This window comes from Salmonella sp. GDC200615 (genome assembly GCF_050574145.1).
In the GTDB taxonomy this organism is placed as follows: Bacteria; Pseudomonadota; Gammaproteobacteria; order Enterobacterales; family Enterobacteriaceae; genus Salmonella; species Salmonella enterica.
This window is the reverse complement of record NZ_CP192248.1, coordinates 57,672-110,914: the sequence shown is the minus strand read 5'-3', so window position 1 is coordinate 110,914 and position 53,243 is coordinate 57,672. Positions and strand designations below refer to the sequence as shown.

At 51.8% G+C, this 53,243-nt stretch carries 62 protein-coding genes and 8 pseudogenes (2 of these 70 cut by a window edge); 55 read left to right on the top strand and 15 right to left on the bottom strand.

The genetic code is table 11. The features are described 5' to 3' along the window. Positions 1–1,058: the 3' portion of a ParB/RepB/Spo0J family partition protein gene (locus tag ACQ29O_RS23320; protein ID WP_001207227.1), read on the top strand. It extends 124 nt beyond the left edge of the window; 1,058 of the gene's 1,182 nt are visible here — the last part of the coding sequence; its start codon lies beyond the left edge, outside the window; the stop codon is at positions 1,056–1,058. 48 nt (positions 1,059–1,106) lie between these two features. Beyond that, a complete protein-coding gene (locus ACQ29O_RS23315) occupies positions 1,107–1,379 on the top strand; it encodes a helix-turn-helix domain-containing protein (RefSeq protein WP_000703827.1) in 273 nt (90 codons plus the stop codon). 52 nt (positions 1,380–1,431) lie between these two features. On the opposite strand, the gene ACQ29O_RS23310 is transcribed toward ACQ29O_RS23315, so the two are convergent. Beyond that, a complete protein-coding gene (locus tag ACQ29O_RS23310; protein WP_000074431.1) occupies positions 1,432–2,067 on the bottom strand; it encodes an N-6 DNA methylase in 636 nt (211 codons plus the stop codon). A gap of 91 nt (positions 2,068–2,158) precedes the next feature. Next, positions 2,159–2,302: a hypothetical protein gene (locus tag ACQ29O_RS23305; RefSeq protein WP_000939033.1), complete on the bottom strand. Its 144-nt coding sequence runs from the start codon at positions 2,300–2,302 to the stop codon at positions 2,159–2,161. Between the two features lie 326 nt (positions 2,303–2,628). Here ACQ29O_RS23305 and ACQ29O_RS23300 point away from each other — a divergent pair, with 326 nt between their 5' ends. The 10 genes from ACQ29O_RS23300 to ACQ29O_RS23255 all read left to right on the top strand — a co-directional run bounded on the left by ACQ29O_RS23300 (position 2,629) and on the right by ACQ29O_RS23255 (position 8,525). Further along, positions 2,629–3,006, top strand: coding sequence for a hypothetical protein (locus tag ACQ29O_RS23300; RefSeq protein WP_001125904.1), 378 nt, complete (start codon positions 2,629–2,631; stop codon positions 3,004–3,006). Next, on the top strand, positions 2,999–3,280 hold the full coding sequence (locus ACQ29O_RS23295) for a hypothetical protein (protein ID WP_000044823.1): 282 nt from the start codon (positions 2,999–3,001) through the stop codon (positions 3,278–3,280). The genes ACQ29O_RS23300 and ACQ29O_RS23295 overlap by 8 nt, the downstream gene beginning before the upstream one ends. Next, positions 3,255–3,929, top strand: a complete 675-nt coding sequence (locus tag ACQ29O_RS23290; protein WP_000344149.1) for a hypothetical protein — start codon at positions 3,255–3,257, stop codon at positions 3,927–3,929. The genes ACQ29O_RS23295 and ACQ29O_RS23290 overlap by 26 nt, the downstream gene beginning before the upstream one ends. Continuing rightward, complete coding sequence (locus tag ACQ29O_RS23285) at positions 3,922–4,428, top strand: hypothetical protein (protein ID WP_000566443.1); 507 nt, start codon at positions 3,922–3,924, stop codon at positions 4,426–4,428. Before ACQ29O_RS23290 ends, ACQ29O_RS23285 begins: the two co-directional genes overlap by 8 nt. A gap of 5 nt (positions 4,429–4,433) precedes the next feature. Next, positions 4,434–4,745: a hypothetical protein gene (locus ACQ29O_RS23280; protein ID WP_001447539.1), complete on the top strand. Its 312-nt coding sequence runs from the start codon at positions 4,434–4,436 to the stop codon at positions 4,743–4,745. 8 nt (positions 4,746–4,753) lie between these two features. Then, on the top strand, positions 4,754–5,254 hold the full coding sequence (locus ACQ29O_RS23275; RefSeq protein ID WP_000647188.1) for a hypothetical protein: 501 nt from the start codon (positions 4,754–4,756) through the stop codon (positions 5,252–5,254). Between the two features lie 3 nt (positions 5,255–5,257). Then, complete coding sequence (locus ACQ29O_RS23270; RefSeq protein WP_000936897.1) at positions 5,258–6,685, top strand: DNA cytosine methyltransferase; 1,428 nt, start codon at positions 5,258–5,260, stop codon at positions 6,683–6,685. Then, positions 6,685–7,341: a hypothetical protein gene (locus ACQ29O_RS23265; RefSeq protein WP_000268552.1), complete on the top strand. Its 657-nt coding sequence runs from the start codon at positions 6,685–6,687 to the stop codon at positions 7,339–7,341. Before ACQ29O_RS23270 ends, ACQ29O_RS23265 begins: the two co-directional genes overlap by 1 nt. Positions 7,342–7,396: 55 nt before the next feature. Then, positions 7,397–8,014, top strand: coding sequence for a hypothetical protein (locus ACQ29O_RS23260; protein WP_000464630.1), 618 nt, complete (start codon positions 7,397–7,399; stop codon positions 8,012–8,014). Positions 8,015–8,246: 232 nt separating this feature from the next. Continuing rightward, positions 8,247–8,525 (top strand): hypothetical protein, encoded by a 279-nt coding sequence (locus ACQ29O_RS23255; protein WP_000746034.1) that lies wholly within the window; start codon positions 8,247–8,249, stop codon positions 8,523–8,525. 90 nt (positions 8,526–8,615) lie between these two features. Here ACQ29O_RS23255 and ACQ29O_RS23250 read toward each other — a convergent pair whose 3' ends face one another. The 4 genes from ACQ29O_RS23250 to ACQ29O_RS23235 are packed head-to-tail and all read right to left on the bottom strand — an operon-like array spanning position 8,616 to position 12,143. After that, positions 8,616–9,104, bottom strand: a complete 489-nt coding sequence (locus ACQ29O_RS23250) for a hypothetical protein (RefSeq protein WP_000467110.1) — start codon at positions 9,102–9,104, stop codon at positions 8,616–8,618. A 14-nt stretch (positions 9,105–9,118) separates the two neighbouring features. After that, positions 9,119–11,311, bottom strand: a complete 2,193-nt coding sequence (locus ACQ29O_RS23245; protein ID WP_000366823.1) for a DNA topoisomerase III — start codon at positions 11,309–11,311, stop codon at positions 9,119–9,121. Continuing rightward, complete coding sequence (locus ACQ29O_RS23240; RefSeq protein ID WP_001191890.1) at positions 11,311–11,544, bottom strand: hypothetical protein; 234 nt, start codon at positions 11,542–11,544, stop codon at positions 11,311–11,313. Before ACQ29O_RS23240 ends, ACQ29O_RS23245 begins: the two co-directional genes overlap by 1 nt. After that, positions 11,526–12,143, bottom strand: coding sequence for a hypothetical protein (locus tag ACQ29O_RS23235; RefSeq protein ID WP_001249395.1), 618 nt, complete (start codon positions 12,141–12,143; stop codon positions 11,526–11,528). Before ACQ29O_RS23235 ends, ACQ29O_RS23240 begins: the two co-directional genes overlap by 19 nt. 167 nt (positions 12,144–12,310) lie before the next feature. Between ACQ29O_RS23235 and mobH the strand changes: the two genes are divergently transcribed. From mobH to ACQ29O_RS23150, 17 genes are all read left to right on the top strand, one after another. Then, positions 12,311–15,283: a MobH family relaxase gene (gene mobH, locus ACQ29O_RS23230; protein ID WP_001326173.1), complete on the top strand. Its 2,973-nt coding sequence runs from the start codon at positions 12,311–12,313 to the stop codon at positions 15,281–15,283. Then, the gene (gene traD / locus ACQ29O_RS23225; RefSeq protein ID WP_000178857.1) at positions 15,280–17,145 is read left to right on the top strand and encodes a conjugative transfer system coupling protein TraD; all 1,866 of its coding nucleotides are present in this window, start codon (positions 15,280–15,282) and stop codon (positions 17,143–17,145) included. The genes mobH and traD overlap by 4 nt, the downstream gene beginning before the upstream one ends. Before the next feature lie 49 nt (positions 17,146–17,194). Further along, positions 17,195–17,740 carry a hypothetical protein gene (locus tag ACQ29O_RS23220; RefSeq protein ID WP_000228720.1) on the top strand — a complete coding sequence of 182 codons (546 nt, stop codon included), beginning with the start codon at positions 17,195–17,197 and terminating at the stop codon, positions 17,738–17,740. Then, positions 17,697–18,326, top strand: a complete 630-nt coding sequence (locus ACQ29O_RS23215; protein WP_000743449.1) for a DUF4400 domain-containing protein — start codon at positions 17,697–17,699, stop codon at positions 18,324–18,326. Before ACQ29O_RS23220 ends, ACQ29O_RS23215 begins: the two co-directional genes overlap by 44 nt. A gap of 9 nt (positions 18,327–18,335) precedes the next feature. Next, on the top strand, positions 18,336–18,782 hold the full coding sequence (locus ACQ29O_RS23210) for a hypothetical protein (protein ID WP_000122507.1): 447 nt from the start codon (positions 18,336–18,338) through the stop codon (positions 18,780–18,782). 9 nt (positions 18,783–18,791) lie between these two features. Beyond that, complete coding sequence (locus tag ACQ29O_RS23205; protein WP_000869297.1) at positions 18,792–19,169, top strand: hypothetical protein; 378 nt, start codon at positions 18,792–18,794, stop codon at positions 19,167–19,169. After that, positions 19,169–19,831: a hypothetical protein gene (locus ACQ29O_RS23200; protein WP_001231464.1), complete on the top strand. Its 663-nt coding sequence runs from the start codon at positions 19,169–19,171 to the stop codon at positions 19,829–19,831. Before ACQ29O_RS23205 ends, ACQ29O_RS23200 begins: the two co-directional genes overlap by 1 nt. Before the next feature lie 335 nt (positions 19,832–20,166). Further along, on the top strand, positions 20,167–20,532 hold the full coding sequence (locus ACQ29O_RS23195) for a hypothetical protein (RefSeq protein ID WP_001052530.1): 366 nt from the start codon (positions 20,167–20,169) through the stop codon (positions 20,530–20,532). Between the two features lie 144 nt (positions 20,533–20,676). After that, positions 20,677–20,958, top strand: coding sequence for a type IV conjugative transfer system protein TraL (gene traL / locus ACQ29O_RS23190; protein ID WP_000805625.1), 282 nt, complete (start codon positions 20,677–20,679; stop codon positions 20,956–20,958). Next, positions 20,955–21,581 (top strand): TraE/TraK family type IV conjugative transfer system protein, encoded by a 627-nt coding sequence (locus ACQ29O_RS23185; protein ID WP_001049717.1) that lies wholly within the window; start codon positions 20,955–20,957, stop codon positions 21,579–21,581. Before traL ends, ACQ29O_RS23185 begins: the two co-directional genes overlap by 4 nt. After that, complete coding sequence (locus ACQ29O_RS23180) at positions 21,565–22,482, top strand: TraK domain-containing protein (protein WP_000794249.1); 918 nt, start codon at positions 21,565–21,567, stop codon at positions 22,480–22,482. The genes ACQ29O_RS23185 and ACQ29O_RS23180 overlap by 17 nt, the downstream gene beginning before the upstream one ends. Then, positions 22,482–23,795, top strand: a complete 1,314-nt coding sequence (locus ACQ29O_RS23175) for a TraB/VirB10 family protein (protein ID WP_024131605.1) — start codon at positions 22,482–22,484, stop codon at positions 23,793–23,795. Before ACQ29O_RS23180 ends, ACQ29O_RS23175 begins: the two co-directional genes overlap by 1 nt. Then, positions 23,792–24,370, top strand: coding sequence for a type IV conjugative transfer system lipoprotein TraV (traV, locus tag ACQ29O_RS23170; RefSeq protein ID WP_000793435.1), 579 nt, complete (start codon positions 23,792–23,794; stop codon positions 24,368–24,370). Before ACQ29O_RS23175 ends, traV begins: the two co-directional genes overlap by 4 nt. A gap of 78 nt (positions 24,371–24,448) precedes the next feature. Further along, positions 24,449–24,766 (top strand): TraA family conjugative transfer protein, encoded by a 318-nt coding sequence (gene traA, locus ACQ29O_RS23165; RefSeq protein WP_064754699.1) that lies wholly within the window; start codon positions 24,449–24,451, stop codon positions 24,764–24,766. Positions 24,767–25,050: 284 nt separating this feature from the next. Beyond that, entirely contained in the window at positions 25,051–26,313 is a 1,263-nt protein-coding gene (locus ACQ29O_RS23160) for an IS1380-like element ISEcp1 family transposase (protein ID WP_000608644.1), read from the top strand. Between the two features lie 323 nt (positions 26,314–26,636). Continuing rightward, positions 26,637–27,782 (top strand): extended-spectrum class C beta-lactamase CMY-2, encoded by a 1,146-nt coding sequence (locus ACQ29O_RS23155; protein WP_000976514.1) that lies wholly within the window; start codon positions 26,637–26,639, stop codon positions 27,780–27,782. Positions 27,783–27,875: 93 nt separating this feature from the next. Further along, entirely contained in the window at positions 27,876–28,466 is a 591-nt protein-coding gene (locus ACQ29O_RS23150; RefSeq protein ID WP_430761453.1) for a lipocalin family protein, read from the top strand. Here ACQ29O_RS23150 and ACQ29O_RS23145 read toward each other — a convergent pair. Together ACQ29O_RS23145 and ACQ29O_RS23140 are read right to left on the bottom strand one after the other, a co-directional pair. Continuing rightward, positions 28,412–29,116, bottom strand: a complete 705-nt coding sequence (locus ACQ29O_RS23145) for an IS6-like element IS26 family transposase (RefSeq protein WP_001067855.1) — start codon at positions 29,114–29,116, stop codon at positions 28,412–28,414. The genes ACQ29O_RS23150 and ACQ29O_RS23145 overlap by 55 nt on opposite strands. 11 nt (positions 29,117–29,127) lie before the next feature. Further along, a complete protein-coding gene (locus ACQ29O_RS23140) occupies positions 29,128–29,385 on the bottom strand; it encodes a hypothetical protein (RefSeq protein WP_430761454.1) in 258 nt (85 codons plus the stop codon). A gap of 24 nt (positions 29,386–29,409) precedes the next feature. Here ACQ29O_RS23140 and ACQ29O_RS23135 point away from each other — a divergent pair, with 24 nt between their 5' ends. Further along, complete coding sequence (locus ACQ29O_RS23135) at positions 29,410–30,114, top strand: IS6-like element IS26 family transposase (protein ID WP_001067855.1); 705 nt, start codon at positions 29,410–29,412, stop codon at positions 30,112–30,114. Between the two features lie 254 nt (positions 30,115–30,368). Here the strand turns inward: ACQ29O_RS23135 and ACQ29O_RS23130 are convergent, their stop codons facing one another. Both ACQ29O_RS23130 and ACQ29O_RS23125 read right to left on the bottom strand, forming a co-directional pair. After that, positions 30,369–31,109: a carbonic anhydrase gene (locus ACQ29O_RS23130; protein WP_001541566.1), complete on the bottom strand. Its 741-nt coding sequence runs from the start codon at positions 31,107–31,109 to the stop codon at positions 30,369–30,371. A gap of 654 nt (positions 31,110–31,763) precedes the next feature. Further along, positions 31,764–32,252 carry a hypothetical protein gene (locus tag ACQ29O_RS23125; protein WP_001746759.1) on the bottom strand — a complete coding sequence of 163 codons (489 nt, stop codon included), beginning with the start codon at positions 32,250–32,252 and terminating at the stop codon, positions 31,764–31,766. A gap of 258 nt (positions 32,253–32,510) precedes the next feature. Here ACQ29O_RS23125 and ACQ29O_RS23120 point away from each other — a divergent pair, with 258 nt between their 5' ends. The 4 genes and pseudogenes from ACQ29O_RS23120 (at position 32,511) to ACQ29O_RS23105 (ending at position 35,305) form a co-directional block, all read left to right on the top strand. Further along, entirely contained in the window at positions 32,511–33,626 is a 1,116-nt protein-coding gene (locus ACQ29O_RS23120) for a DNA-binding protein (protein WP_061710414.1), read from the top strand. Next, positions 33,619–34,259 (top strand): annotated as a pseudogene (locus tag ACQ29O_RS23115) (3'-5' exonuclease). Before ACQ29O_RS23120 ends, ACQ29O_RS23115 begins: the two are co-directional and overlap by 8 nt. Then, complete coding sequence (locus ACQ29O_RS23110; RefSeq protein ID WP_000988946.1) at positions 34,231–34,647, top strand: hypothetical protein; 417 nt, start codon at positions 34,231–34,233, stop codon at positions 34,645–34,647. Before ACQ29O_RS23115 ends, ACQ29O_RS23110 begins: the two are co-directional and overlap by 29 nt. Before the next feature lie 56 nt (positions 34,648–34,703). Further along, positions 34,704–35,305, top strand: a pseudogene (locus ACQ29O_RS23105) (DUF2913 family protein). Here the strand turns inward: ACQ29O_RS23105 and ACQ29O_RS23100 are convergent. Further along, positions 35,302–36,243 (bottom strand): Rpn family recombination-promoting nuclease/putative transposase, encoded by a 942-nt coding sequence (locus ACQ29O_RS23100; protein ID WP_000728917.1) that lies wholly within the window; start codon positions 36,241–36,243, stop codon positions 35,302–35,304. The pseudogene ACQ29O_RS23105 and the gene ACQ29O_RS23100 sit on opposite strands and share 4 nt — an antisense overlap. A 414-nt stretch (positions 36,244–36,657) precedes the next feature. On the opposite strand from ACQ29O_RS23100, the gene ACQ29O_RS23095 reads away from it, so the two are divergent. Then, positions 36,658–37,863, top strand: coding sequence for an AAA family ATPase (locus ACQ29O_RS23095; protein ID WP_000427676.1), 1,206 nt, complete (start codon positions 36,658–36,660; stop codon positions 37,861–37,863). After that, positions 37,863–38,837, top strand: a complete 975-nt coding sequence (locus tag ACQ29O_RS23090; RefSeq protein WP_000064276.1) for a ParB family protein — start codon at positions 37,863–37,865, stop codon at positions 38,835–38,837. The genes ACQ29O_RS23095 and ACQ29O_RS23090 overlap by 1 nt, the downstream gene beginning before the upstream one ends. Before the next feature lie 81 nt (positions 38,838–38,918). Here the strand turns inward: ACQ29O_RS23090 and ACQ29O_RS23085 are convergent, their stop codons facing one another. Together ACQ29O_RS23085 and umuD are read right to left on the bottom strand one after the other, a co-directional pair. Then, positions 38,919–40,193 carry a Y-family DNA polymerase gene (locus ACQ29O_RS23085; protein WP_015059462.1) on the bottom strand — a complete coding sequence of 425 codons (1,275 nt, stop codon included), beginning with the start codon at positions 40,191–40,193 and terminating at the stop codon, positions 38,919–38,921. Beyond that, positions 40,193–40,615 carry a translesion error-prone DNA polymerase V autoproteolytic subunit gene (umuD, locus tag ACQ29O_RS23080; RefSeq protein ID WP_000925627.1) on the bottom strand — a complete coding sequence of 141 codons (423 nt, stop codon included), beginning with the start codon at positions 40,613–40,615 and terminating at the stop codon, positions 40,193–40,195. The genes ACQ29O_RS23085 and umuD overlap by 1 nt, the downstream gene beginning before the upstream one ends. Before the next feature lie 510 nt (positions 40,616–41,125). Here umuD and ACQ29O_RS23075 point away from each other — a divergent pair. Beyond that, on the top strand, positions 41,126–41,596 hold the full coding sequence (locus tag ACQ29O_RS23075; protein WP_000490265.1) for a hypothetical protein: 471 nt from the start codon (positions 41,126–41,128) through the stop codon (positions 41,594–41,596). Then, positions 41,589–41,945, top strand: a complete 357-nt coding sequence (locus ACQ29O_RS23070) for a hypothetical protein (RefSeq protein WP_000369839.1) — start codon at positions 41,589–41,591, stop codon at positions 41,943–41,945. Before ACQ29O_RS23075 ends, ACQ29O_RS23070 begins: the two co-directional genes overlap by 8 nt. Here ACQ29O_RS23070 and ACQ29O_RS23065 read toward each other — a convergent pair. Next, a complete protein-coding gene (locus ACQ29O_RS23065; protein WP_146671468.1) occupies positions 41,883–42,164 on the bottom strand; it encodes a hypothetical protein in 282 nt (93 codons plus the stop codon). The genes ACQ29O_RS23070 and ACQ29O_RS23065 overlap by 63 nt on opposite strands. Positions 42,165–42,326: 162 nt before the next feature. On the opposite strand from ACQ29O_RS23065, the gene ACQ29O_RS23060 reads away from it, so the two are divergent. The 16 genes and pseudogenes from ACQ29O_RS23060 to ACQ29O_RS22985 all read left to right on the top strand — a co-directional run bounded on the left by ACQ29O_RS23060 (position 42,327) and on the right by ACQ29O_RS22985 (position 51,894). Beyond that, a complete protein-coding gene (locus ACQ29O_RS23060; protein ID WP_001747300.1) occupies positions 42,327–43,007 on the top strand; it encodes a DNA methylase in 681 nt (226 codons plus the stop codon). Beyond that, positions 43,007–43,228 carry a hypothetical protein gene (locus tag ACQ29O_RS23055; protein ID WP_001109588.1) on the top strand — a complete coding sequence of 74 codons (222 nt, stop codon included), beginning with the start codon at positions 43,007–43,009 and terminating at the stop codon, positions 43,226–43,228. The genes ACQ29O_RS23060 and ACQ29O_RS23055 overlap by 1 nt, the downstream gene beginning before the upstream one ends. Before the next feature lie 55 nt (positions 43,229–43,283). After that, positions 43,284–43,697 carry a DUF1380 family protein gene (locus tag ACQ29O_RS23050; protein WP_000990114.1) on the top strand — a complete coding sequence of 138 codons (414 nt, stop codon included), beginning with the start codon at positions 43,284–43,286 and terminating at the stop codon, positions 43,695–43,697. 71 nt (positions 43,698–43,768) lie between these two features. After that, positions 43,769–44,533, top strand: a complete 765-nt coding sequence (locus tag ACQ29O_RS23045) for a hypothetical protein (RefSeq protein ID WP_061710416.1) — start codon at positions 43,769–43,771, stop codon at positions 44,531–44,533. A 495-nt stretch (positions 44,534–45,028) separates the two neighbouring features. Then, positions 45,029–45,463, top strand: coding sequence for an antirestriction protein (locus ACQ29O_RS23040; RefSeq protein ID WP_001200150.1), 435 nt, complete (start codon positions 45,029–45,031; stop codon positions 45,461–45,463). Between the two features lie 66 nt (positions 45,464–45,529). Continuing rightward, a complete protein-coding gene (locus ACQ29O_RS23035; protein ID WP_000274534.1) occupies positions 45,530–45,964 on the top strand; it encodes a DUF1380 family protein in 435 nt (144 codons plus the stop codon). Between the two features lie 235 nt (positions 45,965–46,199). Further along, positions 46,200–46,523, top strand: coding sequence for a DNA polymerase III subunit theta (locus tag ACQ29O_RS23030; RefSeq protein WP_000015983.1), 324 nt, complete (start codon positions 46,200–46,202; stop codon positions 46,521–46,523). Further along, positions 46,487–46,654, top strand: coding sequence for a hypothetical protein (locus ACQ29O_RS23025; protein WP_254486131.1), 168 nt, complete (start codon positions 46,487–46,489; stop codon positions 46,652–46,654). Before ACQ29O_RS23030 ends, ACQ29O_RS23025 begins: the two co-directional genes overlap by 37 nt. Positions 46,655–47,247: 593 nt before the next feature. Beyond that, positions 47,248–47,595 (top strand): annotated as a pseudogene (locus tag ACQ29O_RS23020) (single-stranded DNA-binding protein SSB2); the annotation flags it as partial. After that, positions 47,564–47,704, top strand: a pseudogene (locus ACQ29O_RS23015) (DUF905 family protein); the annotation flags it as partial. The pseudogenes ACQ29O_RS23020 and ACQ29O_RS23015, both read left to right, overlap by 32 nt. A 68-nt stretch (positions 47,705–47,772) precedes the next feature. After that, positions 47,773–49,756 (top strand): annotated as a pseudogene (locus ACQ29O_RS23010) (ParB/RepB/Spo0J family partition protein). Between the two features lie 39 nt (positions 49,757–49,795). Beyond that, positions 49,796–49,930: pseudogene (locus tag ACQ29O_RS23005) on the top strand (conjugation system SOS inhibitor PsiB family protein); the annotation flags it as partial. Continuing rightward, a pseudogene (locus tag ACQ29O_RS23000) lies at positions 49,924–50,566 on the top strand (plasmid SOS inhibition protein A); the annotation flags it as partial. The pseudogenes ACQ29O_RS23005 and ACQ29O_RS23000, both read left to right, overlap by 7 nt. 34 nt (positions 50,567–50,600) lie before the next feature. Further along, entirely contained in the window at positions 50,601–50,729 is a 129-nt protein-coding gene (locus ACQ29O_RS22995) for a hypothetical protein (RefSeq protein WP_001746558.1), read from the top strand. A gap of 85 nt (positions 50,730–50,814) precedes the next feature. Then, on the top strand, positions 50,815–50,973 hold the full coding sequence (locus ACQ29O_RS22990) for a hypothetical protein (protein WP_001704449.1): 159 nt from the start codon (positions 50,815–50,817) through the stop codon (positions 50,971–50,973). A 102-nt stretch (positions 50,974–51,075) separates the two neighbouring features. Continuing rightward, a pseudogene (locus ACQ29O_RS22985) lies at positions 51,076–51,894 on the top strand (DUF932 domain-containing protein). A 310-nt stretch (positions 51,895–52,204) separates the two neighbouring features. On the opposite strand, the gene mltE reads toward ACQ29O_RS22985, so the two are convergent. Further along, a complete protein-coding gene (mltE, locus tag ACQ29O_RS22980) occupies positions 52,205–52,675 on the bottom strand; it encodes a transglycosylase SLT domain-containing protein MltE (RefSeq protein WP_024134052.1) in 471 nt (156 codons plus the stop codon). A gap of 422 nt (positions 52,676–53,097) precedes the next feature. Between mltE and traM the strand changes: the two genes are divergently transcribed. Further along, positions 53,098–53,243, top strand: partial view of a conjugal transfer relaxosome DNA-binding protein TraM gene (traM, locus tag ACQ29O_RS22975; RefSeq protein WP_001151568.1) — the 5' portion only. It continues 235 nt past the right edge of the window; 146 of the gene's 381 nt are visible here — the first part of the coding sequence; the start codon lies at positions 53,098–53,100; its stop codon lies off the right edge, out of view.

The window sequence follows — 53,243 nt, the reverse complement described above, 5'->3', positions numbered from 1 at the left end:
TCCGTAACATTGAAGAGCTGGCGGCAACCTTGCTGACCGAAGGGCAGCAGTCTCCGATCATCGTGTTCCCGAAGAACGAAGAAGGCAAGTTCGTCATCCAAAAAGGGGAGCGGCGTTGGAGAGCGTGTAAACACGCTGGTATCGAGACCATTGACTTGGTGGTGAATGATAAGGTCCAGAACAACTTGGACGAGACTGCTGGTGAGCTGATCGAAAACATCCAGCGGGATGACTTGACTCCGGTAGAGATTGCCGAGGCGTTAAACCTGTTTATTGAAGAAGGTTGGAAGCAAAAGGATATTGCTGATCGGCTCGGTAAGAATATCACTTTCGTATCTACGCATCTGTCGTTGCTCAAGCTACCTGACTGTGTGCGTGAGTTATACGATAATGAAGTATGTTCTGATACAGAGACCTTGAATAACCTTCGTCTCTTGTTCGATCTGAATGAAGAAAGATGTCGCGCCGTCTGCGCGGTGGCTATGTCTGACGGGATTACTCGTAAACAAAGCCGTGAGCTGCTGAATGATGCCAAACGTATCAAAGACGAAATGGAAAAAGGCCCACTGACTGGCTCCCACCAGAATGATGAGCTTGGCGCTGGCAACACCGACGAGCAATCCCTCAACTCGGGTGGGGATGGTACGTCGGAACAAACCGGGAATGACGACCTGAACCTTGCCCAGGAGGAACTGGAAGGGGGTAAAAATTCCAATGGTCAGGACGATGATGACGAAGACCCTTTGCGTGATGAAGAGGGTGAGCACAAAGATCCTGTCAAGCAGCCAGATAACAGCGGCAAGGACAAAGATGAAGAAGGCGGTGATGCTCTTCCTCCTCTGCCGAAGGACAAGGAATGGAAGAACGTCCGGGCTGACAGTTTGATTTTTGCTGTCAACGTTAACCTGGATGGCGAGACCAAACGTGGAGTCATCATGACCGACCGTGTTGCTCTGGTTCCGTCTACTGTCTGGGTTAAAACGCTCGATGGCGAAGGCAAGGAAAAGCATGTTCATGTGCCTGTGTCAGACATTGAACTCCTGAGTGTCGAAGGCTAATAAAGGAGGCCCAGCCAGAGAGGTTGGGCCTGTCAAGAACAGGTGAATATGAAGATCTCACAGGACATGAAAAGAAAATTTGCTTTGGTGAATGCCCTGTCTAAAACGGAGAAGCCAAGTCTCCAAGACCTTCACAAGGCAACAAATATTCCTGAATCAACGATCAAGAGACAGTTGTCTGCCCTGCGTGATGAGTTCGGAATGAATATCTTGTTCGTCAGGGAGTCTACCGGCGAACGAGGTGCCACCGGCTACTACATGCTGACAGACTGGGGGATCTTAGACAGGTCTTCGTTCTTGAACCGGTACGGAAAACTGTAAGGTGCCATAGAGCAGCGCATTGAATGCAAAACCCGCCAATCGGCGGGTTTTTTTATGCTGCCACGGTAGCGGCGGTTGCTGGAGGTTTTTCGGCGTAGTAGGCGATGTTCTTGGTTCGTCTGCTAAGGGTGTCTATGCCGACGATACTCAGCGTTTTGGGAGTGGTATTGCGGGACTCGAAATAATGGAATAGCTGGATCATGCAGCACTTCACCATCAACGGATCGATGTCTTCCAGGTAGATTGAGGCTTCTCTCAATGCTTCGGGACCGTGGTTCTCGATCAGGTTTTCCATCCAGTGAATGGCGTTGATGCCAGAACCACAGCAGGGCTCATAAAAGTCTGCCGAAGACTGTGAGCCAACAATGAGTGACATCAAGCGGCCAATCTCTGGAGGAGTGGGGAAGTAATTGGTGCCCTTCTTGTGGAAGCCAGACATGCTTAGGACGTAACCCAAAACATCGCTGGTGGGGTCGCGCTTAATGGCGGCAGACAGGACGTGAGAGAGCTCGAAGGCGACCGGCTGAAGTTCTTCCGGGATCTCCTCCTTGGCTGGGTATAGGCCAGTCTGCAAGTATGCCCACTGGTCAATAAAGGCCTCAACAAACCGAGATGTGCCCATTCTGTATCGGGACTGCTCGATGAGAGATAAAGCCTTGGATGTAAGTTGCTGTGTTTCTGGTGACATAAGCGCTCCAGTTTGTTCTGACGAAACATTCAAGAGGTAGAAACGAAGAACCCCGCCGAAGCGAGGTTCTTTGCTTTCCTGCCTGATCGCCTTAATGCCGAAGCAAAGACGTCTTGATAAAGTCGGGGCAACCGGACATTTCCCGGTCGATGAAGTCCTGACGTTTCGCCAGCGGCCATTTCATGAACGCCGCGAGCGGGATGCGCTTATTCGTGTTAGTATTGCCTTGCAGCATAACAAAGCTCCTTAATTGCTTGATTGTGTTGTAAGGGCTGCAACGAAGGTCGAAGAGCGATGCGGCCCTTATTTATGATTATTACAGCATCATAAAATAATATCAAGAGACAATAAAACGATACCAAGAAACAAAACTTTCACATGTGAAAGTCTCCCCGCTGTCCACCTCGCACACTCCAAACGCCCAAACGCCCAAATAACTTGTCTATCTGCCCAAAATGGGCGCGTAAGCGTCCGATAGAAAGTAATTGTTAGTGAGATATTGACTACACGGAATATGGCTATATCATAGAATCATAAAATGATGCTGTAAAAGTGATATGTATGCCAAAGCAAGCAAATCATCTCCGTTTGAAGAAACCTTGCGCCAACTGTCCATTCCGGAAGGAGGGCGCTATCGAGCTGGCCCCTGGGCGATTAGAAGGCATCATCAACGACATCGTTGAAAACGACATGACGACGTTTCATTGCCACAAGACCGTGCACTCAAAGTCAGGTGGTGAATGGGATGAAGAGGGTAACTATGCACCTTCGGGACAAGAGTCGATGTGTGCCGGTGCTGCGGCTTACTTGATGAAAATAGGCAGGCCGACAGTGGCTATGCGAATTGCCTTTGCGTTTGGTGATGCAAAGGTGTCCGACTGGGACGAAGCTCAAGAGCTGGTTGTCGAGCCTTTGGTACAAGGGGACCGAAATGAGTAAGCGATATGCGGTAGTGCCGCATCCGAAACTGAAACGAGAGTACAAAGGTCGGCTGGTCAGAACTACTCGGGTACTAAAAAACGGCTGGGGGTTGATCCCTCTAGGGGCTGTGGCAACGGTCACGCATCAGTCTCCCAAGGGATCAGAACTGACCTTTGAACCATGCGACTGCTGCGGCCTGAAAGCCATTATCAGTCATGTAAGCATGGACTCCATTGAATTTATCGAACCGATTACTGAGGAAGAAGATGGACGAGAACAAGCTCAACATTGAAACGGTCGATGGGCACAACGAGCTGGTAGTCAGCTTTTTGTCCAGAATGGTAAGCCTGAGTGACGAGGAAAAGCAGACAGTATTGTCCTGCCTTCCGGACACCGGCAAACAAACAATCACCCAGCTCTATGAGGCGCTGCGTTCTCAAGGGCACCAGGATCTTGCAGAGAAAGTCGAACCATACCTCCAGCAGGGGGTGTTTGGGCCGATCTTCGATAACGCCAAGTCCAAGGTGTTCGTTCGGGACGAAGCGCCTTTTTTCCTCATGGATGAAAATCCTTTGAACTGGGATGACGCTAAAGCATTCAATCGCCTACGTATGAGTACGACCTGTGTTCTTGGCCGTGGCGGCTGGACTATCGGTGAGCGCTTTGATGACCGCTTTGATACCGAGGTGGGCGGAACACAGCTTATCGTCACTCAGTCACTCAACGAAAAAGGTGAGATTGAAGGAGGACTTCCTACCTCGATGTCGCTGAATGACTTTGCTGAGTTCCCTAAACAGCCAAGGCCTCCTCAAATAGTCGATTACCAGGAAGACAAGCGATACACGCTTGAGGAAGCGGAAGCTATCCCTGAGCTCGCACCAGTGGTTCAGCGTCTGAAAGAGCGCATCGAAGAGTATGAGGAGAGAAGAGCCCATGATTGACCTGACATGCCGCCTTTGTGCTGGTTCCGGTGTTTATGACTTTTCCCCTTCCAAAGAAACCTGCGGTATGTGCCAAGGGCATGGGAAATTTGTTGACGCCAAAGCAATGCTGGTGGCTGCCATCGAGCTGGCAAAGAAGCAACGCGAGCCTGTCATTGAAGTGGTAATGGGGTTGGTGCTCCAGGGTGTGGATGTTAGAGGGAAGGAGCCTGGAGAGCGGTTCAAGGCTGCTCAGGCCTTTAACGCCCCAGGGCACAACCTATTACGATACGGGTGGGATGCTTGGGAGCTCTATGCCCTCCATGAGGGTGTAAGTCCAGAACTTGCATCGCTTGGCCGAAGTGTGATGCGCGAGTGGCATAGCCATTCATGGGGCCGGTTCAGTGGAGAGGTAGGCTTTAACGCCGCCGAGATCATGATCAAACAGGCCAAAGACAACCCAGAAAAAGCAGAAGAGCGCTGGGCGTTCCTGCTTAGTGAAGAATGGATGGTGGAGTAATTGTCGTGACAGAACAAACCAATAAGAAATTGATGCTGGATGAGTCTCCAGATATGCCCCTGCAATTCAAGTGGAGAAAGTTTGGTGGTGCGATTTTTACTGCCACGCAAACAATGGAGCACGTCAAGGAAGGACGTAAGCTCGGGCCGACTCCAGCAGGGATGCTACCTCAAGAAGTGTGGCTGAACCGCCTGATCGCTATGGAAGAAACCCTGCCACGAGGGAAGTTTTTTGACAGATTCCGCCGCCGCGACAAAAACGAGCAGTATGACTTGGCCGCCGATCATCTCCGTCTTGTCGGAAAGAAAAAGCGATAGGGGGATAGATGAAAGCCCAGGCATACCCACCATCAGTCATTCGTAAAGGCGCTGTGTTGTACGCAGCCCTTTATTACATCTCTGATGATGATAAAGCAAAGGTCGAGGTTACAGAGTGGATAGTTCGCTCTATTCAGAAACGACGCAACTCAACCAGCGATCAACGCTATGTCAATCTTGCCCAAAAGTTAGATGGGATTACGTGGGGGAAAAGGTCACGGAAGAATGGGGACTTTGGTTGGTTGCCATCTATACCGAGCTGGTGCTTGAAGCAGTTCCGGGAAGGTGGCGAATTGCCTTTTGGCGTTTATACGACGCGACTGGCCGCTCTCAAGTTTGCGAAAGTCAGCTTGCAGGAAGAGGTCCAATATTGCGAGGCCGAGCTGAAAAAGGCTCAGACAGAAGAGGATACTCAGGAACTCCAAGAGGAGCTGGCGGAGAACCAGAGACTTCTGAAAGCTGCTGGAGCAATGGTGAAGCGCGAGCAAAACAAGAAGAAAAGAGGTTGACCAATGTTACCGATCGTCTCCCCCTCCGTAGTAACCAAACAACTTGCGTTCAATCGAGTAGGCGATAAACGCAAGGTTAGGGTTTCGTCCAACTTTTTGGATGTTATGGGGTTCAAGCCAGGTATGGGCATCGCCGTTGAGCCAGGGGAGGGGATGGGCGGTTTTTCGGTGATCCCAGCGACCGATGAACTACAGACACACCAGGTTTATCAGCGCCGGTATCAACCAAAGAGTCGCTCCAACAACCCGCTGGAAACCGTTATTGAGTTTTCTGGACAAGGGCTCATAGATAAGTGCTTCCCTCGCTATACAGAGCGTTTCCACGTCGAAATGCGAAAAGGTCGAGTAGTCTTCACTCCCGTCGCAAACAGAGCCTTTGCCATTGCTGATCGGTTCAGAAAAACCAGCCCTTTCCGTGCCTTTGTGGCATTGACTGGCGGGGTAGACATTCATGTTATGGAATCGCTTGGCTGGAAGGCTGAGATTGTTTTGGAACATCGTCCAGTTGAAGCCAGAGACAGAGCATCCGGGCGGAACCTGAGTGAAGTACATGCGCTCAATACGCTGGTGAACAGCTCCCCGCGTATCCTGCTGAATGAAGACATTCATCACCTGGAGCTGGATCGCCTTGGAGCCTTGCTGGCGGAGTGCCCACCAATTGGTTTGGCCCATTACTCGTTGGGGTGTGATGACCACTCAAACGCCAAAAGTCCAAGGGACAAAGAGCGTTCTCTTGAAGATCTCTCCACCATGCTCGACATGGTTTACCCGGCACTAAAACAGATCGAGGTCGTGAACCCTGCCGTCGTGCTGGTGGAAAACGTCCCGAACTTCAAAGCATCCGGAGCCGGGGCGATGATGGGAACGACACTGCGGCGGATGGGGTACTTCCTCACTGAGATGGTCTTGAACGGTCTGGATTTCGGCGCGTACCAGGGGCGAGAACGCTATTACATGGTGGCGTCGGTCTTCCCTGGGTTCGTTCCACCGAAACCTGAGCAGAGAGCTGGTGGACGATTGTGGCCGGTGATCGAGAAGCACCTCGGGGATTGTGCAGACGTCACAGCGTTGAAGTCAATTCAGGCCAGAGAGTCAACTTCTCGCAGGATGCCTGCGTTCTTGACGAGAGAAAGCACCAGTTGCCCGACCATCCTCAAGTCTCAGGATCGTGGGGTAAAGGATGCAGTGTACATCCAAGACGGTGGCCGCATTTACAAGCCATCGGTCGATCTGGTTCAGGAGTTGATGTCGATACCTGATAGCTTTGATATTTCGTGGATGGCAAAAGAACAAGCGACAGAAACACTTGGGCAGAGTGTGGATTACAGATTGCATTCAGCGGTCATGGCCGCAGTTCGGGATCACCTGAATGTGAATTGCGGTCGCCATACCGTGGTGCAGCACGGTATCAGAAGTAAGGAAGGTAAATAATGGCAGTCATTTACTACGGCGAGGGAACCCATGACGCCGGTTTCGTCGGGTTCCGTGTCGCACGAACAGTTGGGGTGGCGGATGATTACCGGCAGGAATACTTCTCCTTGAGAGAGTATTCCTACGCAACAGCTCACCGGCTGGCCTACAGCTTGGACCGAAAGTGGGAAGCTGAGGCAGAAGAGGTGAAGCGTCAGAATAAGACTTGTAAGCGGCGACGCAACTCCGGGCCAAATATCATTGCTGAGGGGCTGAGGGCTTATATCAGTATCGAGAACCGGAGCCGGATGGGGGTGAAGAGAACCTACTTCGCACCTTGTTTTCTCGTCACAAAGCCAGGCTACGGCAATGGGGATATTGTTTTCAGGATTTCCACTCATGGCTACGCAGAAGCCTACGAAAAGGCGGTGGAAAAATATTGTGAGATCCATGATTTGACGGATGAGCAGTATGTTGAGTTGCTTGACCGTATGCCGAGTACAGAGGTGTTCACTGGATACCTGCTGAATGCTCTTTTAATACGCGGTCATCGCGCCACAAAAGCTGAAATACTGAGTAAGCTGGGGGCTGCGAAGAATGAAGATGACATCACCAATAGCAAAGGGAAAAGCGGCCACAACAGAGTGCGTTGCCCAGAGTATCGGTGGGCGCAATAACAGCGCCAGATGTTCAAACCATGTTTTATAGCAACACCTCTTTGGGGGCGGAATTATGTTTTTTGATAACAAAGTAGAATCTCACTCGCTCGTAATGGGAGCCAGCGGGAAGGGCAAATCGGTCTTGTCCGAACAAGTGCGGAAAAACGCGAGGCTGCGCGGTGATCTGCTGGTGGATACTGAGATGTACCGTGAAGGTCGAGGGTTGAAACCATACGAGCATGAGTACGCTCGTCGCTTAGTTCTGGGGCTAAGTGGACCGTTGCCGCGTGAACTGCGTGGGAAGCCGGTGACGGTTATCTCTGATGTGTCCAGACCAAAAAAGGTAAAGCGTCAGCCAAAGCAATTTGTTAAGACCGTAAATGGCGTCACCCTTGAACGCCAATTGGTGGCAGATGCAAGAGACCAGTTGGAAATGCAAACAGGCGTCTGGCTCAAACAACCTCAGCTCATCGAGCTGATGGAAGAGTCGGGCATAGACGAAACTCTAGCCGATTTTGGTGAGGCTGAAACACAGATCCGAGAAATGCTGGCGGATGCGTTGGCGATGAAACTGGTAGGGCGCTCATGGCCCAAGTGTGGAGCCCTCTATAACGCGGCAGAAAAGTCCGACGTTAACTTTTCCTCCGAGCTTGATGCTGCGGCAAAAGAAGCTGGATACATGGTTCGCTGAATGGGATTTGGTGTGGACAAGATAGATCGGCAAAGTTGGCTCGTTAAATTCAGGCGAGCGAAGTGTCAGGACACTTTAGACACGATGCGGGATGCGGCCATTCGCAACTATGAAGGGAATATTCGTGTTATCGCGGATATTGTATTGGCCCATGAGGCGAGAGAGACAGAAATTGAAAAAGGGATGTTTTGTCTAATAGTTAGATAGTCTGATGAGCTATCAGGTGGTGATTATGAAAAAGAGAATACTTCATCTGCCCGTAAAAAAGATTTACTTCGATCAGATCAAATCTGGAGAAAAACCAGATGAATATCGCCTCGTCACAGACTACTGGATAAAAAGACTAGAGGGGCGCGAGTATGATGAAGTCCATGTTAAGTGTGGCTACCCAAAGGCTGGAGATATGTCCAGGATAGAGATTCGTCCTTGGCGTGGCTTCTCAAGGAACGTCATAACGCACCCGCACTTTGGAGATTATCCGGTTGAAGTATTCGCCATCCATGTGAATTGATTTTGGTATTCTGATTTAAAACTATTGTAGCTCAGGTATCAAAAGAACTTGGGTAATTAAAGATAAGGGGCCGACGGCCCCTTAATTGTTTTAGTTTGTGAATATTGAACAATCGAGGTGGGATAGCGCTTGTTCGTAGCTACCTTTGTTGTTCGTCTTACGCAGTGCCACCAGCTCAACAATCAATTGGCTTAAAGCCAGTGATTGAGGCTCCCAGACGCGCTTGCATTTGTCAGCCATGTTGGCATTTACGTCTGTAATGACGTAGAGGAAATCAGGGACGTCTTTCAAGGTCCCCAGGCCTTTTGCCATATCAACAGCCTCAGGGTTTTGATAGCTTCGAGTGGCGCTCAGGTCATCGTGGGAAATATAGCTGGCAGATGTCTCAGCGAAACCTAACACCATGCCTTTTCCTGCGCTTTTTGCAATGGCCGAGCCGATAGCTAGAGTTGGCATGATGGCCTGACCTATTTGGCGGGTAGATGCAGTTGCCAAGCCTGAGGCGATGTTCTTCCCGGCATCTTCGGCAGTGGCAGAGCTGGTTGTGAGCATCGCAGTTAAAATGATTTTTCCAAACATACTTAATTCCTCTATCAATCCATAAAGTCCGACTTTTTGAAGGGCATAGTGCCTTTGCAATCGGGATACGCTGTGCAGCCCCAGAACTTAGAGGCTCGTTTCTTGCCAGGGGCTTTTCCTTTCCTGAGACGCATCGGGCTACCGCAATCTGGGCAGTCTGGACAATCCTCCGCCGCGATACGTTTCTCGGGTTTCCCTCGGTTGTCTGGGAACGTCTTCTTGCAAGCCTCGTTCTGGCAGCCCCAGAAAAAACCGTTCTTCCCTTTGATCCGGTGCATCTCTCCACCGCAGTTGAAGCATTCGTGTGAAGGAGGCTTCGCGCCCTCGAAGGCTTTAGCCATCGCGCCACCTTCTTTGGTCAGAACCGGTGCGGCCACTTTGAGCTGCTCAACCATTTGGCAGATCCAGGTGGAAATCTGCTTCATGAAGACAGACATGTTCCCGGAGCCGGAGGCAACTTTCTCAAGCTCCTGCTCCCAAGCCGCAGTCATGCCGGGTGATTTGATGGCTGGTGGAAGCACTGCTATAAGCGCATGAGCCTTATCAGTTGCAAGCAGTACCTTTTTCTGACGCTTGAAGTAGCCTTTATCAACAGCGCCCTGGATGATGCTTGCGCGTGTTGCTGGAGTGCCTAAACCGGCTGTGTCTTTGAGGATTTGTTTGAACTTCTCCTCAGTCACGAACCGGGCAATGTTCTCCATCGCGGCAAGCAATGTGGCTTCGGTGAAGTGCGGTGCTGGCCGCGTCATTTTGTTTGCCAGCTCGGCCCCATTCAGCAAGGCAGGTTCGCCCTGGCTAACCCTGGGGAGCTTCTCTTGTTCAACCGGCGCGTCGGTGTCTTCCCCCTCGTCCTTGGGACTGCTTTCACTATCAGAAGCAAACAAAACCTTCCAGCCTTGTTTGGTAGGTGTCTTACCAGCGGACGCAAAGAGGTGACGCCCACACTGCACCTCGATGGAGGTTTTGGTGAACTCGAACTCGCTGTAGAACTGCGCGATGTAGAAACGACGGATGGCGTCGTAAAGATTGAACTCGATCTCAGACATGGCACTGATGTCTGTTCTGGCCGGTGTTGGAATGATCGCGTGGTGCGCGGTCACTTTGGCGTCATTGAATACCCTGGCCTTGCGATGAGGATCTGCGCCAGCCACCAGCCCAGAGACGTTCTGATCGGACAAAATGAGCGCCTGGAGAATGTCCGGAATGTCTTCCTTTTGGCTCTCGGGTAGATAACGACTGTCAGTACGAGGGTAGGTGGTCGCTTTGTGCGTCTCGTACAGAGCTTGAGCTGCATCCAGTACCTGCTGAGCTGTGTATCCCCATCGTTTGCTCGCGTATTGTTGCAGCGACGTTAGATCGAAGGGGAGGGGGGCTGACTCTTTACCTGGTTTGGTTTCTGCTTTGCTGATAACAGCATTGGCACCATTGACCTGGGAGGCTACCTGCTCGGCATAGGCCTTATTGACGCACCGGCCTTGCTCGTCACTGCACTCTTCTGGTGGTATCCATTGGGCGGCAAACTGTCCATTCTGTACGGACACGTTCACACCCAGAGTCCAGTATGGTGAGGGGGTGAAACCGGCGATCTCTCGGTCCCGTTGACAAACAAGAGCGACGGTTGGGGTGATAACCCTGCCAACGTGAAGAGTGTGGTTGAAGCCGACATCTCGGGCCAGCACTGTGTAGAGGCGGCTCACGTTCATGCCTACCAACCAGTCAGCGCGTTGCCGTGCCAATGCGGCGTAGTAGAGTGAGACCGTATCCTTGCCATCCTTTACGTTGTTCAGCGCTTTCTTGATGCTTGACTCATCGAGAGCCGTCAAACAAACTCGGCGAATAGGGCCAGAGTAGCGGAATCGATCCAGAAGCGAACGGGCGATAGCCTCACCTTCTCGGTCGTAGTCCGTTGAGATGTAGATGGTGCTCGCCTTTTTGACCAGTCCCTCAACAATTTTGTACTGTTTGAACGCACTCTTGCGAACGTTGTACCGCCATGACTCTGGTGCAATAGGGAGGGTCTCCAGTGACCATGACTTGTAGCGTTCGTCATAATCGTCTGGCATATACAATTCCAGCAGGTGGCCGAACGCCCACGTAATAACGCGGTTTCCTCCATCATGGAGAAATCCATCACCTCGTTGGGAGGCCTTCATTACGCCAGCCAAATCTTTTGCCTGAGAAGGCTTCTCGCAGATATAAAGGTCCATTAAGCAGCTCCTCTCATCTTTGATTCCAGATTCGCCAGCTCAGTCCAGCTTTGAGCCAGACCTTTGACTTCGGGGTAGTCTCTGGAGAGGTTTTCGAGGACTCCAGAAATGACATAGGCCGCTTCGCTGGAATTACCCCTCGAACCGGCCTCCTGGAGCATGATTAATAAAGCGTCGAAGAGCTCAGCCTTACGGCCTAGCTCTGTCTGGTTTCTTATTTCAGAGCTTTGCATGGGTTCACCACTGAATAGGGACGCACGGACTCGCGCACAATGCGGCGATCTGCGTCAGTTACAGCCTGACTGGTGCAAAAGTGCGTCCAGGCATTCAGATAATCTTTATAGGTGTGGGTAGGTGGTATGCAGCCGGTTACAACGTCCTTGGGGATGTTTGTGGTTCCCTCGGCTTCCACAAAGCGCCAATCGTGCTCGTCCATACCTTTGCCACCATCGCAATAGCGTTCCCAGCGTGACAACTCGTACAGCGAGTAGCCTTTGCCTTTATTCATGGACTTGAAGGTATTGATGGCTTCGTTGACATCCCCGTGCTGTTTGATCCCTGCTGGAGTTTTATCTGAACCAGCGGAGTCATCTTTGACCTTGTTCATCGTTGCGCTGACATTACCGTCGCCCAGCACATGGATATAACCAGGTTGACGTAATGCAGCACCACCGCGCCCCATGTTGTCCCATGCCATCGACAGTTCCCGGCTAACTCGGGCAGGTTTGTCATTTTCGGCAGGGGCAGTCTGGGGCTGAGGCTTTTGCTCGGGGGCGTTAGAGGCACACCCGGCCAGAATTGCCACTCCCAGAATTGCTATCAGTTGTCTCATCGTGTCGTTCCTCATAAAAAATTGTCGATGAGCCCATTCTAAAAGGGGGGGGATGGAAAGCTGGTTTCTCAAACTGCCCAAATTGGACAGATAGGCGTGTGTGCGATCTAAAGGTGTTTTGAGAGCATGTAGCGACGAGAAATACGATAGGAATATGGTCAACCTACATGCTGAAAGCCCTTAACAAGTTATTTGGTGGGCGAAGTGGAGTGATCGAGACCGCGCCGAGCGTCAGAGTGTTGCCGCTTAAAGACGTGGAAGATGAAGAAATCCCTCGATACCCACCTTTTGCCAAGGGCCTGCCAGTGGCCCCACTAGACAAGATACTGGCAACCCAAGCTGAACTGATTGAGAAAGTGCGGAACTCTCTCGGTTTCACTGTGGACGACTTCAACCGGCTTGTTTTGCCGGTGATCCAGCGGTATGCCGCGTTTGTTCACCTGTTGCCAGCTTCCGAATCACACCACCACCGTGGCGCTGGTGGTCTGTTCCGACATGGGCTTGAAGTGGCCTTCTGGGCAGCTCAGGCATCTGAGTCAGTTATCTTTTCCATCGAGGGGACGCCTCGTGAACGCCGTGACAATGAGCCGCGTTGGAGACTGGCGAGCTGTTTCTCCGGGCTGCTGCATGATGTGGGTAAACCGCTCTCGGATGTGTCCATTACGGACAAAGACGGGTCAATCACATGGAACCCGTATTCGGAGTCACTTCATGACTGGGCACACCGTCACGAAATCGACCGTTACTTTATCCGGTGGCGCGACAAGCGACACAAAAGACATGAGCAATTCTCGCTGCTGGCGGTGGATCGAATTATTCCGGCTGAGACTCGGGAGTTTCTGTCCAAGTCTGGCCCGTCCATCATGGAAGCGATGCTGGAAGCTATCTCAGGAACCAGCGTCAATCAGCCTGTGACCAAGCTGATGCTTCGCGCTGACCAAGAGAGCGTCTCACGGGACCTTCGCCAGAGTCGTCTCGATGTGGACGAGTTCTCCTATGGTGTGCCTGTCGAGCGGTACGTGTTCGATGCCATCCGCCGCCTGGTTAAAACCGGAAAATGGAAGGTCAATGAGCCAGGCGCGAAAGTCTGGCACCTCAACCAAGGTGTATTCATTGCCTGGAAACAGCTTGGGGACCTTTATGACTTGATCAGCCACGACAAGATCCCCGGTATTCCACGAGACCCTGACACACTGGCCGACATTCTCATCGAACGTGGTTTTGCTGTACCAAACACGGTGCAGGAGAAGGGTGAACGTGCGTACTACCGCTACTGGGAAGTTTTGCCTGAGATGCTCCAGGAGGCGGCGGGATCGGTGAAGATCTTGATGCTCCGACTCGAATCAAACGACCTGGTGTTTACGACTGAGCCTCCTGCGGCTGTTGCTGCGGAAGTTGTTGGTGATGTTGAGGACGCTGAGATTGAGTTCGTTGATCCTGAGGAAGTCGATGACGACCAAGAGGAAGATGTGTCAGCTCTGAACGATGACATGTTGGCCGCAGAGCAGGAAGCAGAGAAAGCTCTAGCTGGTCTTGGCTTTGGTGATGCGATGGAGATGCTGAAAAGCACCTCAGATGCTGTCGAGGAGAAACCAGAGCAAAAAGATGCTGGATCAACGGAATCATCTAAGCCTGACGCTGGCAAGAAGGGTAAGCCGCAGAGCAAACCGGGCAAAGCAAAACCGAAGAGTGATACAGAGAAACAACCCCACAAACCAGAGGCAAAAGAGGATTTGTCCCCTCAGGACATTGCCAAAAACGCACCACCTTTGGCAAACGACAATCCGTTACAAGCACTCAAGGATGTTGGGGGTGGACTGGGGGACATCGACTTTCCGTTTGACGCATTCAGCGCATCGGCAGAGACAGCCAGCACTGACGCAACAAACTCAGAAATCCCAGATGTGGCAATGCCCGGAAAGCAAGAGAAGCAGCCAAAACAGGACTTCGTTCCACAAGAACAAAACTCCCTGCAGGGCGATGACTTTCCAATGTTCGGTAGTTCTGATGAACCGCCATCATGGGCGATTGAGCCGCTCCCTATGCTGACTGACGCACCAGAACAAACAACACCAGCGCCAGCAATGCCACCTACGGACAAACCTAATCTGCATGAGAAAGACGCAAAGACCTTACTCGTTGAGATGTTAGCCGGGTACGGAGAAGCATCGGCGTTGCTTGAACAAGCGATCATGCCTGTTTTGGAAGGTAAAACGACGCTGGGCGAAGTCCTATGCCTGATGAAGGGTCAAGCCGTCATTTTGTACCCGGATGGCGCTCGGTCGCTGGGTGCGCCGTCAGAGGTTCTCTCGAAGCTGTCCCACGCCAACGCGATTGTTCCAGACCCGATTATGCCAGGTCGCAAAGTTCGTGATTTCAGCGGAGTGAAGGCAATTGTACTGGCGGAGCAGCTTTCAGATGCAGTCGTAGCGGCCATTAAGGATGCCGAGGCGTCAATGGGGGGATACCAGGATGCCTTTGAGCTCGTCTCTCCCCCTGGCTTGGATGCAAGCAAGAATAAGTCTGCACCGAAACAACAAAGCCGAAAAAAGGCGCAGCAGCAGAAGCCTGAGGTTAACGCCGGTAAACCCTCGCCTGAACAAAAGGCGAAAGGTAAGGACTCCCAGCCACAGCAGAAGGAGAAGAAGGTCGATGTTACTTCTCCGGTTGAAGAGCCGCAGCGCCAGCCGGTCCAAGAAAAACAGAACGTGGCTCGCCTTCCTAAGCGGGAGGTTCAACCAGTGGCTCCTGAGCCCAAAGTTGAGCGTGAGAAGGAATTGGGACACGTCGAGGTGCGAGAAAGGGAAGAGCCAGAGGTTAGGGAGTTTGAGCCGCCTAAGGCGAAAACAAACCCGAAAGACATCAACGCGGAAGATTTCTTGCCGTCTGGTGTTACGCCTCAGAAAGCACTCCAGATGCTCAAGGACATGATCCAAAAACGCTCGGGCAGATGGCTCGTGACACCTGTCCTGGAAGAGGATGGCTGCTTAGTAACCAGTGACAAAGCCTTCGACATGATTGCCGGTGAAAACATCGGCATCAGCAAACACATCCTCTGCGGGATGCTGAGCCGGGCACAGAGACGGCCTTTGCTCAAGAAACGTCAGGGAAAACTGTATTTAGAGGTAAATGAAACATGACAATGAGTTATGACCCGCTCGCCTACGAGATGCCGTGGCGGCCCAACTATGAAAAAAATGCTGTAGCAGGCTGGCTTGCCGCCTCCGGCGCGGCTTTGGCCGTAGAGCAAGTCAGCACGATGCCTCCGGAGCCCTTCTATTGGATGACGGGGATCTGTGGCGTGATGGCGATGGCTCGTTTGCCAAAGGCTATCAAACTTCACCTGCTCCAAAAGCATTTGAAGGGGCGTGATCTGGAGTTTATTTCTATTGCGGAGCTCCAAAAGTACATCAAGGACACGCCGGACGATATGTGGCTTGGTAGTGGGTTCCTGTGGGAAAACCGCCATGCCCAGCGCGTGTTTGAGATCCTGAAACGCGACTGGACTTCCATCGTAGGGAGAGAGTCCACGGTCAAAAAGGTTGTCCGGAAGATACAGGGTAAGAAAAAGGAGCTGCCAATCGGCCAGCCCTGGATTCACGGGGTAGAACCCAAAGAAGAGAAGCTGATGCAGCCACTCAAGCACACTGAGGGGCATTCGCTGATCGTTGGGACCACCGGCTCGGGCAAGACCCGTATGTTCGACATCCTGATTTCACAGGCCATTCTGCGTGGGGAAGCCGTGATCATCATAGACCCGAAAGGGGATAAGGAGATGCGGGACAATGCACGACGTGCCTGTGAAGCTATGGGGCAGCCGGAAAGATTCGTCTCATTTCATCCAGCATTCCCGGAAGAGTCGGTGCGTATCGACCCTCTGCGTAACTTCACCCGCGTGACTGAAATTGCAAGTCGTTTGGCAGCGTTGATCCCGTCCGAAGCAGGGGCCGACCCGTTCAAATCATTTGGATGGCAGGCACTGAACAACATCGCTCAGGGCTTGGTCATCACTCATGATCGTCCCAACCTGACAAAGCTCCGCCGATTCCTTGAAGGTGGCGCTGCTGGCTTGGTCATCAAGGCCGTTCAGGCTTACTCAGAGCGAGTTATGCCCGACTGGGAGGCAGAAGCAGCGGCTTATTTGGAGAAAGTCAAAAACGGTTCGCGTGAGAAGATCGCTTTCGCGTTGATGAAGTTCTACTACGACATCATCCAACCTGAGCACCCAAACTCTGATCTGGAAGGCTTGCTGTCGATGTTCCAGCACGACCAAACCCACTTCTCCAAGATGGTGGCGAACCTCCTGCCGATCATGAATATGCTGACGTCCGGGGAGCTAGGCCCTCTGCTGTCTCCAGACTCATCTGATCTGAGCGACGAACGCCAGATCACTGATTCCGCAAAAATCATCAACAACGCTCAAGTTGCTTATCTGGGGCTCGACTCCCTGACCGACAACATGGTTGGTAGTGCTATGGGGTCCATCTTCCTGTCAGACCTGACAGCGGTTGCCGGTGACAGATACAACTACGGCGTCAACAACAGACCCGTAAATATCTTTGTTGATGAGGCTGCTGAGGTGATCAACGACCCGTTCATCCAGCTCCTGAACAAAGGTCGCGGTGCGAAACTTCGTCTTTTCGTTGCAACTCAGACTTTTGCTGACTTCGCAGCTCGACTGGGTAGCAAAGACAAAGCGCTCCAAGTGTTGGGGAACATCAACAACACGTTTGCTCTGCGTATCGTCGATGGTGAAACACAGGAGTATATCGCAGATAACTTGCCGAAGACCCGGCTCAAGTACGTCATGCGGACTCAAGGCCAGAACTCGGATGGCAAGGAGCCCATTATGCACGGAGGCAACCAAGGCGAGCGTTTGATGGAGGAGGAAGCTGATCTGTTCCCAGCCCAGTTATTGGGAATGCTTCCGAACCTGGAATACATAGCCAAAATTTCAGGCGGAACAATCGTAAAAGGCCGTCTGCCCATATTGACCCAGTAAGAGCAGAGCTATGTGTGACAAGAAGTATAGAAATTACGAGGTAGCCATCATGGTCGATGTGAACCCTTTCGACAGGGTTATGAATGAATTGAAAAGTCGTGGCCGCAAGAACGCTCACATCCTGAGCATCCTCCAATTCGACTGGCCTGCATCGGAGGCCATCATCGAGAAGCTGAGCTGCTACATCACAGACGGGATTAAGGCTAATCAGGAGCCTGTGATTTACCCGATCATTGAAGAAGCTCTGCATCGCTACAGCCAGCTCGTGTTTCATGAGCAGAGAGAGAAATATGAAGACCCGGCCAGAATTGGGGCATTTCTGGAAACCCTGATCACCGAAACCTGCCGGGCGTTGGAAGTGCAAATTGTCGATAGTGGCGGTGATTCATGGTCTGTCGATTCAGGAGAGTCGTTCTCACTGTGGCTTTCTTCCCATCCAGGAGAACTATCCATTAACCCGCAGCCCCATGAGGATGAGACCTCTTTGCGTGGCTTGCTGTATGAGCTCATCACCTGTGAGAGCGTGAAAACTGTTTTAAGGAGAACCGACTATGAAGAAGCCGTGGTTGCTGGTCGCATGGCTGCTGGTTATTGAGTTGCTGGCAATATTGCTGCTGATCCCTGGCGACTGGACAGACAGAGCCATCAAAAGGGAATCCGAGCTGGTGGAACAGAGTCTTGGTGTCGAAGCAAGAGACTGGATACAGAACAAAGCATCTACCTGGTTCAGGTCGAGCGTTATTGATTCAGGATTCTATGAGGGGATGTACCAAACGCTGATCCCATCAGAAGAGGAGCGCCAGAAGTCCAAGGGGATGCAGGACATGGGCAAGGGCTGGTTTGTGTGGGTCAAAGGCCGCATGGAAGCCTTTGTCAACGTCATTTACCAGTTCTACACAAGGTTGGCACTGTTAGCCGCGTGGGCTCCCTATATGCTGATCCTGTTCGTACCTGCGGTATATGACGGGATGATGACATGGCGAATTAAGCGGACCAACTTCGATTATGCGAGTCCGGTTCTCCATCGTTACAGCGTTCGCGGAACGATGTACCTGATGGCCGGATTGTTCATCGCGTTCTTCATCCCCATAGCGCTCGATCCGGTTGTCATCCCGATGACAATGATGACGTGCTGTGTCCTGGTTGGCCTGACGTTCGGCAACCTCCAGAAACGGGTATAGGGAGGGAGGATGAGCTACTCCGTTATAAATCAAGATGGGGTGCATCTGTGCGACATCCCATTGAACGTCTACCAGGTGATACGTCGCCAATCCTTGTCTGCGTTGTGGCTTTACTGGGCGCAGAGCTTGAATTTGGTGAAGGTGCTCATTGCTTGCGTCGGAAAGATGATCTTTGTGATGCCGGTAATGTGGTTCTGGGTGCTGGTGGTGTGCCGCTTGGTTGAACCAGAACGTATCTCAGACGTGTCAGGACTTATCTCTCCGGACGTGATCGGGTGGGCCGCTGGTGCGGCCATCACCCTCATTATCTTTTCCGTATTTACACGCCCAGCGTTGTACGGATACCACAACTTTTTCAAGCAGCATATTTGCTCAAGAGTAAAGCAAGTAACGCCGGAACTCAGAACAGTCACTGGGCCACTGTTCTTTTACCGAAACGAAATTGGAACGATATAGAGAGGAACCATGAAAGTAACTAATAGACTCCAACTGCTGGCACTGGGGCTGTGTATAGCCGGTACTGCCATCGCGGCTCCTGATGTGCTCAATGACGACGCAAAGCTCAAGAACCTTGAGAAGGTGTGTCCCGACTGTCAGATGGTGGCAAAAGATGTACTCAATCTGCGGGTTGAAAACTGCCAGCTCAAAGACACTTCCAGTGCAATGATGATTGGCACCATGCAAAATGACCCTATGTTTTCGTTTATGCTGGCTGTACACACAGCGGCAGGCTCGGAGGCATACAAAACGGTAGTTGGTGCCGCTGGCAACCATGTTGACTGTGAAAACCCGTTGAACTGGATCAAGCTGACCCAGCAAGCGATTAAAGGTGGCAAAGTCTAATGCGTAAGAGAGATTTCTTTTTTGGAGAGGTGTATGAGGGGAGTGGAGGAGCCACTCTACGACTGAGTGATATGGAACCATTGGCAAGAAAAGTGTCGGCAGAGTTCTTCACTGCACAACTGAACCGTATACTGAAAGAGCATGACGGTCAGTTGACGCTCAGCGATGGAACGTCGTACCCCAGCTTTTGGAGCTTCATCGACAAGGTTGATCCAGAGCAGGTTGGTTTCGTGGAGATCTACGCTCGGCAGGATGTTAACGATAATGTTGAAGCGACACTGGCGTGTGACATCGTTTTGGTAAATGGTGTGATCACCGTTAAACCTCACTGGTGTGCTTACAAAGACATCAGGGCTGACGAAGTGATTTCCACCTTACTGGTGCCTTTGCATTTGAAGGCTCTCCAGGGTAAGGCTTACATTCGCTGGGATGATGGTGAAACCGAACCTCTGTTACAAAACGACGACTATCAGGCTGAACTTGAAAATGTGTTTAGTGTTTCCAAGTACCCATCAGCCATGAGCTGGGGCGATACAGCAGACCAGAAGGTTAAGCAGTACAAGATGGACCTTGAGTGCGCCACAGATGTTGGTCGTCGAGGTGTCTCATCAGAGCAAGCATGGGATGCTTATCGAGAACTCCGTTACAATAGAACAGTGTGAAACAAGCGGCCATCGGCCGCTTTGAACTTTCACATGTGAAAGTTTTTCGCCTCCCGCTCTTATCATCTCCTCGAATAAACCTCCATAAAGTGCCCAAAATGGGCCGTAACAGCACTGTTCCTAGATTGATCAATTAAGAGACGATTACTCCGTGATGACGACAAGTTATTTGGAGGGTCTATGTCCGCACAAGCTCACGTCAGAGAAAGCGAAAGCTCATCTGGTTCATTCATCTCCTGGCAGTTCCTTGTCTGGCAGGTGATGTTCGTTATAGGTGTTGTTGCAGGGATGAACCTGGAACACGCATTCAATTTTCTAGGTTAATGGGAGGAAGTGTGAACCTTAATAAACAATTTTTCTGGTTTTTGATGAACGCGGTGCTGATGTGCATCTTCATCGTTCCAGTGGCCGTCGCGTTTTGGCTGTCTGCTTTTGCGGCAGGTTTTGACTGGAGTCAGTGGGTTAAGTTGGCTGCTGATACGGCCAACAGAGCTGCAAGTGACCCGGCCAAGGCTCTGGGCACGGTTCAGACCTACTGGGGCATTCTCAGCTTCTTCCTGCTGGCGGCGTACAGTCTGATGTTCAAGTTTAAAGCCAATGCTAACAAGGAAGTGAAAACTCTGGAGGTGGCCCGACCAGCCAATGAAGTTAGCGTTGCGGCTTCGGAAAAACATTCGGAAGCGGTTCCTCAAAATCAATAACCGATCCAGTAAACGCAAAAAAGGCGGCTTAGGCCGCCTTTTTTTATTTGTCGCTGGAAGTGCCCGAAAAGGGCGCGAAGCCGTGGCAGAAAATCAGTGACCCTGAATGAGAATACAGGCCACTAGGAAAAGAAGAGGGTTGCTATGAAGCCTGTAAAGATACCGCGCCGGGTCGATGAGCCCCCGCATCTGCTGTTGTGGAGCGCAGATGAGTTGGCCCCGATGCTTTTGGGGCTAACGATAGGGGTCATCATCGGTAAGGCTCTGATCTGCTTTCTGGGGGGGTTACTTGTAACCAACCTTTATCGCCGATTCAGGGATAACCATCCGGATGGATACCTGCTCCACATGATCTACTGGGCCGGGTTCATCATGACCAAGGCCAAATCTCTCAAGAACCCGTTTGTCCGGAGGTATTTGCCTTGAACCTGAAAAAGTATCTCAAGACCTGGGAAGGGACCCAAACAGAAAATAAGTGGGGGCGAATCTTCCAGGGTGGTCTTATTGCTATCGTTTTCCTGCTGGTGGTCCAAGTATTCAGCAAGGAAACCATCGTCACTATCCAGCCTTTCACGCTCACGGAAGAAGCCTGGGTGACGAAAAGTAACGCCTCTCAGTCCTATAAAGAGGCTTGGGGTTTCGCTTTTGCTCAGCTCCTTGGCAATGTGACGCCAGGAACCGTTGACTTTGTGAAAGAACGGATCACCCCGCTTCTCTCCCCGAGCATCTATCAGGACGTGATTGATGCCATCGAAATTCAAGCTCAACAGATCAAGAACGACCGCGTAACCATGCGGTTTGAGCCGCGTTTTGTTGAGTACGAGCCCAAGAGCGACAAGGTGTTTGTCTACGGATATTCCTACGTCAAAGGGGCTTCTTCTAACGAAGAGCGTAGCGAACGCTCCTACGAGTTCGCCATCAAGATTTCAAACTACGCGCCCGTGCTGGACTACATCGACACCTATGTAGGAAAGCCACGCACCAAAACTGTTTTGGAGCAACTCCAGCGCAAAGAAGAAAACCGGAGAAAGCATGAAGAACAACGCTAAACTTTCGCTCCTGGCGCTGTCCTTGGCGCTTGGAACTTCAATGGCCTATGCCTCGGATGACATTCCTGTTGTCCCGGCCAGTGTTATGAAAAAGGATGTTCCTGCCCCTGTGACGTCAGGACAAAGCTCCCATGAGGTTGTGGGCAGCATGAATGAAAACCCCTTACTGACGATGAAGCCGGGGGTTAACCAGATCATCCCGATAGCCGTTGGTCATCCGAACCGAATCGTCACGCCTTTCAGCAATCCTGAGATCGTTTCAACATCTCTGACCGGGGCGACGGATAACGGCCAGTGTGGTGAGGTCTGCATCAAAGAGAATGTGGTCTATGTCGCCACGGATAAGCAGTATCCGGTGACTATGTTCATTACTGAAAAAGGCTCGGAAGCCCAAGCTCTCAGCCTGACGATGGTTCCCCGTCGTATTCCGCCCAGAGAAGTCTTTCTCAAGCTCGATGGTGGTGTAGGTATCACTGGTGCTTTTGCCAATACCAAGGCTGAGACCTGGGAACAGAGCCAGCCTTATGTCGAAACCATCCGGTCGGTATTCCGCAAGATTGCTCTTGGTGAAGTCCCTCAAGGTTACACGTTGAACCGCATCCCTGCTGGTGCTGCGGTGCCGAGCTGCGCTCATCCTGGGGTAAAGGTGGATTTCAGCAAGGGGCAATACATGATGGGCCACCACCTTAACGTGTTCATCGGTGTCGCCCTGAACGTCTCTGATCAGCCTATTGAGTTCAAAGAGGCGTTGTGTGGGAGCTGGGATGTGGCTGCGGTGACTACGTGGCCGCTTAACGTGCTTGAGCCCGGCCAGAAGACGGAGATCTATGTGGCGAAGAAGCAGAAGCGTGGTCTCGCACCAACGTCTAAGCGTCCATCGCTGCTGGGAGGTGCCCAATGATTAAGCGATTTTGGACACAGTTAGACCCCAACAAGAAGCGTTGGGTGTCTATCGCTGGCGGCGTCTTCGTTCTTTTTGCGGTCGTGACAATGTTCTCTGGTGAACCCAAGAAAGAAGAGAAGCGCGGTCGCCAAGAAACCATCAAGCACGTTCTCACAGACAAAAACACCCGTGAGATCGGGATAGATTCGTTGTCTGCCGATGTGAAGATGGTGTCTCGTGAAAACTCCGACCTGAAAAAGGAGCTGGAACGAGTCAAGAAAGAGCTGGAGGAAACCAAAACCACTGCCGGGAAATCCAGTGATGTTGGCCGTGAGATGACCCGCCTTCGTCAAGATTTGGACCGCCTGACCCAGAAGAACATGGAATTGGCTAAGAAAGTCGAAACCGGCGCTGCTGGTGGAAAAACATCCTCTTCATCAGAGGATGCCAGAGCCGATGTTAATGGTGCATCTGGTGGTGATGGTCAGTTCATGGAGAAAAAGCTCGACTACAAAGATCCTGCATCCTTTTTTCGGGACGCACCGCTTCCTGACTCGAAGGGTGGGGCTCCTGCAACTGGCAAGGGAGACGGTCGTGATGCAACTAAACCAGGCATCCAAATAGTGAGCTACTCGCAGAAAGCGCCAGAAGTTGAAGAGAAGGACAACAAGGATGATGAGTCTATCTACCTACCTTCTGGCTCCATCCTGACAGGGGTGCTCATCAACGGTATGGACGCACCAACATCTCAAGGTGCTCGTCGAGATCCGTTCCCTTCGACCCTCAGGATTCAGAAAGAGGCTATTTTGCCTAACCGCTTCCGTGCGGATGTTCGTGAGTGCTTCCTGATTGTTTCAGGCTATGGAGATCTCAGTTCAGAGCGAGCGTACCTGCGTGGCGAGACCTTCTCGTGCGTTCGGGATGATGGGGGTGTCATAGAAGCGAAGCTGGATTCCTATGCAGTGGGTGAAGACGGTAAGGCCGGTGTCCGTGGTCGCGTCGTATCGAAGCAGGGGCAAATCATCGCCAAGAGCTTGATGGCAGGCTTCCTTGGTGGCGTTTCCGAAGCCTTTGACGTCAATCCTGTGCCGGTCGTTAGCACTAACCCTGGCTCAAATACCCAGTACCAGTCTGTGTTCTCCGACCAGATGTTGCAGGGAGCAGCAGTGAAGGGGGCCAGTAAGGCGCTAGATCGCATCGCTCAGTTCTATATCGACATGGCCGAAGGCATCTTCCCTGTTATCGAGGTCGATGCTGGCCGTCAGGTAGACATCATCGTGACCAAAGGAACCAAGCTACAAATTCGTTCCACCGGGGGAACCAAGAAATGAAAAATTTGAACATTTTGACCAGAAAGGGCAGTTCCAGAGGCGAGGCTCAAAAGGAACAGGCAGTAAGATCCGCAAAGATGTTGGGGGTGGGTGCAGCGCTACTTATTTTGTCGGGCTGTTCGACGTTCAACATCGGCAAGGATGAGTATAGCTGTCCGGGAATGCCGAATGGTGTTCAGTGTATGTCAGCGCGAGACGTTTACGCCGCAACCAATGACGGAAATGTCCCGCGTCCAATGAAACCAGAGGAAGTCGAGGCCAAAGCGGAAGCGGATGGCGAAGGTTCCTCAAACGTTTCAGCGAACTCATCTAGCTCCGGAGACCCGGTGATTGACAACTATGTCGCACCGCGTCTTCCGGATCGCCCGATTCCAATTCGTACACCAGCACAGGTTATGCGGATTTGGGTAGCTCCCTGGGAGGACACCAATGGTGATCTCATCGTGACAGGGTATGTCTATACCGAAATCGAACCGCGCAGGTGGGTGATTGGGGATGGCACACCGCAAAGTGAGCCAGTTTTGAGACCGCTGCAAACGGTACAACACGAACCGAAGTCTGAAACAACCAAATAGGAGATGTTCTTGATGAACGCAAATCAGTTGGCGAATGCCTCAAGTAAAAACAACGCACTCTTCCTCTTCCTGGGGTTGATGGTGGTAGCCTTCCTGCTCGTGCCGGATCAGGCCCACGCTGGTACTGGTGGTACAGCGTTTGACGACGTATGGGTAACTCTCAAGGATTGGACCCAAGGTACTTTGGGTCGAATCGTTGCGGGTGCGATGATCCTGGTCGGTGTTGTTGGTGGTATCGCTCGCCAGAGCCTCATGGCTTTCGCTATGGGTATCGGTGGCGGTATGGGCCTGTACAACTCCCCGACCGTAGTGGAATCCATCATGTCTGCTACTCTGGAACATGCAGAGAAGGTCATCCCGGCTGTTGTGCAACTCAGCAATGGCCTGGGGGTGTAAAAGACACCTTGCCGTTAATCAACGGGTGATAGGGGCAGCCTAAAAGCTGCCCTTATTTTTTGGCAAAAAGTCCAGTCATAACAAATTCCAACTATTTCCCTAGATTCTACGTCAGTACTTCAAAAAGCATAATCAAAGCCTTGATAAATATGCATTCCTTCGAAATTCAGCTTTCACCCATTGGGTGAAAGAAAAGTGCTCAAAAATATGTTAAATTATCAGCTTTTATGACTCGATATATGGTAAAATAATAGTAAGAAAAGTAGTAAAAAGGGGTTCTAATTATGATTAATAAAATTGATTTCAAAGCTAAGAATCTAACATCAAATGCAGGTCTTTTTCTGCTCCTTGAGAATGCAAAAAGCAATGGGATTTTTGATTTTATTGAAAATGACCTCGTATTTGATAATGACTCAACAAATAAAATCAAGATGAATCATATAAAGACCATGCTCTGCGGTCACTTCATTGGCATTGATAAGTTAGAACGTCTAAAGCTACTTCAAAATGATCCCCTCGTCAACGAGTTTGATATTTCCGTAAAAGAACCTGAAACAGTGTCACGGTTTCTAGGAAACTTCAACTTCAAGACAACCCAAATGTTTAGAGACATTAATTTTAAAGTCTTTAAAAAACTGCTCACTAAAAGTAAATTGACATCCATTACGATTGATATTGATAGTAGTGTAATTAACGTAGAAGGTCATCAAGAAGGTGCGTCAAAAGGATATAATCCTAAGAAACTGGGAAACCGATGCTACAATATCCAATTTGCATTTTGCGACGAATTAAAAGCATATGTTACCGGATTTGTAAGAAGTGGCAATACTTACACTGCAAACGGTGCTGCGGAAATGATCAAAGAAATTGTTGCTAACATCAAATCAGACGATTTAGAAATTTTATTTCGAATGGATAGTGGCTACTTTGATGAAAAAATTATCGAAACGATAGAATCTCTTGGATGCAAATATTTAATTAAAGCCAAAAGTTATTCTACACTCACCTCACAAGCAACGAATTCATCAATTGTATTCGTTAAAGGAGAAGAAGGTAGAGAAACTACAGAACTGTATACAAAATTAGTTAAATGGGAAAAAGACAGAAGATTTGTCGTATCTCGCGTACTGAAACCAGAAAAAGAAAGAGCACAATTATCACTTTTAGAAGGTTCCGAATACGACTACTTTTTCTTTGTAACAAATACTACCTTGCTTTCTGAAAAAGTAGTTATATACTATGAAAAGCGTGGTAATGCTGAAAACTATATCAAAGAAGCCAAATACGACATGGCGGTGGGTCATCTCTTGCTAAAGTCATTTTGGGCGAATGAAGCCGTGTTTCAAATGATGATGCTTTCATATAACCTATTTTTGTTGTTCAAGTTTGATTCCTTGGACTCTTCAGAATACAGACAGCAAATAAAGACCTTTCGTTTGAAGTATGTATTTCTTGCAGCAAAAATAATCAAAACCGCAAGATATGTAATCATGAAGTTGTCGGAAAACTATCCGTACAAGGGAGTGTATGAAAAATGTCTGGTATAATAAGAATATCATCAATAAAATTGAGTGTTGCTCTGTGGATAACTTGCAGAGTTTATTAAGTATCATTGCAGCAAAGATGAAATCAATGATTTATCAAAAATGATTGAAAGGTGGTTGTAAATAATGTTACAATGTGTGAGAAGCAGTCTAAATTCTTCGTGAAATAGTGATTTTTGAAGCTAATAAAAAACACACGTGGAATTTAGGAAAAACTTATATCTGCTGCTAAATTTAACCGTTTGTCAACACGGTGCAAATCAAACACACTGATTGCGTCTGACGGGCCCGGACACCTTTTTGCTTTTAATTACGGAACTGATTTCATGATGAAAAAATCGTTATGCTGCGCTCTGCTGCTGACAGCCTCTTTCTCCACATTTGCTGCCGCAAAAACAGAACAACAGATTGCCGATATCGTTAATCGCACCATCACCCCGTTGATGCAGGAGCAGGCTATTCCGGGTATGGCCGTTGCCGTTATCTACCAGGGAAAACCCTATTATTTCACCTGGGGTAAAGCCGATATCGCCAATAACCACCCAGTCACGCAGCAAACGCTGTTTGAGCTAGGATCGGTTAGTAAGACGTTTAACGGCGTGTTGGGCGGCGATGCTATCGCCCGCGGCGAAATTAAGCTCAGCGATCCGGTCACGAAATACTGGCCAGAACTGACAGGCAAACAGTGGCAGGGTATCCGCCTGCTGCACTTAGCCACCTATACGGCAGGCGGCCTACCGCTGCAGATCCCCGATGACGTTAGGGATAAAGCCGCATTACTGCATTTTTATCAAAACTGGCAGCCGCAATGGACTCCGGGCGCTAAGCGACTTTACGCTAACTCCAGCATTGGTCTGTTTGGCGCGCTGGCGGTGAAACCCTCAGGAATGAGTTACGAAGAGGCAATGACCAGACGCGTCCTGCAACCATTAAAACTGGCGCATACCTGGATTACGGTTCCGCAGAACGAACAAAAAGATTATGCCTGGGGCTATCGCGAAGGGAAGCCCGTACACGTTTCTCCGGGACAACTTGACGCCGAAGCCTATGGCGTGAAATCCAGCGTTATTGATATGGCCCGCTGGGTTCAGGCCAACATGGATGCCAGCCACGTTCAGGAGAAAACGCTCCAGCAGGGCATTGCGCTTGCGCAGTCTCGCTACTGGCGTATTGGCGATATGTACCAGGGATTAGGCTGGGAGATGCTGAACTGGCCGCTGAAAGCTGATTCGATCATCAACGGCAGCGACAGCAAAGTGGCATTGGCAGCGCTTCCCGCCGTTGAGGTAAACCCGCCCGCCCCCGCAGTGAAAGCCTCATGGGTGCATAAAACGGGCTCCACTGGTGGATTTGGCAGCTACGTAGCCTTCGTTCCAGAAAAAAACCTTGGCATCGTGATGCTGGCAAACAAAAGCTATCCTAACCCTGTCCGTGTCGAGGCGGCCTGGCGCATTCTTGAAAAGCTGCAATAACTGACGATGAGGCCCAGGATATTGGGCCTCCTTTCTTTCTCTTTTTTTCCTGTTGTCATCTACACTTAACAAAAATACAGCAAGGAAAATCCCATGCGCATTTTGCCCGTCGTTGCTGCAGTTACGGCTGCATTCCTGGTTGTCGCGTGTAGCTCCCCGACACCGCCGAAAGGCGTTACCGTGGTAAATAACTTTGATGCCAAACGCTATCTGGGAACCTGGTATGAAATTGCGCGCTTCGACCATCGTTTCGAGCGCGGATTGGATAAAGTGACCGCAACATACAGCTTGCGCGACGACGGCGGCATCAACGTTATTAACAAGGGCTATAACCCTGACAGGGAGATGTGGCAGAAAACGGAAGGGAAAGCCTATTTCACCGGCGACCCAAGCAGAGCCGCGCTTAAGGTTTCTTTTTTCGGCCCCTTCTATGGCGGGTATAACGTAATTGCACTCGACCGGGAATATCGTCACGCGCTGGTTTGTGGTCCGGATCGCGACTACCTGTGGATCCTTTCACGGACCCCTACTATTTCAGATGAAATGAAACAGCAAATGTTAGCCATCGCGACCCGGGGGCACTGTTGCAAAGTTAGCGATGAGGCAGCCTTTTGTCTTATTCAAAGGCCTTACATTTCAAAAACTCTGCTTACCAGGCGCATTTCGCCCAGGGGATCACCATAATAAAATGCTGAGGCCTGGCCTTTGCGTAGTGCACGCATCACCTCAATACCTTTGATGGTGGCGTAAGCCGTCTTCATGGATTTAAATCCCAGCGTGGCGCCGATTATCCGTTTCAGTTTGCCATGATCGCATTCAATCACGTTGTTCCGGTACTTAATCTGTCGGTGTTCAACGTCAGACGGGCACCGGCCTTCGCGTTTGAGCAGAGCAAGCGCGCGACCATAGGCGGGCGCTTTATCCGTGTTGATGAATCGCGGGATCTGCCACTTCTTCACGTTGTTGAGGATTTTACCCAGAAACCGGTATGCAGCTTTGCTGTTACGACGGGAGGAGAGATAAAAATCGACAGTGCGGCCCCGGCTGTCGACGGCCCGGTACAGATACGCCCAGCGGCCATTGACCTTCACGTAGGTTTCATCCATGTGCCACGGGCAAAGATCGGAAGGGTTACGCCAGTACCAGCGCAGCCGTTTTTCCATTTCAGGCGCATAACGCTGAACCCAGCGGTAAATCGTGGAGTGATCGACATTCACTCCGCGTTCAGCCAGCATCTCCTGCAGCTCACGGTAACTGATGCCGTATTTGCAGTACCAGCGTACGGCCCACAGAATGATGTCACGCTGAAAATGCCGGCCTTTGAATGGGTTCATGTGCAGCTCCATCAGCAAAAGGGGATGATAAGTTTATCACCACCGACTATTTGCAACAGTGCCGTTTTAACTGTCATGCCCTCAGTGTAAGCAACAAATCCGGTTAATCCAGGGCCTAAGTTGTTTGTACTTGAAGGGTCATAAACACCAAAAGGTGCAGACGGAGCATTGGTTATGCTATCAAACATCACTTTTTGACGAGGTGAAAGATAGCTATTTCCAGCGCTATCGGCACTGTTGCAAATAGTCGGTGGTGATAAACTTATCATCCCCTTTTGCTGATGGAGCTGCACATGAACCCATTCAAAGGCCGGCATTTTCAGCGTGACATCATTCTGTGGGCCGTACGCTGGTACTGCAAATACGGCATCAGTTACCGTGAGCTGCAGGAGATGCTGGCTGAACGCGGAGTGAATGTCGATCACTCCACGATTTACCGCTGGGTTCAGCGTTATGCGCCTGAAATGGAAAAACGGCTGCGCTGGTACTGGCGTAACCCTTCCGATCTTTGCCCGTGGCACATGGATGAAACCTACGTGAAGGTCAATGGCCGCTGGGCGTATCTGTACCGGGCCGTCGACAGCCGGGGCCGCACTGTCGATTTTTATCTCTCCTCCCGTCGTAACAGCAAAGCTGCATACCGGTTTCTGGGTAAAATCCTCAACAACGTGAAGAAGTGGCAGATCCCGCGATTCATCAACACGGATAAAGCGCCCGCCTATGGTCGCGCGCTTGCTCTGCTCAAACGCGAAGGCCGGTGCCCGTCTGACGTTGAACACCGACAGATTAAGTACCGGAACAACGTGATTGAATGCGATCATGGCAAACTGAAACGGATAATCGGCGCCACGCTGGGATTTAAATCCATGAAGACGGCTTACGCCACCATCAAAGGTATTGAGGTGATGCGTGCACTACGCAAAGGCCAGGCCTCAGCATTTTATTATGGTGATCCCCTGGGCGAAATGCGCCTGGTAAGCAGAGTTTTTGAAATGTAAGGCCTTTGAATAAGACAAAAGGCTGCCTCATCGCTAACTTTGCAACAGTGCCGTGAAAACTGTCTCGTTTAACTCTAGATGATGAAAACGTAACACCGGAATGGGATAAAAACAACCCAAATGAGACAGAAAAACTGTCTCACCAGACTGTGCGTTTTGGGTGTACTCAAAAAATACATTTTCATTCCAGAGAAAATTTAATGAGCTCTTAATGTAATGCGAGGCTGACTGTATTCGGACTCGGACTGCTTCAGTTATACTTCGAAAAACTCAACCTTACCGCCAGTAAGGTGATACATACTGCCAACGATTTTAATTTTCTTCTCATCTTCCAGTTGTTTCAGCACCGGGCTGTTTTTGCGGATGTTTTCGATAGTCAGCTCGACATTTTTTCGTGCCACCGCATCGACAAAATCATAATTGCTACCTTTACGCTCACCGCTATACTCCGTTTTTGCAATCGCGGGTTTAATTTCATCCAGCAGCCCCGTCAGGTTACCCAGTTCAGCATTATCAATAGCACAGCGTACTGCGCCACAGCGGGTGTGTCCTATAACCAGCACTACTTTCGCGCCGGCAACTGCACAGGCAAACTCCATGCTGCCCAGCATATCGCGATTACTGATATTACCCGCTACGCGGGAATTAAACGTCTCACCGATCCCCGCATCCAGCACAATTTCCGCCGGCGCACGTGAGTCAATGCAGCTAAGGATCACCGCAGCAGGATACTGACCCGCAATACTGTTGCGCTTCTGTGCCAGGTAATCATGTTTAGCCGGGCGATTTTCCCGGAAGCGCAGGTTACCCTGTTTAAAATGTTCAATGACTGCATCTGGAGTCATACCGTCACGTTCCTCTTTGCTCAGTGATGCGGCGAAAGAGATAGTTGGTACCGATAAGGCCGCCAGCCCGGTGACAGACAAAGCAGATACTGCAAGAGTTTGTTTCAGTATTGCACGTCGTGAAGGTTGTGCTGGTTGGTTTTGTTCCATTATTTGCTCCTATTTACTGAGTTAACTCCAATTGCTGCGATTATACGTAGGTAAACGTTAATCAAACCAAAACGACAATTTTTAACCAGTATGAATAAATATCTGAGACCAGTCGAACTGGAAAATAGAATGCTGGCAGTCGGTTTGCCGATATGACGAAGTTGACTTGCAGTTATTGTGAGCCCGGTGGAATGGATTGCGAGCCGGGCAGGATAAATGCGAGCCCATTGTCACTTAATGTGAGCCGGTGGCATTTTTCATTTGCAGTTAATGTGAGCCGAAATTTGCGCTGATTGCGAGTCGGGGGGATTTCGATTGCGGGCCGCTACAACTAGGAACTCTGTGTGTTCCGAACTTCATAAGTCTGGAGCGTTCATCTCATTCTTTGAGTGTCCGTTTGGTAATTCCGGTTGTCGCGTCACAGTTATGATACGGAGAAATCAGGTGTGGCTCTCAGTCTGGTCTGGCTTGAACGTGGCCATCCCAGAGCCAGTGCTGTTGCTGATGTACTTTCAGCCGCAGGCTTTCCTGATTTCGGGAAGTAGCTCCAGCAACTGGCCAAAGAACCTTCGCAACGTTGAATAAGCCTGATTTATTTTCACTGACTTATGTGATTAATGCTAATGTACGCATACATTAGCATTAATCATGCATTTAATCCCCTGCGCCTTTCTGTCTGTTCTGATTTTTCTGGTAGTCCTGCTTCACTCTCCCGATATTCTTCAGAACTGTCTGCCAGTGGTCCTCTGCCTGCTGCCGGTAGCGTTCGGCAACGGCAGCAATAATGTCAGGATCACTGTCATGGCTGCGGTGAATGCGTCCCTTCTGGCCAAAGATATCAACAATAATATTCTGGCTGCCCTGCCTGTCGAAAAGATGAGCGCACAGGCGCTTTACAACCAGCGGAGTATAGTCCAGCCCGGCCTCATCAGCGATCTGGAAGAAGAAGTACAGCATCTCATACGTTTTGTAGCGCTTGACGGCCGCACTGAGTCTGGCTGCCCGTTGTGGTGCTTCCCAGGTGTCATCCCTGTAGTTACACAGTTCTGCCTGGTAGTCGGATTCCAGGTCTTCCTCTGTATACCGGTGGTGGCGGAAAAAGTATTCCCTGGCCCGTTTGACGACTGATTCATCCTGCGGCATGTCTGTCTCTGGTTAATGCTAACGTATGCGTACATTAGCATTAACACCAGTACCTGGCAAGGAGAGTGGCGTGCATCGTACCTGTGGTGCATCCCGCCCGGGCTCCGGACATGCTGTGCCAGCAATTCGACCGGCGGTGCGCTGTCCTGGTGCCCTTTTTCGCTACCCTGTCACGTCTTTAATTTGTTTGTTAGTTAGTTTATTTGTTGGTTTGTTTGTGTATAATATAAGCATACCCCTTTATGCGGAGACTGACAGATGCGTCCGGCGACATACGAACCAGAACAGATTATTGAAGCAGGGCTGGCCCTGCAGGCTGAAGGACGGAATATCACCGGGTTCGCACTACGTAACCAGGTGGGTGGCGGCAATCCGACACGTCTCCGCCAGATATGGGACGAATACCAGGCTTCACAGAGCACGGTCGTCACTGAACCCGTTGCCGAGCTGCCAGTGGAAGTGGCTGAAGAAGTGAAGGCCGTCTCCGCCGCGCTGTCCGAACGCATCACCCAGCTGGCGACAGAACTGAATGACAAGGCGGTCCGGGCTGCAGAACGCCGGGTTGCGGAAGTCACGCGTGCTGCCGGTGAACAGACCGCACAGGCAGAGCGGGAGCTGGCCGACGCCGCGCAGACAGTCGACGACCTGGAAGAAAAACTGGATGAACTGCAGGACAGATATGACAGTTTGACGCTGGCGCTGGAGTCAGAACGTTCACTGCGTCAGCAGCATGATGTGGAGATGGCCCAGCTGAAAGAGCGTCTTGCGGCCGCTGAAGAGAATACCCGTCAGCGAGAGGAACGGTATCAGGAGCAGAAGGCAGTGCTGCAGGATGCGCTTAATGCGGAGCAGGCACAGCACAAAAACACGCGGGAAGACCTGCAGAAACGACTGGAGCAAATTTCTGCCGAAGCTAATGCGCGTACAGAAGAACTGAAGTCTGAACGCGATAAAGTCAATACTCTCCTTACCCGCCTTGAATCGCAGGAAAATGCGCTGGCCTCAGAACGTCAGCAGCATCTGGCCACCCGCGAAACGCTGCAGCAACGCCTCGAGCAGGCCATCGCTGACACGCAGGCGCGCGCCGGTGAGATTGCACTTGAACGTGACAGAGTCAGCAGCCTCACCGCAAGGCTGGAATCGCAGGAAAAGGCCTCCTCGGAGCAACTGGTGCGTATGGGCAGTGAAATAGCCAGTCTGACAGAGCGTTGCACACAGCTGGAAAACCAGCGTGATGATGCCCGTCTGGAGACGATGGGGGAGAAAGAAACGGTCGCGGCACTGCGTGGTGAGGCTGAAGCCCTGAAGAGTCAGAACCAGTCACTGATGGCGGCGCTTTCAGGCAATAAACAGACCGGTGGCCAGAATGCGTGATGATGACAATTCAGACGCCTGTGATGAAGCGCCCCGGGCGGAGGATAAATGCTACACCAAAGGGCGGCTTCGGGATGAGTTCAGGATGAAGCCAGCCCCTGGTGCGGAACCGGTCAGAATGTACAAAAGTCCTTACGGCGGGAAATACGGCGTATGGCGGCTGGCTGACTGCGTCCCGATGCGGGCGAAACGCCCTCAGACAGAAAAACAGCGGCTGGCCAGCACACGTCTGGGCCTGCAGGCCCGGATGAAGAGTGAGCGTGGCAGGTTCGCCATGCTGGCACATACCTGGTTAGCACTGGGCCCCGTCTTCCTCGATACCGAAACGACCGGACTTGATGCCGGCGCGCAGGCGCTGGAAATCGGTCTGGTGAATGCCCGCGGTGAGAGGATATTTGAGACCCGCCTGAAACCCACAGTCGGCATCGATCCGGCAGCAGCTGCAGTACAAATCGTTACGGAACCATATCGCTTTCCGGTGCTGTCAGTCAGGCTGGCCTGAGCTGGATCGGGGTGGCTCATTCCGCCGTCACTGACGCCGTTATGACAGCACAGGTGGTAAACAATATTGCCGGATACTGGCATGAACTCCAGTGTGAAATGAATGATGACGCAGGGAGTGAGCCAGCATAACGCTGCTCTCTGGCTGGTCAGACAGTTGCAGGGATTAATTCAGGAGTCTGAAATGGAGAATATGTTGAAAACTATGCGTGAGCATTTCCCCGTTCGAACAGTGGTGATCGAACAGTCTCTGGATATGTTTGGTGTCAAACGAAATGAGGACGGGACGTTACTCTTCCCCCGTCACTCCGATAAACGTTTTCCCGTTGCACGTATCCGTAAGCGACTGGCGGCTTATGGCTGGCGAGGAGAACGCCTGAATAAGGAGGTGGCGCGAATCGTCGCGGGCCCTGATATCCTCCCTGAGAGGAGGGACTACAGCATTATTTTCCCTTACGGATGGGAGAAGAAGCAGCTGACGCGTGAGATGCGGCGAATGTTTCTCCGTAAGACGGGCTGACGTGTGCTGATTATGCCTGATGAATTACATCATTTTTCTGACTTGCGGGAGAAGCCGTGACATTGACAGAAAAATCAGGTCATCTGGCGTGGTGTGCCCTGGTGGCGCTTGCGCTGGCCAGGCAGGATGGTGGCGTTCTCTCGCCGGCACAGGAAAACCTCTTTCTCACCCGCTGGCTGGCGACTGCGCTGAAGCAACGGCGTTTTTCTCGTGATGTGACGCCCGATATCGAGTGGCTTTTGAAACAGGGACGTCAGATGGGCGTCAGCGCCAAGCTAGCCAGCAAGCTGAATTACCTCTGGCGTTCATGCACCGGTGAGTTGTCCGAGCAGAACGACCTGTTCCGGCTGACGTATGCTCTGGAAACAGCGAAAGATATGCACTGGAACTACCGTCTGCTGAGCGATCGGGAATGGTCCGGCCGGAATGCTGTGGCGCTCAGTGCAGGCGTGAACGGCATTTATCTCTCACGGGCCAAACTCGATGTCGGTTTTAACGACAGCGGCCGACAGATAAATTCGCTGACAGCACGTTTGACAGGGAACGTAGCGGGGGTAATGAAGCTGTTTGATCGCTGTGGCTGGCAGAGCCTGATGCCTCCCTGCCCCACCAGTATTCGCTGATGGCCGGGCAGGGAGTGCCAGAAAAGGGGGATTAGTGGCGGATCTGCGCTAGGTCGTCTTCAGTCAGACCGGTCATTTTCATGACGGTATTGCGGTCAATGCAGTTCTGGAGCATGGTACGGGCTATTTTCAGAGTCGCTTCGCGCTCCCCTTCTGAACGGCCTTTTTCGATACCACGTTGTTCACCGAGCTGAATCCCCTTCTCGATGCCCTTCTGTTCGAGCTGTTGTGCGATGGTCATAAGTGCGTCTCCGTGTTGCGGCACACGCTGTGCCAGTTCGCGTACAAAGGCTTCGGCGTCCGATGTTTCGCCTGCCTGCACTATATAGTGTACCAGCGATATTACCTGCGATGAAGACAGATATCCGGCCAGCAAAATGGGCGCCAGCCGGTCAACCAATTCTGCCAGGTCCCGCTGATGAATATGTTTCTGCAATAAAGTCAGGGCGGCCATGCTACGGTGGCCGGCGATTTCATCATCCGGAATGACCGTAACGTCTACCAGCGGGAAAGCACTGCTGTAGAGTTTGTCTGCCAGAGCCGTATCGTCAAATTCGTCCAGCCAGCGGGTGGAGTATGGATACGGGCTGCGTTTCCCCGTATAGAACAACACTGGTATCACCAGTGGCAGTTTTTTATGCCCTGCCTCCAGGTGGCGCTGCATGGCGGCCACCGCATAGCGTATCAGGCGGAAAGCCATATGTTTGTCAGGTGTTGACTGGTGTTCAACCAGGACATGAATATATCCGTCGCCGGCTGTGGTTTTCAGGCTGTAGAGGACGTCGCTGAAATACTGGCGGAGATCATCCTCAACAAACGAGCCGGATTCCAGTTTCAGTGTACTGAGATCGCAGATGGCACGCAGCTCTGCCGGCAGATGCAGCTCCATAAAATCCCGGGCAATGTCAGGTTGTGTCAGAAACTGCCGGAATGTCGCGTCGTGGGGAGTCGGCGTAGTGTTTTTCTTTTTCATCAGTCCATGCTCTGAAAAATGACCCGGTCATAGTATCACAGGCAAAAAATGTTGACATTGCGAGGAACGGAATTGCAATTCCTTCAGGGGCAGTCCCCTCTTTCTTTTTTAATCATCAGCTTGCTTGCCCGGAGATATCCATGTCCTGGCAGAAACTGGTACTGCTGAACTATACCCTAATGTGCCTGGCTGACGCGCCCCTTGGGCTTGTCCAACCCTTCGCCTGCTCAGATGCAAGCTCTGAACAGACTCACGGTTTGCGCTGTGGGTTAACAAAATGATTGTGGATGTAGTGCCCTCTTCTCCATTTAATCTTCGGTGCCTCCTGTGAGAGCAAAATCAAAATATTATGATTTATTTCTTGCAACATGATTCTTTTTGTTCAAAATGACAAAAAACATCATGAGGTGATAAATGGAAAATATTGAGCAGTTACGGAAAGTCGCCACACGTGCAGGTAAACTTCTGACATCCTTGAGCGAAAGTATCCGCCAGCAAAAAGAGGAATTGAAGCTTACCGAGTTCTATCAGGAATACAGCAAAGCCGCCCTATATAAGCTGCCTAAGCTCAGCAAAGGGAGTGTTGAGTATGCTGTGGCCGAAATGGAAGCCAGTGGCTACATTTTTAAAAAGAAACCTTCTGGCAATACCATGAAGTACGCGATGACGATTCAGAACGTTATCGATCTGTATTTCCATCGTAAAGTGCCCAAGTACAGAGATCGCTTCGATAAAGCTTTCACTATATTTGTATGTAACCTTAAAGGTGGCGGTTCCAAGACAGTTTCTACCGCTTCATTATCCCATGCATTTCGGGCTCATCCTCAGCTTCTGTTCGAAGACCTGCGTATCCTGGCCATCGATTTCGATCCGCAGGCATCTCTGACAATGTTCCTGAGCCATGAGAATTCAGTGGGCCTGGTTGAAAATACGGCTGCTCAGGCCATGCTCCAGAACGTGTCTCGTGAAGAATTACTTTCCGATTTCATCGTGTCGTCAATTATCCCGGGCGTTGATGTTATTCCCGCTTCCATTGACGATGCATTCCTTGCTGAAGGCTGGAAGGGATTGTGTGAGGAACATCTGCCAGGGCAAAATATTCATGCAGTGCTTAAAGAGAACATTATCGACAAGCTCCGGTATGACTACGACTTTATCTTCCTTGATAGTGGTCCTCACCTCGATGCGTTCCTGAAAAACTGCATCGGAGCGGCAGACCTGATGTTGACTCCACTTCCTCCGGCAACGGTTGATTTTCATTCTTCCCTGAAGTTTGTAGCCAGCCTTCCTGCGCTTATTGATTCGATCGAACAGGATGGACACACCTGCAATCTCATCGGGAATGTAGGTTTTATGTCCAAAATCCTGAACAAGTCTGATCACAAAATTTGCCATAGTCAGGCCAAAGAAGTATTCGGTGCCGATATGCTCGACATGGTTCTGCCGAGGCTGGATGGCTTCGAGCGATGCGGGGAGACTTTTGACACAGTTATTTCCGCAAATCCAGCAACCTATGATGGAAGCACCGAGGCGCTTAAAAGCGCAAAATCAGCAGCGGAAGACTTTGCGAAGGCCGTATTTGATCGCATTGAGTTCATTCGTACTAATGGAGGTATGTGATGTCGAATGAGAGAAGAAAAACTATTGGCAGACAGTTAAATACCCAGGCGTCAATGGTTGAGATGACTGACACCCAAAGAAGTCAGGTATTTACCCTAAAAACCGGCAGGAAGATAACGTTCAGGTTTGTTCGGGTACCTGCATCGGACGTTGAAAGTAAGACATTCGTAAACCAGGAAACCAATGGAAGAGATCAACTTGCTCTGACCAGGGAGTCCCTGAAATCTATTATCCAGACGATTAAGTTTCAGCAGTTCTTCCCCTGTATTGGCATTCAGCAAGGTGAAAGGATTGAGATACTGGATGGTTCAAGACGGCGAGCCTCAGCGATTTATATCCGTACAGGCCTTGATGTAATGGTTACCAATGAACTTTTATCAGATGATGAAGCTCGCCATCTGGCTAAAGATATCCAGACAGCTAAAGAGCATAACCTTCGGGAGATCGGCTTAAGATTGATGGCTCTGAAAGAGTCTGGATTCAATCAAAAGGAAATTGCTGAACTGGAGGGGTTATCCCAGGCTAAGGTCACCAGGGCACTGCAGGCGGCAGCAGTACCGCAAGAATTGATTTCTCTGTTCCCGGTTCAGTCTGAGCTGTCGTTTAGTGACTATAAAATTCTGTTAGAGGTTAATGAAAAACTCAGTGAAAAGGGTTTAACGTCTGAAGGGCTCATTCAGTCTGTCTCAGATCAGCATGATGCAATTTTGAGTGACTACGAGCGACCAGACGACGAACAGAAATCCAGTATACTGAAATTGATTTCTCAGGCCTCTCAGGCATTGATAGCTCCGCCTCCTAAGGAAAAGTCAGTAATTTCCGCACTCTGGACCTTTGAAGAAAAGGACAAGTTCGCGCGCAAGCGTGTGAAAGGGCGTACGCTAACTTATGAGTTTAGTCGTATGTCAAAAGTGGTTCAGGATGAACTGGACAAAGCTATCAACGAGGTCCTTGAGAGAAATTTGAGTCAATAATTTCGCCACGGCGATTTCACATCTAACTTATTGTAATTAAGTAGTTTATATTGAGAATTTCAAGGTGAAATCGCCACAATTTCAAGTCAATTTCGCTGCAGGAATATCTGCCCAACGTGTCGTATAAGCTGGCGAAAGTAGTTCCCTTTTCATCTGCCACTCGGGGGCAATCCCCCGACCGGCGAACCATATTTTCCCCTTGCCCGGATGGTTAATCCCATCCAGGACTTGCATCAGCTGCTCGCTCCGTTCCCGCGGCTGTACTTCATCAAACAAATTAAGCTGCGATACCCCGGTTGGCGTGAAATCGTTCAGCATACAGCCTGCCTTTGCGTAACGGTGACCATCCACCCAGATCCTGTCCAGAGCTCTGACGGCAGCGGCAATGATGTCCCGTGTATCCTGCGTGGGGATGAGCAGTTTTTCACTGGCCAGATTACCGTAGTAGGGCTCAGTTACGGCGAACGGCGATGTTTTCACAAACACGGCAATATGCCTGCAGAACTGCCGTTCCCCACGCAGCTTTTCGGCGGCACGTTCAGCGTGCTGACAGACTGCCTGCCTCATCGCTTCATAAGTCGTGACTCGTTCTCCAAAGCTTCTGCTGCAGACTATCTGCTGTTTGGGGGGCGGTGCTTCCTCCAGGGAAATACAGCTTTCTCCATTGAGTTCCCGGACCGTTCTCTCCAGAACCACATTAAAGTTTTTCCTGATGAACGTTGGATTCGCGCGGGCCAGCTGCAGTGCTGTGGTGATCCCCATTGTGTTCAGCTTCTTTGAGATCCTGCGGCCCACACCCCAGATTTCCTCCACCGGTTGCAGTGACAGCAGTTTCTCCGTTCGTTTCTGATTGTGTAACGTCAGGGCAAGCACGCCTCCGAACTGTGACCATTCTTTCGATGCCCATTGCGCGCTTTTAGCCAGCGTTTGGGTCGGTCCCATTCCGACGCCGATGGTCAGCCCTGTGCCGGAACGAACGTGCTCACGCAGCTGTCGGCCGAAATCCTCGAAATCGATGCAACTGTCTATACCGCGAATATCCAGAAACATCTCGTCAATGGAGTACTGTTCAACGCGTGGCGCCAGCTCTTCCAGGTGAACCATGACCCTGTTCGACATTGATGCGTAGAGGGCGTAATTACTGGAGAACGCGATAACCGGCTCCGGAAATTTCGCCGACCTCAGTTGAAACCACGGCACCCCCATTTTTATGCCCAGTTTTTTTGCTTCAGCGCTGCGCGCGATTACACAACCATCGTTGTTACTCAGGACCACCACAGACCTGTCACGCAAATCGGGGCGAAAGACCTTTTCGCAACTGGCATAGAACGAGTTGACGTCAGCCAAAGCGAACATCAGTCTGTGCTCCGGGTTTTGTGTATAAAAGCCGTCACCACCCCGAAAATCTGCAGTTCTTCCGGATAAAGCGTGGGGTAGGCCGGATTAATCGGCAGCAGGGCGATACGGGGCTTCAACTGCAGGCGCTTAACGGTGAACTCGCCATCTGTTTCCGCGATGACAATATCCCCCTGCATGGGTTTCTCAGCTTTGTCGACAACCATTAAATCGCCGGAATGCAGACCCATTTCTTTCATCGAATCCCCGATAGCCCTGACGAAGAATGTTGCAGCCGGACGCCGTATACAGTAGGCATTCAGATCCAGTTCCTCCTCCGTGTAATCGGCGGCCGGCGACGGAAACCCCGCCGGGCAACGTTCGGTGAACAGCGGGGCAGTGGACTGTACCGGCTCCTGTTCGGGTGCTACAAGCAGTAACATGGCATACCTCTTAAAATACCTGTTTTTATATACAGCATTATTTAAGATATTTTCTGTCCTGCAAGTGAAATTTTACTGTTTCCCCTCAGATAACTGTTCTGCCTGGAAAAACAGATGTCAGGTTATCCACAGAATCAGTTAATAACCCTGTGGAGGAGCAACGCAGAACTGTTGGTATGTCATCTGTCCTCCTCTGGTGTTTCCCTTCAGCTCCTGTTGTCACCCCGGCCATTCCTGCACACCTGATGCTGACTGCCACCCGCTGCCAGTGTGCCGCGTCCGGCCTGTCACGGGACGGGCGCTGGCGTCGTTGTGATTGTACTCCATACCCTCGCCAGTTTAAGGGCGCCCTTCAAGCCGCTTTCGCGGCATAAGCTCGCCGACGATGAGAATTGTCGGCTCGTTATTCCACGGTCGGCGTTGACCCGTTACCGGACGCGACGAACAGGCAGCGTGCGGCAGGGAACGGTATCGCGGTGATGCCTCCTGCCGGATGTTGAGGAAAATCTTATGTTCAGAGTGACCTGTATCGACCTGGAAAATGGCGAGTTTGCGCTTTATATCAACGGACATTATCTGTCCAGTGAAGACGGCAGCGGCGAGAAGCTGTACCTGGGGGATATTCTGGAACGTTTATCCCGTCTGCCTGGTGTGACCACGGAAACCGTGGAGCGACCAGTACCAGACAGTGATGAGTGGAGCTGGAACGATGTGGCAGACAGTGTTTTTCCGGCCTGTATCACGCTGTCCCGCAATATGACAGTCGCTGCGTTTAAACAGCGTCTTTCCCGGTTTCCTGATGATGCGCTGTGCTGCGGTACGTTCTGGCTGGCCAGTGATTTTCTGGCGCTGGACAGTTCGCTCACGGAAGACGATATCGATGCGGCGATGGAGCTGGCACAGCACTGCCATGATGCGAATGACGGGTTCAACTGGAGCCATCTGCAATGGGCAATCGATGAGGTGAAGCGCGGTGGATAATAATTCAAACATTAATGATACCTGGCTTGTTGGCCTGAGTGTCGACGTCAATGGCACTGAAATGATGGTGCATTACCTGGTTTCCGCGACTGACCTGGAGCATGCCGAAGCGGGTGTTCTGCAAATGGGGCGCACCTGGTGGCCATCGTTGAAACGCGAGGATGACCGGCATCGGTGGGAATATGAAACAGGCGTGGTCTGGTTTAACAGCATCATTCTGCTCGATGACGTGGAAAACAGTATCCTGCGTGGTCTGAAGTTCCTCGATGCGTGGACAGTGACCGGCTCAACGGATGCGCCGGTACTGCGCGATGAGTGGGGGAATGACTGGCGGGATATCACCCGCTGATAATCTGCCGGGCAGTACGTCTGCCTGGTACTTCCTGAATGAATAATGATGTCGCGCAGCTCCTCTTTTTTCGGCGCCAGCGCCGGCGGCGCGGGAGCAACGCTGCCTGTGGTCAGTATCCCGCGTCCGGCCGGGCACGGGACGGGCGATTTTTCTGCTCCTGCCGGGCGCTGTCGCTATTATGCGCCCGGCACTCGCCTTCTGATGAACGCCCTTCAAGCCGCTTTCGCGGCATAAACTCACCGACGGTGAGGACTGTCGGCTCGTTATTCCACGGTCGGCCTGACCCGTTACCGGACGCGGTGAACAGCCCACAGGCAGCGGGGAACGGGCGTCACAGGGATGCCCTCCCGGTGCCTCCTGTAACCGCGAGGAATCTCTATGTCCCGTTTAATCCTGGGGAACTGTGTCGATATTATGTCCGGCTTTCCGGAGCGCGCCGTCGATTTCATTCTGACCGACCCGCCTTACCTTGTCGGATTCCGTGACCGTTCCGGCCGCAGTATTGCCGGTGACAGAACCGACGAGTGGCTGCAACCCGCCTGTAACCAGATGTACCGCGTACTCAAAAAAGATGCGCTGCTGGTCAGTTTCTACGGCTGGAACCGCGTGGACCGTTTCATGGCGGCCTGGAAAAGTGCCGGTTTCAGCGTGGTCGGACACCTGGTATTCACCAAAAACTACTCGTCAAAATCCGCGTATGTCGGCTACCGCCATGAATGCGCTTACGTGCTGGCGAAAGGCCGTCCGGCCCTGCCACAGAACCCGCTGCCGGATGTCCTCGGCTGGAAGTATTCCGGCAATCGCCACCACCCGACGGAAAAGCCCGTTACCAGCCTGCAACCGCTGATTGAGTCTTTCACACACACGAACGCCATTGTTCTCGCCCCGTTTGCCGGCTCCGCCTCCACCTGTGTTGCCGCGTTACAGGCGGGGCGCAGATATATCGGTATCGAGCTGATGGAGCAGTACCACAAAGCCGGGATTGAGCGCCTGACAGCCGTACAGCGCGCCATGCAACGCCCGGCCGCCAACGACGTCTTTTATCCGGAGGCCGCGTAATGAACTATTCCGGACACGAAAAACTCCGCGCAGAAGTGGCGGCGCTGGCCAACAGCATGTGCGACCTGCGCGCCACCCTGAAAGTGCTGGAAGAGCGTTATCACTGGCAGCGTCACGGACTTACTGAACGACTGGCCGGGCAGAGTCTGCGGCGTATCAACACCCTGCTGGATGAAGCGTACAACGAAAGCCTGATGCTCAATGAGTGTTTTAAAGACTGACAGATGACGAGACCACGGGCGGCGGTGCCGCCCCACTGAACCAACGGAGAAAATCATGATGTATGGCACACGTAAAGAACTGAACTCAAAGCTGAAACGCATGTTTGGCAACGACGAGCGTTTTGCCCTGCTGATCTGGACGAAGCAGGACGTTATGTCACTGACTCAGGCGATGACCGAAGTGGAGGCCGATGCGATTTTGCGTGAGATTGGCCGAAAAGGTATGGGCGAACATACCGGAGACGGTATTTCAGACAGCACGGTACAGGCGCTGTACGCCGGATTACGGACTGAAATCCCGACCGTCAGTGTTCCCGCCGACCTGCTGGCAAGGGTGACGAATATCGCCGGGCGGGCGCTGGATACGGAGGACGCTCAGGCCTGGCCTCTTGTATGTCAGGAGTACCCCGGCGTTGCCGACGCTCAGGTCGATATTGCGCGGCTCAGGCAACTGGCGCTGGCGGCGTAACGTACCACCCCGTACCGGGTGACGGGCGGGGTATCAATCACAACTGTATGAACACGAAGAGGAACAACACAATGAGAAACACGCTCAGTACGCTGATAGTGCGCCACGGAGATAATCTGTTACGCCGGTCCGGCTGGCCCGAAACCGTCGGCGTGACGCAGGTTGCCCCCGGTGTGGTGCCCGGCTGGCTGGCCGTCTGCGGTGTGCTCAGTGCTGCCGAAATCTTGGCACTGACGACGCATCTTTGTCAGCCCCTTAATTATGGACGGGCGCAACTGCTGACGGCCAGTGCGCAGCGGCTGGCGGGGACGCCAGTCCGGTTACATCTGTACCCGGTACAGGCATATCCGCACCCTGCCACGGTACGCGAATGCACTGAAATTCGCCTTCCGTATGCTCAGGAGTGGCTGACCGCGGACGAATATGCCGACTTGCTGGCGTTCCTGAAAGCGTCCGCTGACCGGGTATGTGAAATTGTCCGCCAGGATACGAAGCGCATCGCGGCGGCGCTGGCACCGTCCGGCGAGTCCCGCCTGATGGAAAAACGCATCGGGAACTGGCGGTTACTGGCCGATGAATACGACCATGATAACTGGCTTGACGAAGAGGGCGAGGACGGACTGGATAAGGTGCTGGACGCGGTACTGGTACGTAACGCCCGTTTCTGCCCGGTGCTGCTGACGCTGGTTAATGAGCCGGAGGAAGAAATCGAAGCCGCCGGCGTGATAACCGACTGTTTGCGCTTCCCGGGGGAACCGGTCCGCCGCTGGCTTGACCGCCGCGTGCTCCGGGATGTGGTGAACGAAGCCCGGAGTTTCACAGGCAACATCCGTTAAATAAGCTGTGTGCGGTGAACGATAAGCTGTAAACGGTAACGAGAAAGAAGAGAGAAGGGGAGGTCTCCTTCTCTTTTTTCAGTTTTTCAGCCGGCGATTGCGACGATGCCGGGGACGACAGGCAAAACAGGCAAAAGGATGTCGCCTTTTCGGCTCCGCATTCACCCGGCTCAGGCCTGCCGGCCGTCGCCTTGTGGTTTTCCACTCTGACAGTCCTGTGTCGTGTGCGGGCTGTGCCGTGCATCCATCGTAGTCGGGCTGTCGTGGATACAAGGGTAAAGTGCACGCGGCGGTCACCCGGTCCTTCCTTCACGTCAGCCGCGATCTTCCGGTCGTTCGACCGTTCAGGTTTCACGGTCTCACCCTTCAGCTCCCGTCTTCCGTGCGCGTCAGGCTGCGGCTTCCCTTGCGCCCTTGCATCCACGATTGATCGCCCGACTGGTATGGATGCACGGCACCGCCCGGTGTCGCGGAATATGTGATTACGGAGGTTTTATGCAGTATTCAAATCAGCAACGTGCGCGTGTTATTAACGTTGAAGAATCCGACCGCCTGTCTTTCCTGCCGTACATGTTCGGCAACGATTTTATGCTGGCTGAATTACAGTTATATGCCCTGGCGAAAAAATGGATGCCTGAATACAACGGTGGTTTCTGGCATTTTATCCGTCTGCCGGAAGGCGGCGGATACATGATGCCCGACTGCGATCGGGTACACATGATCAACGGTGAAAACTGGTTTGATCGTACCGTCAGCGCCGACGCTGCCGGAATTATTCTGACTTCGCTCGCCATTAACCGCCGTTGCTGGACGCATCACGACTGCGGCAACGCTGCGCTCACTCGCCTGTATATGCTGCGTGATACCCAGCTCTGGAATCACATTACGTTTCACCCTGAATGCAACGCTATTTACGCCGCGCTCGACTGATTAACCGACGGGGCGGCGATGCCGCCCCGCTGTAACTGTCATTCATTGATTTAAGAGGAGTCTGTTATGTACGGAACCGTCAGCACCATCTGCTGCGACTTACTGAAAGTGTATGAGAATCACGAAAAAATCGCTGTCATCATCTGGTGTGAAGGCGATGTGCGGGAAATGGGGGCGGAGTTTAATCCGACCTCTGATGACATACAGGCCGTACTGCGCGCCATTGGCGAGTCGGACAGTGATGCGCTCTGGCGTGATGGTATTGGCCAGAATTTTGTTGAGGGTGTATTACGCGAGTTAGTCGCACTGCGCCCACCGCGCCAGATTGCTGTACCTGAAGATGTGCTGCGCACGCTTTTACCCCTGATGGAAGCCGGAATGAACCTTCCTCGTTACCAGACGCAGGACAGGGCTGCTGAAGAAGAAACCGCGCTGGATACGTTGCGATACCTGCTTTCCACAAATATCCCGGCGCATAACCTGACCGAAGGAAACTACTGACAGATATTAGTGCGCCGTGTACACCGGTGGTCACTTCCTCTTACAGGGCGGAAAAAGCAGTCAGGCATGATGGCAGGCGGGGAGGGCGCCTGTCAGCCCGCGCGAAAAAACCTGCAGGCTGGCGCCTGCGGGGGGAAGGACAGGGGCCGCGCTTCGCGCCGCTCCCTGCCCTTTTCCCCCTCTGCCTCTGATGGCGTACACTTACAGCCGGTTTCCATTTCTGTCGGAGGATGTGATGTCCGGACTGAATCTGGCGGCAACAACTAAAGAAGAGCAGGATAAAGTGGCCATTGACCTGGTTGCTTCAGGCGTGGTCTATAAAGAAAGGCTGGCGATGCCGGTGGTCGCTGAGCTTGTCGTCAGAGAACAGCCTGAGCATTTGAGAGAGTATTTCCGGGCGCGGCTGGAGTATTTGCGCAACTCCCGGACAAGAATGCCCCGGAATATGCCAGAAAAGAGGATGAGGTTAAAAAATAGCGCCATTCCTGATGCATTCTGCCTGTCGCTGGCCGGATTTTACGCATGCCGGGTGATGTTTTTTTCTGGCCGGGGTGTGTGATTTTCTTCCTGCCGGTGATAATACGCTGCCTGTTCCTGTTCCTGTTCCTGTTCCTGTTCCTGTTCCTGTTCCTGTTCCTGTTCCTGTTCCTGTTCATTCTGCTGCTGATATTCCCTGAAAGATTTCGCTGACGCCGGGCGACTTCCCTGACGGGAACCGGGACTGTCATGCTGCGCACCGAGCCAGCTGCGCTGTCTCTGCCCGGCCCCTTCGGGGCAGCGGGTTTCCATCCCACTGTCGCAACGTCAACGGCAGGCTTGCTGCGACCGTTCCGGTCACGCCGCCCCTGGCGCGCCGTTTCCTGCGCTTTTCGCACCCCGGCGGTAAGGCTGCCGGGCTGTAAGGCGCAACGCCGTTTCGCGTGCCGCGTCCCGACGTTGCGGCGGGTTCCTGCTCATCTCCGCTTCTGGTGCCGTTACCCGTTTAAGTCCCTGTCGCCGGGGGCTGATACAGCCACAACCCGCCGCACTGGCTGTCCAAGGTGAAATGAACAGCCCACAAAACTTTTTGCCGTAAAAGGCCGGCAAAAACTTTTGCGTTCTGCCCCGGACAGGTGCGTCGGGCCGTGGCAGTGATGCCCCTTGCGGTGAAGGTTCTCAAACGGGTGATGGCAGTACCAGAGGGAACAGAACAGCAGGTCCCCGCAAAACGTCAAAACCGCGGCTCCCGAAACTCAACGGGTGATGATTTTTAAAGTCAAAACAACGCATTAAGGAGATTTATCATGGCAGCACGTGGCGTAAACAAAGTTATTCTGGTCGGTCATATCGGGCAGGACCCGGAAGTACGTTACATGCCCAACGGGGGCGCGGTGGCAAATCTTACCCTCGCCACGTCAGAAACATGGCGTGTCAGGCAGGACGGGGAGATGCGCGAACACACCGAATGGCACCGTGTTGTCGTGTTTGGCAAGCTCGCTGAAATTGCCAGTGAATATCTGCGTAAAGGTGCTCAGGTCTACATCGAGGGCCAGTTACGCACCCGCAAATGGACCGATCAGTCCGGTCAGGACAAATACACCACCGAAGTGATCGTTAACGGAAGACGATCAGGGGACGCACCTTCGCTTGGTTGTGCGTAAGGACGGCGAAATGGTCTGGCGGGGCTGGAATTTTGAACCGGGCGGCGAGTACTGGCTCAACCGCTGTATCGAAAGCCACGGTATCCGTAAAACGCAGTAAGCCGTAAGAGGTGCCGGACGGGAACACGTCCGGCAGACAATTATTAATATCATGAAGGAGTATCAATAATGTCAGTTACCAATTCTAATGCAAAATCCGCAGTAAAAACCAGCCGTAAGGCGAAAAACGCCGCCAGTGCCAGTAACACCGTATTGTCGGCGGTGCTGGCGCAGACCGAAGAACAACACGTACCGCTGTCCGCACTGGTCAAATCCCCGCAGAACGTGCGTATCGTGCCGTATTCCGCAGAGAGCGTCCGCGAACTGGCGGACTCTATTAAAGGGATTGGACTGCTCCAGAATCTGGTTGTTCACGCCCTCCCTGACGGCCTGTACGGTGTTGCCGCTGGCGGCGATGAATCTGTTGGCCACTGAGAACACGATCCACCCGGACTGGCCTGTCCGCGTGAAGGTTGTGCCGGATAATCTGGCGACCGCCGCTTCACTGACCGAGAACGGGCAGCATCTGGAAATGCACCCTGCCGAACAAATTGCGGGATTCCGCGCGATGGCAGCGGAAGGCAAAACTCCTGCACAGACTGGCGATCTGCTGGGCTATTCGCCCCGTCACGTACAGCGGATGCTGAAACTCGCGGGGCTGGCTCCGGTTATCCTGGAAGCGCTGGCTGCGGACAAAATCACCACGGAGCACTGTCAGGCGCTGGCGCTGGAGGACAATCCCGACCGTCAGGTGCAGGTGTACGAGGCGGCGTGTCTAGAGGGCTGGAACAATAAACCGGAAGTGCGCGTGATCCGTAATTTGATCACCGACAGTCAGGTTTCCACCCTCAACAACAGCAAATATACGTTTGTCGGTGAAAAAGCTTTCTCCGGCGATGAAATCCGCGCAGACCTGTTCAGCGACGAACAGGGCGGTTTTGTGGACAAACTGGCGCTGGATACGGCCCTGCTGGAAAAACTTCAGTGGGTGGCGGAGTGCCTGAAAGAGGCCGAGGGCTGGGCATGGTGCGCGGGACGGATGGAGCCTGTCAGCCGCTATGGTGAGGATACCGAAGTGTACCGTATTCAGGATGAGCCTGACGCGGTTTACACGGAGCAGGAACAGCAGCGCCTGGACGAGTTGCAGGAACTGTACGACGAAAACCAGACCGCCAGCGATGAAACCGACACGATGGAGTCAGAGATAGAGGCCATCGAATGCGCGGCACAACTCCGGGCATGGACGCTGGAAATGCGCGCACAGTCCGGCGTGGTGGTGTCATGGAGTCACGGTGAAATCTGTGTCCAGCGCGGGGTGAGCCTGCGTGAGCAGTCTGAAACGGAAGATGAACCCGATCAGGTTCCGGTATATGAGCGCCAGCCGGAGCCTGTGGACGAAATCAGTGTTCCCCTGCTGACCAGAATGTGTGCAGAACGGACATTGTCGGTCCAGGCGGCACTGATGCAGCAGCCGGAAAAATCCCTGGCGCTTCTGGCATGGACGCTGTGTCTGAACGTGTTCAGCAGCGGCGCGTATAACCGACCCGCTTAAATCAGCCTGAACTGTAAGCATTACTCCCTGACAAAGGATGCGCCGCCCGGCGAGAGCGGTGTTGCGTTTGTGACGCTGTCGCAGGAGGGAAAACGTCTTGAAACGTTGCTACCGGAGGGCTGGACACAGGACTTCACCACCTTTTTCACCCTCAGCGCCAAAGACCTTACCGCCCTGCTCAGTTTCTGCACCGCATGCAGTCTTGACGGTATGCAGATGCGCGGCGCCGGAGGCACCACCCGCAGTCCGCTCGATAAGCTGGAAATCGCGCTCGCTTTCCATCTGCGCGACTGGTGGCAACCGACGAAGGCCGATTTCTTCACTGGCCTTAAAAAACCGCAAATCATCGCCGCGCTGAATGAGGCCGGACTGACAGGCGCGGCGCGGGATGCGGAGAAGATGAAGAAGGGTGATGCGGCTGAACTGGCAGAGGACAAAATGCGTGACAACCGTTGGGTGCCTGTCTGGATGCGCGCCCCTGATGCAGAAAACGACGTATCTGATACCGAAAACGGCAGTGCTGATGCAGACAGCCACCACACCCTGCCCGATGCAGCCTGATAACGGAGGCCGCCCTTCGGGGGCGGCAGCAAGGAGAAAATGATGCGTAACATTATTACCCCCGCTGTATTGAGTACAATGATCCCCCAGGAATTCGAAGACTGGCGCGACGGCGGCGAAGACCTGCGCCGTGAACTGACCCACGCCGCGATGCGTGACCTGACATGTCCCGCCGCCGTGGAGCACGTCTGCCCGCCCTGCCACATGCGCGTACTGAGCGGCAGCAGCCGGATTAACACGACAGTGGCACAGCGTATTCCCGGCCTGAACTGGGAGCCGAAGAACCGGCTGACCAGCCTGAAACAGGTGGAAGAGGCGCTGGACCGCCTCATCTCCAGCCACGGGGAGTATTGCCCGCTACCACTCTCCGTGGATGTGCAGGCCGAACTGTTCCCGGAGGTGATACACGCGCGCACAGATCGCCGGATGCAGCGTGAGAAAATCGCCTTTAACCGCAAAATGCGCCGGGAGGAAAAAGCGCTGGAACATGCCTGGCTGCTGCGCCAGAACCTGCTGGGGCAGGCCATGACGGAGCTTAACTTTCAGTCGCCGGAAACCGTCAATGCCTGGTATACGCGCTGGGCTGACGAGTTTGACGCGCGGGAGCTGGCGCAGGGGTTCTGGCAGTGGCGGACGCGGTTTACCTCGCTGACGTCGCTGGACTGGCTGCGCGACAGTGATGAGCCGCTGTACAACGTGATGTATGAAATCTGGTTCATCGTCCGGGAAAACCCGGTATATGTGCGCGAGGCCGAACGTTGGCAGGTACCCAACAAGCTGACGAACCGGAGGCCCGGGCGACTTCCCTGATAAAGCCCGTCTGGAAACGCAGACCGCCCGGCTGATGGATCAGCTGGAGGTACAAATCCGGCTCATCCCGGTGGCAACGCCGCCATTGCAGCAAAAAGTGGATGAAATAGCACAGATGATTCACCTGATGGCGCAGTTTGCCGGAACTGAACTCAGGAAGTGACCCGGATGGCGGGGAATATCCCCGCCCCGTTATCGAAAGGAGATATCATGCGTAACTTTGAATCTACTGAAAGATGGTGGAAAAAATGAAAAGCCAGCTGGTAGCCGCTGCTGATCGTGCGGCCATGAGTGTCGCGTATGGTCAGGAAGCCGCAGATCATTACGGTATTCAGTATGGTTTTATCCGGTCTGTACGTGACTGGATCACCGGCTTCACCGAGGGGATTAAAGGGGAGCGTTGTTGAATAACACCCGCTTTTGTTACTTGAGTGTTAACGGAAATGGCGGTGTCTCCGGTCACTGCTTTTTCTTCAGAATTTTTTCATTAATTATATAAGGAATACGTTATGAGACTCGCTTCCCGTTTTGGTAGACAGAATTCCATTCGTCGTGAGAGTCCTTTGGCTGACGCTGAATTAATGCAGACTGTGCCTTCAGTTTTTTCCGGAGACAAACATGAATCCCGGAGCGAACGTTATACTTATATTCCAACCATTAATATCATCAACAGGTTACGTGAGGAAGGTTTTCAGTCGTTCTTTGCCTGCCAGAGTCGTGTACGTGATTTAAGTCGCCGGGAATACAGTAAACATATGCTGCGTTTTCGTCGTGAATGACAGATTAATGGGAAAGAGGTTCCGGAAATTATTTTGCTCAATTCTCATGACGGTTCGTCAAGTTATCAGATGGTTCCCGGGCTGTTCAGATTTATCTGTACAAATGGACTGGTATGCGGATCATTTTGGTGAAATACGTGTGCCACACAAGGGAGATATTGTTGGGCAGGTGATTGAGGGGGATTATGAGGTTATGGGGATCTTCGATAAAGCCACCGAAAATATGGAGTCAATGAAGTCAGTGATACTTAATCAGGATGAGCAATATCTGTTTGGTAAAGCGGCACTGACTGTCAGATATGAGGACGAAAATAAAATCCCTGTTTCTCCTGAATAAATAATTACTCCACGTCGTCGGGAAGATAAACAAAATGACCTGTGGACAACATATCAGCGTGTACAGAAGAATATGATGAAGAGTGGGTTACCCGGCAGGAATGCCCCGGAAAAAACACCCGGATCAGGGCAGTTACCGGTATTAATGGTGATATCCGGTTAAACAAGGCGCTGTGGATGATTGCTGAACAGTTTCGTGAATGTAAGTCATAATAACATAAGTAAAGCCCCGAAAATTTTTCGGGGCTTTACTTATGTTATTCTTCCCGGACATTGTCAGATTGTCTGTAACATCCCATTTTAATCAACAGACTTCATCGTTTTCTGTCATTTATGTGCCAGCGATAAAAACGGATCTGACAGGGTGGAAGAAGATATGATAACGGGTTCCCGTTTCGCGGGATTCCGGGCAGTCAGTATTACATTTCTGTGTTTATTCCATTCTGCTATGCGGCATAAAAAATATATGGGTTTCGGTTGATAATATTATCCCTTCTTCTGCTTGCCGGATACAAAAAGGGGATCATCGGGCGGGAGTCTGCCTGGTTTTACTTTGTTTTATCGCGATCCAGATTCGGTGTACATCAGTCGCATAGTCCAGACGACGCGCATCCTGAAGGGGAGTCTTTTTAAATCCGGCGTTGTACGCTCCGACTGCTGTCCAGTATACCCCCCACTTTCTGAATGCGATTGCCAGATAATAAGCTCCGGTGTAAATATTCAGGCAGGGATCGGAGACAAGTTGTTCCGGTTTTATTCCATAACGAGCCAGTTCTTTAAAGTGCTGAGAGTCAACCTGCATTAATCCCGAGCCATATCCCGTAACCGGGTTAATACCGACGGCATTAACCCGGTTACGGGATTCCTTCCATGAAATCGCCCGCAGTAAATCCGGATCTATTTTATAGTCTCTCCCGGCCAAATGAAAACAGTCAGCGGCATGGACTACCGTGCTCATTAATACCAGGAGGACAGACAGGAGCCATTTATACATTAATTTGCCTCTTGCGTAGTCATCCGGTAATAACTTAACCCACTCCAGCTCCATACTCAACAAATTTGCCGTCCTCACCACAAAAAGCACCACACCCCACGCAAAATTAAAATTTTGCTGATTTTTATTTATAAACACACGCTTATGAAAAATTAGTTTCGCATACTCTCATTATGATATTGAAGAGTAATTCATCGGTGAATCTTTGACGATTCATCTGTGAATTGCACATAATTCATAGATGAATCACAAATAATAAAGCAATAAGTTAAAGTGAATTGACTCCAGATTCAATTCGTGTTGTGATTCGTCTCATGAATCGTGGTGAATCGCGATTCGATTCACGATTCAATTCATCGATGAATCGTCATTTTGGAATGTGAATAATAAATGGTTTATAACTTTTATATAAGGAGGGATATGTGGCAAAAGTGCAGGCTTATGTTAGTGATGAAGTGGTTGAAAAAATAAATGCGATTGTGGAAAAGAGGCGTTCAGAAGGAGCAAAAAGTACAGATGTGAGTTTCTCAAGTATATCTACCATGCTGCTGGAGTTAGGGCTTCGTGT

Coding starts and splice junctions, on each gene's coding strand:
- ACQ29O_RS23270 (WP_000936897.1), top strand. CDS start 5,258: ATGTTACCGATCGTCTCCCCCTCCGTAGTAACCAAACAACTTGCGTTC.
- ACQ29O_RS23135 (WP_001067855.1), top strand. CDS start 29,410: ATGAACCCATTCAAAGGCCGGCATTTTCAGCGTGACATCATTCTGTGG.
- mltE (WP_024134052.1), bottom strand. CDS start 52,675: ATGTATAAATGGCTCCTGTCTGTCCTCCTGGTATTAATGAGCACGGTA.
- mobH (WP_001326173.1), top strand. CDS start 12,311: ATGCTGAAAGCCCTTAACAAGTTATTTGGTGGGCGAAGTGGAGTGATC.
- ACQ29O_RS23150 (WP_430761453.1), top strand. CDS start 27,876: ATGCGCATTTTGCCCGTCGTTGCTGCAGTTACGGCTGCATTCCTGGTT.
- ACQ29O_RS23025 (WP_254486131.1), top strand. CDS start 46,487: ATGCCGGGTGATGTTTTTTTCTGGCCGGGGTGTGTGATTTTCTTCCTG.
- ACQ29O_RS23100 (WP_000728917.1), bottom strand. CDS start 36,243: ATGAAAAAGAAAAACACTACGCCGACTCCCCACGACGCGACATTCCGG.
- ACQ29O_RS23060 (WP_001747300.1), top strand. CDS start 42,327: ATGTCCCGTTTAATCCTGGGGAACTGTGTCGATATTATGTCCGGCTTT.
- ACQ29O_RS23245 (WP_000366823.1), bottom strand. CDS start 11,311: ATGGACCTTTATATCTGCGAGAAGCCTTCTCAGGCAAAAGATTTGGCT.
- ACQ29O_RS23125 (WP_001746759.1), bottom strand. CDS start 32,252: ATGCCGCAGGATGAATCAGTCGTCAAACGGGCCAGGGAATACTTTTTC.
- ACQ29O_RS22990 (WP_001704449.1), top strand. CDS start 50,815: ATGAAAAGCCAGCTGGTAGCCGCTGCTGATCGTGCGGCCATGAGTGTC.
- ACQ29O_RS23145 (WP_001067855.1), bottom strand. CDS start 29,116: ATGAACCCATTCAAAGGCCGGCATTTTCAGCGTGACATCATTCTGTGG.
- ACQ29O_RS23250 (WP_000467110.1), bottom strand. CDS start 9,104: ATGTTTGGAAAAATCATTTTAACTGCGATGCTCACAACCAGCTCTGCC.
- ACQ29O_RS23045 (WP_061710416.1), top strand. CDS start 43,769: ATGAGAAACACGCTCAGTACGCTGATAGTGCGCCACGGAGATAATCTG.
- umuD (WP_000925627.1), bottom strand. CDS start 40,615: ATGTTACTGCTTGTAGCACCCGAACAGGAGCCGGTACAGTCCACTGCC.
- ACQ29O_RS23200 (WP_001231464.1), top strand. CDS start 19,169: ATGCGTAAGAGAGATTTCTTTTTTGGAGAGGTGTATGAGGGGAGTGGA.
- ACQ29O_RS23085 (WP_015059462.1), bottom strand. CDS start 40,193: ATGTTCGCTTTGGCTGACGTCAACTCGTTCTATGCCAGTTGCGAAAAG.
- ACQ29O_RS23295 (WP_000044823.1), top strand. CDS start 2,999: ATGAGTAAGCGATATGCGGTAGTGCCGCATCCGAAACTGAAACGAGAG.
- ACQ29O_RS22995 (WP_001746558.1), top strand. CDS start 50,601: ATGGATCAGCTGGAGGTACAAATCCGGCTCATCCCGGTGGCAACGCCG.
- ACQ29O_RS23265 (WP_000268552.1), top strand. CDS start 6,685: ATGGCAGTCATTTACTACGGCGAGGGAACCCATGACGCCGGTTTCGTC.
- ACQ29O_RS23090 (WP_000064276.1), top strand. CDS start 37,863: ATGTCGAATGAGAGAAGAAAAACTATTGGCAGACAGTTAAATACCCAG.
- ACQ29O_RS23075 (WP_000490265.1), top strand. CDS start 41,126: ATGTTCAGAGTGACCTGTATCGACCTGGAAAATGGCGAGTTTGCGCTT.
- traL (WP_000805625.1), top strand. CDS start 20,677: ATGAAGCCTGTAAAGATACCGCGCCGGGTCGATGAGCCCCCGCATCTG.
- ACQ29O_RS23255 (WP_000746034.1), top strand. CDS start 8,247: ATGAAAAAGAGAATACTTCATCTGCCCGTAAAAAAGATTTACTTCGAT.
- ACQ29O_RS23160 (WP_000608644.1), top strand. CDS start 25,051: ATGATTAATAAAATTGATTTCAAAGCTAAGAATCTAACATCAAATGCA.
- ACQ29O_RS23055 (WP_001109588.1), top strand. CDS start 43,007: ATGAACTATTCCGGACACGAAAAACTCCGCGCAGAAGTGGCGGCGCTG.
- ACQ29O_RS23300 (WP_001125904.1), top strand. CDS start 2,629: ATGCCAAAGCAAGCAAATCATCTCCGTTTGAAGAAACCTTGCGCCAAC.
- ACQ29O_RS23315 (WP_000703827.1), top strand. CDS start 1,107: ATGAAGATCTCACAGGACATGAAAAGAAAATTTGCTTTGGTGAATGCC.
- ACQ29O_RS23220 (WP_000228720.1), top strand. CDS start 17,195: ATGGTCGATGTGAACCCTTTCGACAGGGTTATGAATGAATTGAAAAGT.
- traD (WP_000178857.1), top strand. CDS start 15,280: ATGACAATGAGTTATGACCCGCTCGCCTACGAGATGCCGTGGCGGCCC.
- ACQ29O_RS23285 (WP_000566443.1), top strand. CDS start 3,922: ATGATTGACCTGACATGCCGCCTTTGTGCTGGTTCCGGTGTTTATGAC.
- ACQ29O_RS23240 (WP_001191890.1), bottom strand. CDS start 11,544: ATGCAAAGCTCTGAAATAAGAAACCAGACAGAGCTAGGCCGTAAGGCT.
- ACQ29O_RS23050 (WP_000990114.1), top strand. CDS start 43,284: ATGATGTATGGCACACGTAAAGAACTGAACTCAAAGCTGAAACGCATG.
- ACQ29O_RS23275 (WP_000647188.1), top strand. CDS start 4,754: ATGAAAGCCCAGGCATACCCACCATCAGTCATTCGTAAAGGCGCTGTG.
- ACQ29O_RS23290 (WP_000344149.1), top strand. CDS start 3,255: ATGGACGAGAACAAGCTCAACATTGAAACGGTCGATGGGCACAACGAG.
- ACQ29O_RS23035 (WP_000274534.1), top strand. CDS start 45,530: ATGTACGGAACCGTCAGCACCATCTGCTGCGACTTACTGAAAGTGTAT.
- ACQ29O_RS23215 (WP_000743449.1), top strand. CDS start 17,697: ATGAAGAAGCCGTGGTTGCTGGTCGCATGGCTGCTGGTTATTGAGTTG.
- ACQ29O_RS23120 (WP_061710414.1), top strand. CDS start 32,511: ATGCGTCCGGCGACATACGAACCAGAACAGATTATTGAAGCAGGGCTG.
- ACQ29O_RS23310 (WP_000074431.1), bottom strand. CDS start 2,067: ATGTCACCAGAAACACAGCAACTTACATCCAAGGCTTTATCTCTCATC.
- ACQ29O_RS23095 (WP_000427676.1), top strand. CDS start 36,658: ATGGAAAATATTGAGCAGTTACGGAAAGTCGCCACACGTGCAGGTAAA.
- ACQ29O_RS23040 (WP_001200150.1), top strand. CDS start 45,029: ATGCAGTATTCAAATCAGCAACGTGCGCGTGTTATTAACGTTGAAGAA.
- ACQ29O_RS23030 (WP_000015983.1), top strand. CDS start 46,200: ATGTCCGGACTGAATCTGGCGGCAACAACTAAAGAAGAGCAGGATAAA.
- ACQ29O_RS23155 (WP_000976514.1), top strand. CDS start 26,637: ATGATGAAAAAATCGTTATGCTGCGCTCTGCTGCTGACAGCCTCTTTC.
- ACQ29O_RS23130 (WP_001541566.1), bottom strand. CDS start 31,109: ATGGAACAAAACCAACCAGCACAACCTTCACGACGTGCAATACTGAAA.
- ACQ29O_RS23205 (WP_000869297.1), top strand. CDS start 18,792: ATGAAAGTAACTAATAGACTCCAACTGCTGGCACTGGGGCTGTGTATA.
- ACQ29O_RS23210 (WP_000122507.1), top strand. CDS start 18,336: ATGAGCTACTCCGTTATAAATCAAGATGGGGTGCATCTGTGCGACATC.
- traV (WP_000793435.1), top strand. CDS start 23,792: ATGAAAAATTTGAACATTTTGACCAGAAAGGGCAGTTCCAGAGGCGAG.
- ACQ29O_RS23260 (WP_000464630.1), top strand. CDS start 7,397: ATGTTTTTTGATAACAAAGTAGAATCTCACTCGCTCGTAATGGGAGCC.
- ACQ29O_RS23180 (WP_000794249.1), top strand. CDS start 21,565: ATGAAGAACAACGCTAAACTTTCGCTCCTGGCGCTGTCCTTGGCGCTT.
- ACQ29O_RS23110 (WP_000988946.1), top strand. CDS start 34,231: ATGATGACGCAGGGAGTGAGCCAGCATAACGCTGCTCTCTGGCTGGTC.
- traA (WP_064754699.1), top strand. CDS start 24,449: ATGGTGGTAGCCTTCCTGCTCGTGCCGGATCAGGCCCACGCTGGTACT.
- ACQ29O_RS23140 (WP_430761454.1), bottom strand. CDS start 29,385: ATGATAAGTTTATCACCACCGACTATTTGCAACAGTGCCGATAGCGCT.
- ACQ29O_RS23305 (WP_000939033.1), bottom strand. CDS start 2,302: ATGCTGCAAGGCAATACTAACACGAATAAGCGCATCCCGCTCGCGGCG.
- ACQ29O_RS23235 (WP_001249395.1), bottom strand. CDS start 12,143: ATGAGACAACTGATAGCAATTCTGGGAGTGGCAATTCTGGCCGGGTGT.